The organism is Streptomyces griseosporeus (assembly GCF_014656055.1).
In the GTDB taxonomy this organism is placed as follows: domain Bacteria; phylum Actinomycetota; class Actinomycetes; order Streptomycetales; family Streptomycetaceae; genus Streptomyces; species Streptomyces griseosporeus.
This window is the reverse complement of record NZ_BNBR01000003.1, coordinates 1-57,671: the sequence shown is the minus strand read 5'-3', so window position 1 is coordinate 57,671 and position 57,671 is coordinate 1. Positions and strand designations below refer to the sequence as shown.

Genomic DNA, 57,671 nt, shown 5'->3' with positions numbered 1-57,671 from the left:
CTCGCGGCGCGGATCCCGGCCGCACAGCAGAAGCAGGCGATCGCCGCGGTCGACGAGCAGGACCCGGGAGGTGCACCGTTTCTTCACCGCCATGCCCAGCCACCCTAGGGCACCCCCCGACCCTGGACACGAAGACCCGTTCCGTCCACATCGGCCGAACGGCCGCACGCGGACTGGTGGGGGAGGCCCGGATCGGGTACATACGATCGGGTAGCACCCGTCGGTAGCCATACGGTCCCGAGATCCCGATTCACGGCGAGGTGACCCTCATGTCCGCAAGCCCCGAAGCCCCTTCCGGACGACCCGTCGTCACCGAACGTGAGGCCCGCCGGGTCGCGGAGGACGCACGGGAGCAGACCTGGCGCAAGCCCAGCTTCGCCAAGGAACTGTTCCTCGGGCGGTTCCGGCTCGACCTCATCCACCCCCACCCGCTCCCGGCCGACGAGCACGTCCAGCGCGGCGAGGAGTTCCTCGCCAAGCTCCGCGACTTCGTCGAGACCGAGGTCGACGGCGCCCTCATCGAACGCGAGGCCCGCATCCCCGACGAGGTCATCAACGGCCTCAAGGAACTCGGCGCCTTCGGCATGAAGATCGACACCAAGTACGGCGGACTCGGCCTCACCCAGGTCTACTACAACAAGGCCCTCGCCCTGGTCGGCTCCGCGTCCCCCGCGATCGGCGTACTGCTCTCCGCGCACCAGTCCATCGGCGTCCCCCAGCCGCTGAAGCTCTTCGGCACCCAGGAGCAGAAGGAACGCTTCCTGCCCCGCTGCGCCCGCACCGACATCAGCGCCTTCCTGCTCACCGAGCCCGACGTCGGCTCCGACCCCGCTCGCCTCGCCACCACCGCCGTACCCGACGGGGACGACTACGTCCTCGACGGCGTGAAGCTGTGGACCACCAACGGCGTCGTCGCCGACCTCCTCGTCGTCATGGCCCGCGTCCCCAGGAGCGAGGGCCACCGCGGCGGCATCACCGCCTTCGTCGTCGAGACCAACTCACCCGGCATCACCGTCGAGAACCGCAACGCCTTCCTGGGCCTGCGCGGCATCGAGAACGGCGTCACCCGCTTCCACCAGGTCCGCGTCCCCGCCGCCCACCGCATCGGGGAGGAGGGCCAGGGCCTGAAGATCGCCCTCACCACCCTCAACACCGGCCGCCTCTCCCTGCCCGCCTCCTGCGTCGCCGCCGGCAAGTGGTGCCTGAAGATCGCCCGCGAGTGGTCCGCCGCCCGCGAGCAGTGGGGCAAGCCCATCGCCCACCACGAGGCCGTCGGCGCGAAGATCTCCTTCATCGCCGCCACCACCTTCGCCCTGGAGGCCGTCACCGACCTCGCCTCCCAGATGGCCGACGAGGACCGCAACGACATCCGCATCGAGGGCGCCCTCGCCAAGCTGTACGCCTCCGAGATGGCCTGGCTCATGGCCGACGAACTCGTCCAGATCCGCGGCGGACGCGGCTTCGAGACCGCCGAGTCGCTGCGCGCGCGCGGCGAGCGTGCCGTCCCCGCCGAACAGCTCCTGCGCGACCTGCGCATCAACCGCATCTTCGAGGGCTCCACCGAGATCATGCACCTGCTGATCGCCCGCGAGGCCGTCGACGCCCACCTGACGGTCGCGGGCGACCTCATCGACCCCGACAAGTCCCTGTCCGACAAGGCGAAGGCAGGCGCCAACGCGGGCGTCTTCTACGCCAAGTGGCTGCCGAAGCTGGTCGCGGGCCCCGGCCAGCTCCCCACCTCCTACAACGAGTTCAAGCACGAGGTGGACCTCTCCCCGCACCTGCGCCATGTGGAGCGCACCGCCCGCAAACTCGCCCGCTCCACCTTCTACGCCATGTCCCGCTGGCAGGGCCGCATGGAGTCCAAGCAGGGCTTCCTCGGCCGCGTCGTCGACATCGGCGCCGAACTGTTCGCGATGAGCGCCGCCTGCGTCCGCGCCGAGATGCTCCGCGCCCGCGGCGAGCACGGCCGCGAGGCCTACCAGCTCGCCGACGCCTTCTGCCGCCAGTCCCGCATCCGCGTCGACGAGCTGTTCAACCGCCTGTGGACCAACACCGACGAACACGACCGCCGGGTCGTCAAGGGCGTCCTCACCGGCACGTACGCCTGGCTGGAGGCCGGCATCGTCGACCCGTCCGACGACGGCCCGTGGATCGCGGAGGCCGCCCCCGGCGCCAGCACGAAGGAGAACGTGCACCGCCCGATCCGGTGAGAGCCGGCCCCCGGTGCGCCGCCCTGAGAGGGGCGCTCCTCCCCTGGAGCGCCCCTCCGCCCGGGGCCCGGCGCCTTCACCCGATGGGGTGATCTCCCGCGCCCGCACCGGCACACGCCCGTCGGCCGACGCACGTCACGCGACCCACGAGGGGGACACCCTGCCCGCCGCACCCGCGCATGCGGCCACAATGGAGCAATGACCGACAGTCCCGCACCCCTCGCCGACCCCCACCTCGTCTACGACCCGGTCACGGGCGACGGCCCGAAGGACGTGGTGATCCTCGGCTCCACGGGGTCGATCGGCACCCAGGCCATCGACCTCGTCCTGCGCAACCCGGACCGCTTCCGGGTCACCGCGCTCTCCGCCAACGGCGGCCGGATCGCCCTCCTCGCCGAGCAGGCCCGCAGGCTGCGGGTGCGGACCGTGGCGGTCGCCCGCGAGGACGCCGTACCGGCGCTGCGCGAGGCCCTCGCCGCCGAGTACGGCCCCGGCGAACCCCTTCCCGAGATCCTCGCCGGCCCCGACGCGGCCACCCAGGTCGCCGCCTCCGCCTGCCACACCGTGCTCAACGGCATCACCGGCTCCATCGGCCTCGCGCCGACCCTCGCCGCCCTGGAGGCGGGCCGCACCCTCGCCCTCGCCAACAAGGAGTCGCTCATCGTCGGCGGCCCGCTGGTCAAGGCGCTCGCCAAGCCCGGGCAGATCATCCCCGTCGACTCCGAGCACGCCGCCCTCTTCCAGGCGCTCGCCGCCGGCACCCGCGCCGACGTCCGCAAGCTCGTCGTCACCGCCTCCGGCGGCCCCTTCCGCGGCCGCACCAGGGACGAGCTGGCGAACGTCACCGTCGAGGACGCCCTCGCCCACCCCACCTGGGCCATGGGCCCGGTGATCACGGTCAACTCCGCGACCCTCGTCAACAAGGGCCTGGAGGTCATCGAGGCGCACCTCCTCTACGACATTCCCTTCGACCGCATTGAGGTCGTCGTGCACCCGCAGTCGTATGTCCACTCGATGGTGGAGTTCACGGACGGATCGACGATGGCGCAGGCGACGCCCCCCGACATGCGCGGGCCGATCGCCATCGGCCTGGGCTGGCCCGAACGCGTCCCCGACGCGGCCCCCGCGTTCGACTGGAGCAAGGCCTCCACCTGGGAGTTCTTCCCGCTGGACAACGAGGCCTTCCCGTCGGTGAACCTCGCCCGGCACGTCGGTGAGCTCGCGGGCACCGCCCCGGCGGTGTTCAATGCGGCCAACGAGGAGTGCGTGGAGGCGTTCCTGAACGGCACCCTGCCCTTCAACGGAATCATGGAGACCGTCACCCGCGTGGTCGAGGAACACGGCACGCCGCGTACGGGAACTTCACTGACCGTGCCGGACGTCCTCGAAGCGGAGACCTGGGCGAGGGCCCGGGCCAGGGAACTGACGGCGAAGACGGCGGAGGCCCGTGCATGACGACCCTGATGATGATCCTCGGCATAGTCGTCTTCGCGGTCGGCCTGCTCGTCTCGATCGCCTGGCACGAGCTGGGGCATCTGTCCACCGCCAAGCTCTTCGGCATCCGCGTGCCCCAGTACATGGTGGGCTTCGGCCCGACCATCTGGTCGCGCAAGAAGGGCGAGACGGAGTACGGCGTCAAGGCCATCCCGCTCGGCGGCTACATCCGCATGATCGGCATGTTCCCGCCCGGCGACGACGGCCGTATCCAGGCGCGCTCCACCTCGCCCTGGCGCGGCATGATCGAGGACGCCCGCTCGGCCGCCTTCGAGGAGCTCCAGCCGGGCGACGAGACCCGCCTGTTCTACACGCGCAAGCCGTGGAAGCGGGTCATCGTGATGTTCGCGGGCCCGTTCATGAACCTGATCCTGGCCATCGGCCTGTTCCTCACGGTCCTCATGGGCTTCGGCATCCAGCAGCAGACCACCACCGTCAGCTCCATCTCCCCGTGCGTCATCGCGCAGAGCGAGAACCGCGACACCTGCAAGAAGTCCGACCCGCCCTCCCCGGCCGCGGCCGCCGGCATGAAGGCCGGCGACAAGATCGTCGCCTTCGACGGCCGCCGCACCGACGACTGGAACACCCTGTCCGACCTGATCCGCGACAGCGCCGGCAAGGACGTGACGATCGTCGTCGACCGCAAGGGCCAGGAACTGACCCTGCACGCCAAGATCGCCACCAACATGCTGGTCAAGAAGGACGCCGGCGGCGCCTACGTCCAGGGTGAGTACGTCAAGGCCGGCTTCCTCGGCTTCAGCGCCGCCACCGGCGTCGTCAAGCAGGACTTCGGCGAGTCCGTCACCTGGATGACCGACCGCGTCGGGGACGCCGTCGACTCCCTCGTCGCCCTGCCCGCCAAGATCCCCGCCCTGTGGGACGCCGCCTTCAACGGCGCGCCCCGCGCCCCCGACTCCCCGATGGGCGTGGTCGGCGCCGCCCGCGTCGGCGGCGAGATCTTCACGCTGGACATCCCCGCCAGCCAGCAGCTGGCCATGGCGGTCTTCCTCGTCGCCGGCTTCAACCTCTCCCTGTTCCTGTTCAACATGCTGCCGCTGCTCCCGCTCGACGGCGGCCACATCGCGGGCGCCCTGTGGGAGTCGCTGCGCCGCAACGTGGCCCGCGTCCTGCGCCGCCCGGACCCGGGCCCGTTCGACGTGGCGAAGCTGATGCCGGTGGCCTACGTGGTGGCGGGCATCTTCATCTGCTTCACCGTCCTCGTCCTGATCGCGGACGTCGTCAACCCGGTGAGAATCTCCTAGCCGCACGGCGTTCACGATGCCCGGGCACCCTGAGGGGCGCCCGGGCACCGTCCCATCGGGTGGGTTTGCCGGTGGGATGTGCCCGGCCGATCGCCCGTGCCGTAATCTCGAAACCCGGAGCCCGCCGCTGACGGGACCGGACCTTGATCCACGACTTGGGGTTGCACAGCAGATGACTGCGATTTCTCTCGGCATGCCGTCCGTTCCGACCAAGCTCGCCGAGCGCCGGAAGAGCCGGCAGATCCAGGTCGGATCCGTGGCGGTCGGCGGCGACGCGCCCGTGTCGGTCCAGTCGATGACCACGACCCGTACGTCGGACATCGGCGCCACGCTCCAGCAGATCGCCGAACTCACCGCGTCCGGCTGCCAGATCGTCCGCGTCGCCTGCCCCACGCAGGACGACGCCGACGCCCTCGCGACGATCGCCCGCAAGTCGCAGATCCCGGTCATCGCCGACATCCACTTCCAGCCGAAGTACGTCTTCGCCGCCATCGAGGCCGGCTGCGCCGCCGTCCGCGTCAACCCCGGCAACATCAAGAAGTTCGACGACCAGGTCAAGGAGATCGCCAAGGCCGCCAAGGACCACGGCACCCCGATCCGCATCGGCGTCAACGCCGGCTCCCTGGACCGGCGCCTGCTGGAGAAGTACGGCAAGGCGACCCCGGAGGCGCTGGTCGAGTCGGCGCTGTGGGAGGCGTCCCTCTTCGAGGAGCACGACTTCCGCGACATCAAGATCTCGGTCAAGCACAACGACCCCGTCGTGATGATCGAGGCCTACCGCCAGCTCGCCGCCCAGTGCGACTACCCCCTCCACCTCGGCGTGACCGAGGCGGGCCCGGCCTTCCAGGGCACGATCAAGTCCGCGGTCGCCTTCGGCGCGCTGCTCTCCCAGGGCATCGGCGACACCATCCGCGTCTCCCTCTCCGCCCCGCCCGTCGAGGAGGTCAAGGTCGGCCTCCAGATCCTGCAGTCCCTCGGCCTGCGCCAGCGCGGCCTGGAGATCGTCTCCTGCCCGTCCTGCGGCCGCGCCCAGGTCGACGTCTACAAGCTCGCCGAAGAGGTCACCGCCGGCCTCACCGGCATGGAGGTCCCCCTCCGCGTCGCGGTGATGGGCTGCGTGGTGAACGGCCCGGGCGAGGCCCGCGAGGCCGACCTCGGCGTCGCCTCCGGCAACGGCAAGGGCCAGATCTTCGTCAAGGGCGAGGTCATCAAGACCGTCCCCGAGTCCAAGATCGTCGAGACCCTCATCGAGGAGGCGATGAAGCTCGCCGAGCAGATGGAGGCCGACGGCGTCGCCTCCGGCGAGCCCTCGGTGTCGGTGGCGGGCTGACACCCCCCACGGGCGGCCGACGACGGCCGGCCGCCCACCGCACCCCCACCCCACGGACCGGCACCGGACGCCCGGCCCACCGGCCGGCACTCACCCACGGGGCGACGCGGCACAAATTCGGCAGGTACAGTGCGGAGATCAGCAGACCCCAGTGTGTGAGGCCCCGCGCGTGTTGACCCAGACCACCTCCCGGGTCCTCGAACCGAGCGACCTGGACGCCGCACTCGCCGTCCTCGACCGCGACCCGGTCGCCAACGCCTTCGTGACCGCCCGGGTGCAGGTCGCCGGCCTCGACCCGTGGCGCCTCGGCGGCGAGATGTGGGGCTGGTACGAGGACGGCATGCTGACCTCCCTGTGCTACGCGGGCGCCAACCTCGTCCCCATCTGCGCCGGACCGCGCGCCGTCCGCGCCTTCGCCGACCGCGCCCGCCGGGCCGGCCGCCGCTGCTCCTCCATCGTCGGCCCCGCCGAGTCCACCGCCGCGCTGTGGCGGCTGCTCGAACCCCACTGGGGCCCGGCCCGCGACATCCGCGCCCACCAGCCGCTCATGGTCACCGACCGCATGCCCGACGGCATCGCCCCCGACCCCTACGTCCGCCGCGTCCGCAAGGACGAGCTGGAGACGATCATGCCGGCGTGCGTGGCGATGTTCACCGAGGAGGTCGGCGTCTCCCCGCTGGCCGGCGACGGCGGCCTGCTCTACCAGGCCCGCGTCGCCGAACTCGTCGGCTCCGGCCGCGCCTTCGCCCGCCTCGACGACCAGGGCCGGGTCATGTTCAAGGCCGAGATCGGCGCCGCCACCGCCCGGGCCTGCCAGATCCAGGGCGTCTGGGTCGCCCCCGAGTACCGCGGCCAGGGCCTCGCCGCCCCCGGCATGGCAGCCGTCCTGCGCTACGCCCTCACCGACGTCGCCCCCGTCGCGAGCCTGTACGTGAACGACTACAACACCCCGGCCCGCCGGACGTACCAGCGCGTCGGCTTCCAGGAGATCGGCGCCTTCATGAGCGTCCTCTTCTGACCCGCGGGTACGCTCCCCGCATGGACGTAGAGATCGGCCCCCTGGACCTGTCCGCCCACGTCGACGAGGCCCTGGCCGTCCAGGCGGTCGCCTTCGGACTCGGCGCCGACGAGGTCGCCGTACGCCGACAGATCGTCCAGCGCCACATGACGTACCCCGGGGCCCGGGCGCTCGGCGCCACCGTCGGCGACCGGCTCGTCGGCTTCGTCTACGGCATGCCCAACGACCGCACCCACTGGTGGTCCACCGTCGTCGAGCCGTACCTGCGGGCCCGCGGCCTGGACCACTGGCTCGACGACTCCTTCGTCATCACCGAGCTGCACGTCCACCCCGACCACCAGAACCGCGGCATCGGCCGCACCCTGATCACCACCATCACAGACTCCGCCACCGAGCCCCGCTCGATCCTCTCCGCGATCGACACCGAGAGCCCCGCCCGCGCCCTGTACCGCTCCCTCGGCTACGACGACCTGGCCCGCCAGGTCCTCTTCCCGAGCGCCCCGAAGCCGTACGCCGTCATGGGCGCCCCCCTCCCGCTGCGCCGCCGGTAACCGATTTCCGGCCACGCCCGCCGCCCGGCTAACCTCCTTGCCATCACCCTTACGCAGCAGGAGTACGAGAACCATGGCGAACGCACAGGTCCAGCGCATGTCCCAGTTGATGGCGAAGACGTTGCGCGACGACCCGGCGGACGCCGAGGTCCTCAGCCACAAGCTCCTCGTCCGCGCCGGTTACGTCCGCCGCACCGCCGCCGGCATCTGGTCCTGGCTGCCGCTGGGCAAGCGGGTCCTCGCCAACGTGGAGCGCATCGTCCGCGAGGAGATGGACGCGATCGGCGCCCAGGAAGTCCTGCTGCCCGCCCTGCTGCCCCGCGAGCCGTACGACGCCACGGGCCGCTGGGACGAGTACGGCCAGGAACTCTTCCGCCTGAAGGACCGCAAGGGCGGCGACTACCTCCTCGGCCCCACCCACGAGGAGATCTTCACCCTGCTGGTGAAGGACCAGTGCACGTCCTACAAGGACCTGCCCGTGATCCTCTACCAGATCCAGCACAAGTACCGCGACGAGGCCCGCCCCCGCGCCGGCATCCTGCGCGGCCGCGAGTTCCTGATGAAGGACTCCTACTCCTTCGACCTCGAGGACGACGGCCTGGCCCGGTCCTACGCCCTGCACCGCGAGGCCTACCAGAAGATCTTCGCGCGCCTCGGCCTGGACTACCGCATCTGCGCGGCCACGGCCGGCGCGATGGGCGGCTCCAAGTCGGAGGAGTTCCTCGCCCCCGCCGAGGCCGGCGAGGACACCTTCGCCGACTGCCCGAACTGCGACTTCGCGGCCAACACCGAGGCGATCACGTACGCCCTCACCCCGGTCGACGCCTCCGCCGTACCCGCCGCCGAGGACATCCCCACCCCCGACACCCCCACCATCGAGACCCTCGCCGCCTCCCTCGGCGTCCCGGCCTCCGCCACGCTGAAGAACCTCCTGGTCAAGGTGGACGGCGAGATCGTCGCCGTGGGCGTGCCCGGCGACCGCGAGGTCGACCTGGACAAGGTCGAGGCCCACTTCGCGCCCGCCACGGTCGAGATGGTCACCGAAGCGGACTTCGCGGCCCGCCCCGACCTGGTCCGCGGCTACGTCGGCCCGCAGGGCCTGGCCAAGGTGAAGTACATCGCCGACCCGCGGATCGCCCCCGGCACCGCCTGGATCACCGGCGCGAACAAGCAGGACACCCACGCGAAGAACGTCGTCGCGGGCCGCGACTTCGAGGTGGACGAGTACGTCGACGTCGTGGTCGTCCAGGAGGGCGACCCCTGCCCCAAGTGCGGCACCGGTCTGAAGCTGGACCGCGCCATCGAGATCGGCCACATCTTCCAGCTGGGCCGCAAGTACGCCGACGCCCTCAAGCTCGACGTCCTCGGCCAGAACGGCAAGCCGGTCCGCGTCACCATGGGCTCCTACGGCGTCGGCGTCTCCCGCGCGGTCGCGGCCCTCGCCGAGCAGACCGCCGACGACAAGGGCCTGTGCTGGCCGGCCGAGGTCGCGCCCGCCGACGTCCACGTCGTCGCCGCCGGCAAGGCCCTCCAGACCGAACTCGCCCTCGACGTCTCCGACAAGCTCGCCGCGGCGGGCGTCCGCGTCCTCGTCGACGACCGTCCCGGCGTCTCCCCGGGCGTGAAGTTCACCGACGCGGAACTGATCGGCGTCCCGTGGATCCTGGTCGCGGGCCGCCGCGCGGCGGAGGGCGTGGTCGAACTGAAGAACCGCCGCACGGGCGCCCGCGAGGAACTCCCGGTGGCAGAGGCCCTGTCCCGCCTCACGTCCTGACACCGCCAGCAGCAACGCACCCGCCGCTGGGGTGGGCCGGGGGTGGGTGGCGCAGCCCGGCGCTTGCGGGGTGCCGCTGCGCCCACCCGTGCCGCCCCAGCGGCACGACTGCCCGCAGCTAAGTGGACTGGCGGCCGCTGCTGGGTGGGCGCCGGCCCAGCGGTGCGGGTGCCCGCAGGTAAGTCGCGAGGCGGCGCCGGCTGCCCGCTACCCCGGCGGGGCGGACCTGCCGCAGTCAGGGCGGCCGGTAGACGCGTACGGCGGGAAGGGGACGTGTCGGGGGGTGTCCGCCCGCAGCGGGCGGCGGAAAGTGGCGGTGCGGATTTGACCGACGCAGCGGCGCACCGAGGACGGATACCCCCCGGCGCGGCCCCGACCCACCCACCTGCCGTAGGCGCTACAGCAACCACCCACGGACAGAAACGGGCCGCCGCAGGCATATAGGGGCGCGGGGAACTGCGCGACCAGCCGACCACCGGCCCGCAGACAAACAGCTCACAGCCAGCCCGCGAACTCCAGCAACAGCTCCGCGTCCCGCACCCGCCCCACCCGCCGCGCCCGCACCCCGGACTCCACCGCCCGGAACAGCGTCCACCCCCGCAACCGCTCCTGATCCACGTCCAGCGACTCCGCCAGCCGCTTCACCCGCCGCCGCGTCGTGGCCGCCCCCGACGGCGACGCGATCAGGTCCTCCACCCGGTCCCGCACCAACCGCGCCAGGTCGAACGCGCACTCCCCGACCACCGGATCCGGCCCCACCGCCAGCCACGGCATCCGTTCCCCGGCCAGCACCTTGCTCTGCCGGAACGTCCCGTGCAGCAACCGCGCCTCCGGCGCGTCCGCCACCAGCGCCTCACGCGCCCCCAGCGCCTCCCCCACCAGCGGCGCCACCTCGGGATCCCGTTCGGCGCTCGCCCGCATCGCATCGGCCTGCCGCCCGGTCCGGGCCGCGACCGTCTCGAACGCGAAGTCCGCGGGCGGCTCCACCCACAGCCGCCGCAACGTCCCCGCCGCCTCCAGCAGCGCCTTCGCCTCCGGCAGCGACCGCACCGACACATCCGGATGCAGCCGTTCGAGCAGCAGCGCACCCGCACCCTCGCCCGCACCCGCACCCTCGCCGGCACCCGCACCCGCACCCGCGCCCGCGCCCGCGTCCGCCTCCAGCAACTGCACGGCCCCCCGGCCACCCCAGTGCGCCAGCGCCGCCCGCTCCGCCTCCGGACGCGCCCGAGGCGGCGCGAGCTTCAGCACGGCGGGCGTACCGTCCGCCCGCCGCACGAGCAGCACCAGGCTGCTCCGGCCCCCCGGCACCTGCACCCGCTCCACGGTCAACTCGCGTAGCGCCACCGCCCGGTCCGCCGCCTCCGGCAGGTGCTCCAGCCAGGCGTCACCCTCGGGTGCCGTCTCACCGAGCGCCCTGACCAGACGCTGCGGCGGTTCGAAAGCCATACGCGAGTCGATCCCCTTCTGTGTGTCCGCGCTAAGCCGACGGCGTAGCCGCACCGGCAGCGGCCCGCTCCGCAAGCCCAGGGAAGGCTACGCTCTCCCCCCGCCACCGCACCGCCCGCACCGCCGCCTCCCGCAGGACGCCCGCGGCCTCCCGCCGCCGCTCCCCGGCCGAGGCCCGCACGAGGTCGGAGTAGACCCCGGCGACGCGTTCCTCCAGCTCCGCGGCGAGCCGTACGGCCGCTCCCGCGTCCGGCACCGGGAACGGCAGCGCGTACCCCGGCGCGGCGGCCACCGGCACGCCTCCCAGGTCACGCACCTCCCGAGTGAGGACGTCCCGGCGCGCCCGGTGGGCGTCGTACGCGGCCCGCGCCTCGGCGCGCCGCCCGCCGTCGATCCGGCCGCCGACGACGCCGTACCCGTACACCGCGGCATGCTCCGCGGCCAGCGCGGCCTGCAGCGCCTCCAGCTCCCGGACCTTGCTCCCGCTCATTTCGCCGCCTCCGTCAGCAGATACGCGTGCACCGCGCCGGCCGCCGCCACGGAGGCCAGCAGCCGGGCCAGCTCCCCGTCCACGTCGACCAACGCCGTCGTACGCCGGTCGGCCAGCTCCTTCTCGGCGGCGGCGAGGGAGACGAGCGCGGACTTGTCGTCACCGGGCGCGGAGGCTGAGGCAGACGGCGAGGCAACCGGAGAACCAGCAGGAGAACCAGCAGGAGAACCAGCCGGAGAACCAGCCGGAGAACCAGCAGGAGAACCTGCCGGAGAAGCAGCAGGAGAACCAGCAGGAGAACCAGCCGGAGAAGCAGACGGCCCTGCAGACCCGGCGGCCAACGACGCACCCCCCGACCCGACACTCCCCGTCGGTCTCGGCACCCGCCCCCCGAACGCCTCCACATGCCGCACCACCTCCGCCCGCAACGGCGCCAGCCGCCCCGCCAGCGCGGGCCGGGCGGCGAGGACGGCGTCGTAGCGCTCCACGAGCCCCCGGCTGTCGAGAGCCGCACGCGCGCGCGTGCGCTCGCTGAGCGAGGGGCTGCCGCCCGTACTGCCGCCGGAGTCCTCCGCGGCGTCGGAACAGCCGGCGAGCAGCACGGCGCCCGCGGCCGAGGCGAGCAGGGTTCTTCTGCGCGGCCCGGAGGGGATGCGCGGCGGGGGAGGGAACGGCACGGCAGACGTCCTCGGGGAACTCGTACGGAGGGGGACGGCGGACCGCAGGGTCCGTGATCACGGTACCCGCGCCCCGCCGCAAGGCCACTCACCGGCACTTGTGCCACGACACCCACCACCCGAAGCCACCCCCAGCGACCCCCCACCACCCTCCGTACACAGGTGGACGGCAACACCCCTCTCGACCGGATACCCTTTGACCAGACACGCGACCATCCCACAACAGCACACGCGGCCGAGGAGTCACCCGGATGAGCACCACCCAGAGCGAGAGGCTGCGAGACCTGCTGGAACCGCTCGTCACCTCCCAGGGCCTGGATCTCGAAGAGATCGCCGTGGACTCCGTCGGACGCAAGCGTGTGCTCCGCGTCGTCGTCGACTCCGACACCGGGGCCGACCTGGACCAGATCGCCGATGTGAGCCGCGCGCTCTCGGCGAAGCTCGACGAGACGGACGCGATGGGCGAGGGGGAGTACACCCTTGAGGTCGGCACCCCGGGCGCGGAACGCCTCCTCACCGAGCACCGGCACTACGTCCGCGCCACCGGCCGGCTGGTGAAGTTCCAGCTGAGCGAGGGCGGTGACCTGGTCGCCCGGATCATCGAGGTCGACGACGAGGGACTCGACCTGGAAGTGCCCGGGGTCAAGGGACGCAAGGCCACCGCGCGCAGAGTCGCCTTCGGCGAGATCGAGAAGGCGCGCGTACAGGTCGAATTCAGCCGCAAGGACAAGCACGAAGAGGAAGCGGAGGAGGCGTAGCCGTGGACATCGACATGAGCGCCCTGCGGGGCTTGGTACGGGAGAAGGAAATCTCCTTCGATCTGCTGGTCGAGGCGATCGAATCGGCCCTCCTCATCGCCTACCACCGCACCGAGGGAAGCCGCCGCCACGCGCGCGTGGAGCTCAACCGGGAGACCGGGCATGTGACCGTGTGGGCGAAGGAGGACCCGGAGGACCTCGAGGAGGGCCAGGAGCCCCGCGAGTTCGACGACACCCCGTCCGGATTCGGCCGTATCGCCGCCACCACCGCCAAGCAGGTCATCCTGCAGCGGCTGCGCGACGCCGAGGACGACGCGACGCTCGGCGAGTACGCCGGACGTGAGGGCGACATCGTCACCGGTGTGGTCCAGCAGGGCCGCGACCCGAAGAACGTGCTGGTGGACATCGGCAAGCTGGAGGCCATCCTGCCGGTGCAGGAGCAGGTGCCGGGTGAGACGTACCCGCACGGCATGCGGCTGCGGTCGTACGTCGTCCGGGTGGCGAAGGGTGTGCGCGGACCGTCGGTCACGCTCTCCCGCACCCACCCCAACCTGGTGAAGAAGCTCTTCGCGCTGGAGGTCCCGGAGATCGCCGACGGGTCCGTCGAGATCGCCGCGATCGCACGTGAGGCCGGTCACCGTACGAAGATCGCCGTGCGGTCCACCCGTTCGGGTCTGAACGCCAAGGGCGCCTGCATCGGTCCGATGGGCGGCCGGGTGCGCAATGTCATGGGCGAGCTGAACGGCGAGAAGATCGACATCGTCGACTGGTCGGACGACCCGGCGGAGATGGTGGCGAACGCCCTGTCACCCGCTCGGGTGAGCAAGGTCGAGGTCGTCGACCTGGCGACCCGGTCCGCCCGGGTGACCGTGCCCGACTACCAGCTCTCCCTGGCCATCGGCAAGGAAGGGCAGAACGCCCGGCTGGCGGCCCGGCTCACCGGCTGGCGGATCGACATCCGCCCGGACACCGAGCAGACCCAGCCGCAGAGCGGCCAGCACGGCGGACAGCGCACGGGCGAGCAGGCCGGACAGCGCACCGGTCAGCGCGGCGGGGAATAGATCCCGGCCGCGAGGCGCTGAGATCACGACAGGTTTGTACGCGCCAGGTGTTCGGTACCTGCCCCAAAGGGGTGAGGCGCGTACGGGGAGGTAGACTTAACGGTGTCTGGCCGGACACGGGCCCGAGCATGCCCAGAACGCACCTGTGTGGGGTGCCGGGAACGGGCGGCCAAGACGGATCTGCTGCGGATCGTGGCGATCAAGGACGAGTGCGTCCCTGATCCACGCGGTACGCTGCCCGGCCGGGGTGCATACCTCCACCCCGCCCAGGTCTGTCTCGACCAGGCGGTGCGCCGCCGGGCGTTCACGAGGGCACTGCGCGTCCCGGGAGCGCTCGACACAAAGGCGTTGCGCCAGTACGTCGAGCGGACAACAGTTGCCGAGCAGGCAACACGGTAAGGAAAGACGTACCGCACGGAACCCCGTGCGGTGTAGGTACCTCGCGAGTCGAAAGCAGGTCGAGATTGCGATGAGCACTCGATGAGTACGCGATGAGTACGCCCATGAACTAGCGACGGTCCGGCCGCAACCCGGACCTCAAAGGAGCGAAGTGGCTAAGGTCCGGGTATACGAACTCGCCAAGGAGTTCGGTGTGGAGAGCAAGGTCGTCATGGCCAAGCTCCAGGAACTCGGTGAATTTGTTCGTTCGGCGTCTTCGACGATCGAAGCACCCGTAGTACGCAAGCTGACCGACGCCTTCCAGGGCGGTGGCAACGGCAAGTCCGCCGGCAAGCCCGCCCCGCGCAAGGCGTCCCCCAAGCCCGCCCCCGCGCCCTCCCCGGCGCAGGCGGCTCGTCCGGCCGCTCCCAAGCCGCCGGCCGCACCCAAGCCCGCGGCTGCCCAGCAGCCCGCGGCCCCGTCGGCGCCCGCGCCGGCTCCCGGCCCGCGTCCGGTGCCGGGTCCCAAGCCCGCGCCGCGTCCGGCCCCGGCGGCCCCGGAGTTCACCGCTCCGCCGTCCGCCCCGGCTCCCGCCGCGCAGAACGCGCCGAAGCCCGGTGGTCCGCGTCCCGGCGCGCCCAAGCCGGGTTCCCGTCCCGCCGCGCCCGGTCAGGGCCAGCAGGGCGAGCGTGGCCAGCGTCCCGCCGCCGCCCAGGGCGGTGCGCGTCCCGGTGGCGCCGCGCCGCGTCCGGGCGCCCGTCCGGCCGGTCCGCGTCCGGGCAACAACCCCTTCACCTCCGGCGGCAACGCCGGCATGGCGCGCCCGCAGGCTCCCCGCCCGCAGGGCGCTCCGCGTCCCGGCGGCCCCGGTGCCCCCGGCGGTCCCCGTCCGCAGGCGCCCGGCGCCCAGGGCGGCGGTCCTCGTCCGCAGGCTCCGGGCGGCGCGCGTCCGACCCCGGGCTCGATGCCGCGTCCGCAGGGTGCGGGTCCCGGCGGTCCGCGTCCCGGCGGCCCGCGTCCCAACCCCGGCATGATGCCGCAGCGTCCCGCTGCCGGCCCGCGTCCCGGTGGCGGCCCCGGCGGCCGTGGTCCGGGCGGTGCGGGTCGTCCCGGCGGTGGCGGCGGTCGTCCGGGCGGCGGCGGCTTCGCCGGTCGTCCCGGTGGCGGCGGTGGCGGCGGCTTCGCCGGTCGTCCCGGCGGTCCCGGTGGCGGCGGTGGCGGCGGTTTCGCCGGTCGTCCCGGTGGTCCCGGTGGCGGCGGTGGCCGTCCCGGCTTCGGCGGCCGTCCCGGCGGTCCCGGTGGCCGCGGTGGCACGCAGGGCGCCTTCGGCCGTCCCGGCGGTCCCGCGCGTCGTGGCCGCAAGTCGAAGCGGCAGAGGCGCCAGGAGTACGAGGCCATGCAGGCCCCGAGCGTCGGCGGCGTGATGCTGCCGCGCGGCAACGGCGAGACCATCCGTCTCTCCCGCGGCGCGTCGCTCACCGACTTCGCGGAGAAGATCAACGCCAACCCGGCGTCGCTCGTCGCGGTCATGATGAACCTCGGCGAGATGGTCACCGCGACGCAGTCCGTCTCCGACGAGACCCTGCAGCTCCTCGCCGACGAGATGAACTACACGGTTCAGATCGTCAGCCCGGAGGAGGAGGACCGCGAGCTTCTCGAGTCCTTCGACATCGAGTTCGGCGAGGACGAGGGCGACGAGGAGGACCTGGTGGTCCGCCCGCCGGTCGTCACCGTCATGGGTCACGTCGACCACGGTAAGACCCGCCTGCTCGACGCCATCCGCAAGACCAACGTCATCGCGGGCGAGGCCGGCGGCATCACCCAGCACATCGGTGCCTACCAGGTCTCGACCGAGGTCAACGACGAAGAGCGCAAGATCACCTTCATCGACACCCCGGGTCACGAGGCGTTCACCGCCATGCGTGCCCGTGGTGCGAAGTCGACCGACATCGCGATCCTGGTCGTCGCGGCCAACGACGGCGTCATGCCGCAGACGGTCGAGGCGCTCAACCACGCCAAGGCGGCCGACGTGCCGATCGTGGTCGCGGTCAACAAGATCGACGTCGAGGGTGCCGACCCGACCAAGGTGCGCGGTCAGCTGACCGAGTACGGCCTGGTGGCCGAGGAGTACGGCGGCGACACCATGTTCGTCGACATCTCCGCCAAGCAGGGTCTGCACATCGACTCGCTGCTGGAGGCCGTGATCCTCACGGCCGACGCCTCGCTCGACCTGCGGGCCAACCCGAACCAGGACGCGCAGGGCATCTCGATCGAGTCCCGTCTCGACCGCGGCCGTGGTGCCGTGGCGACGGTCCTCGTCCAGCGAGGCACCCTGCGGGTCGGCGACACGATGGTCGTGGGCGACGCCTACGGTCGCGTGCGCGCCATGCTCGACGACAACGGCAACAACGTCGCCGAGGCCGGCCCGTCGACGCCGGTCCAGGTCCTGGGCCTGACCAACGTCCCGGGTGCGGGCGACAACTTCCTCGTGGTCGAGGAGGACCGTACGGCCCGCCAGATCGCCGAGAAGCGCGCCGCCCGCGAGCGCAACGCGGCCTTCGCCAAGCGCACGCGCCGTGTCTCGCTGGAGGACCTGGACAAGGTGCTCAAGGCCGGCGAGGTCCAGCAGCTGAACCTGATCATCAAGGGTGACGCTTCTGGTTCCGTCGAGGCCCTGGAGTCCTCCCTGCTCCAGCTGGACGTCGGCGAAGAGGTCGACATCCGCGTCCTGCACCGCGGCGTCGGTGCGGTCACGGAGTCCGACATCGACCTGGCGATGGGCTCCGACGCCATCGTGATCGGCTTCAACGTCCGCGCGGCCGGCCGCGCGGCGCAGATGGCCGAGCGCGAGGGCGTGGACGTCCGGTACTACTCGGTCATCTACCAGGCGATCGAGGAGATCGAGGCGGCCCTCAAGGGCATGCTCAAGCCGGAGTACGAGGAGGTCGAGCTCGGCACGGCGGAGATCCGCGAGGTCTTCCGCTCGTCCAAGCTGGGCAACATCGCGGGTGTGCTCATCCGCTCCGGCGAGGTCCGCCGCAACACCAAGGCGCGCCTCATCCGCGACGGCAAGGTCATCGCGGAGAACCTCAACATCGAGGGTCTGCGTCGCTTCAAGGACGACGTCACCGAGATCCGCGAAGGCTACGAGGGTGGTATCAACCTCGGAAACTTCAACGACATCAAGGTCGACGACGTCATCGCGACGTACGAGATGCGCGAGAAGCCGCGGGCGTAACCGCCCGCCCTTCCGGGACGGTCCGGTCCGGGGCCGGTCGACGGAGAGTAATTTCCGTCGATCGGCCCCGGCCGTTCGTTGTACGGTTTCTGATGTTCCCGCCGATTGCCGGCGGGCCCATCAATCCCGTACCGGCGGGTCATCCGGACACCTATGTATGTGGGGACGCTGTCCTTCGACCTTCTGCTCGGTGACGTACGGTCACTGAAGGAGAAGCGCTCCGTCGTCCGCCCGATCGTGGCCGAGCTCCAGCGCAAGTACGCCGTGAGCGCGGCGGAGGTCGACCATCTGGATCTGCACCGCAGGGCCGGCATCGGCCTGGCGATGGTCTCCGGCGACGCGGGGCACCTCACCGACGTACTGGACCGGTGCGAACGGCTGGTCGCCGGCCGCCCCGAGGTGGAGCTGCTGTCCGTACGGCGGCGCTTCCACGGCGACGACGACTGATTTACGAACACGAACAGGAAGAACGGGAGACGACCAGTGGCCGACAACGCGCGGGCCAAGAGGCTGGCGGACCTCATCCGAGAGGTGGTGGCCCAGAAGCTGCAGCGTGGGATCAAGGACCCGCGGCTCGGCTCACACGTCACCATCACGGACACCCGGGTCACCGGTGACCTGCGGGAGGCGACCGTCTTCTACACGGTGTACGGGGACGACGAGGAGCGGGCGGCCGCGGCCGCCGGTCTGGAGAGCGCCAAGGGCGTGCTCCGCTCCGCGGTCGGCGCAGCGGCCGGCGTGAAGTTCACGCCCACGCTGACGTTCGTGGCCGACGCCCTGCCCGACACCGCCCGGACCATCGAGGAACTCCTCGACAAGGCGCGGGCCTCCGACGAGAAGGTGCGCGAGGTCTCCGCCGGCGCCACCTACGCCGGTGAGGCGGACCCGTACCGCAAGCCGGACGAGGACGAGGACGACAGCGCCGAATGAGTTCCAGGCCCACCCCGCCCGACGGCCTCGTCATCGTCGACAAGCCGTCGGGCTTCACTTCGCACGACGTCGTCGCGAAGATGCGCGGCATCGCGCGCACCCGCCGCGTCGGCCACGCCGGCACCCTCGACCCGATGGCGACCGGCGTGCTCGTGCTCGGCGTGGAGAAGGCCACCAAGCTCCTCGGCCATCTCGCGCTGACCGAGAAGGAGTACCTCGGCACCGTCCGCCTCGGGCAGAACACGCTCACGGACGACGCCGAGGGGGAGATCACCTCCTCCACCGACGCCTCCAAGGTGACCCGCGAGGCCATCGACACCGGCATCGCCAAGCTGACCGGCGACATCATGCAGGTGCCGTCCAAGGTCAGCGCCATCAAGATCAACGGCGTACGGTCGTACAAGCGGGCCCGCGAGGGCGAGGAGTTCGACATCCCGGCCCGGCCGGTCAGGGTCTCCTCCTTCGCGGTTCACGACGTCCGGGACGCCGTCGCCGAGGACGGCACCCCCGTCCTCGACCTGGTCGTCTCCGTCGTCTGCTCCTCCGGCACCTACATCCGCGCCCTCGCCCGCGACCTGGGCGCCGACCTCGGGGTCGGCGGCCACCTCACGGCGCTGCGCCGGACCCGGGTGGGGCCGTACAAGCTGGACGCCGCGAAGACGCTGGACCAGCTCCAGCAGGAGCTGACGATCATGCCGATCGCCGAGGCCGCCGGGGCCGCCTTCCGGCCCTGGGAGGTCGACGCCCGCCGCGCCCGGCTGCTGCTGAACGGCGTCCGCCTGGACATGCCCGAGGAGTACGCCGACGCCGGACCCGTGGCCGTCTTCGGCCCGGAGAACCGCCTCCTCGCGCTCGTCGAGGCGCACAAGGGCAAGGCCAAGAGCCTGGCCGTCTTCGGCTGAGGCGCCCGTACGGTCCGCCCGTGGAGCGGCGAACACGGGGCATCCACTGCCCGCCGCTCCACGGTCCCCCCTCGGTTCCCCCACCCCTAGGGTGTATCCAGACCTCCCCGTCCCGTCACCCGTCCGGGCGGGCGCTCGGAGTGAAGCGGGGGAGCACAAGGGGGCGCGTTCGTCACGCGATCTGTCCCGCCGATCACCGCCTGCCTACCGTCGAGAGCACAGGCAGGGGCACAGGCCCAGGGCACATGCGGGGCGGGGAGGGACGGCCATGGCGGGACGGGGCCCGCGGGACGACGGGCAGACGGTCGACGGGCAGACGGTCGACGGGACCCGGCTCCCGGACACCCTTCTCGTCCATGTCACCGACCTCGCCGGACGCCCCCGCGGCGTCGGCTTCCTCGCCGACCACCTCGGCACCCTCGTCACCGCCCACGAGGCCGTCGACGGCCTGCCCCGGCTGGTCCTGCGCACCGCCGACGGCCGCGACCGGGCCGTCACCGCCGACGCCGTCACCCCGCTGCCGCACCGCGGGCTCGCCCTGATCCGCACCGAGGGACTGGGGCTGGAACCGCTGCCGCTCACCGTGCGGGACCGGGTCGACGCCGGCATTTACGTCCGCGTCCCGGCCGGCTGCTGGCGCGAGGCCCGGGTGCTGGGCACGACCGGCGCCACCTACACGGCCACCGACCGCCGCCACCGCCTCGACGACGCGCTGGAACTGGCCATCGGCACCGCGGGCCGCGACGCGCTGCGCCTCGGCGGCGGCGCGGCCGGGGGACCGGTCCTGGACGCCGTAACCGGCGCCGTCGTCGGGGTCGTCGCCACGGCGCTGACGGCCGGACACGCCGCCGCCGGCTTCGCCGTCCCGCTGCGCCCCGCCGACGGCGGCCCGCTCGCCGAGCTGCTCGCCCGCAACGCCGCGACCGTGCCCGCCTACGGAGCCGACCTCAACCTGGCCGGGATCCTGGAGCTCACCGCCACCTCCGTCGGCCAGGACGGCCCGCCCGCGGGAGGCGGCACCGACGTCGAGCCGGTCGAACGGGACGCCATCGCGCGGGAGTTCGCCGCGTTCGACGCCGGGGACGCCGCCGTCCTCGCCCTCGTCGGCCCGCCCGGCTGCGGCCGTACGACGGAACTCGCGGCGCTCGCCGCCCGGCGCGGCCGGGACCCGCAGCCGGCGCCCACCCTGTGGCTGCGCGGCGCCGACCTCCGCGAGGGCGACACCGGTATCGCGGACGCGGCCCGCAGGGCCCTGACCCGGGCGGCCCGCATCGTGGCAGCGTCCCGAGGGGCGGACGTGGCCTGGCCCGGCGACCTGGCCGAGGCCGGCGGTCGCCCTGCGGGGGCAGCCGATCGCGGGGCCGGTGCCGTCGCCCCGGTCGCGCACGGTTCCCACCCCGCCGACCCCTGCCACCCACCGGCCCCCGGCCCGCAGCACCGCCAGACGGCCGCTACGGGTACCCCCGACACCCCCGACGGCTTCGATCCCGGGCGGCCTGCTCGGCTCGCCCGTGCCGCCGGGCGGCCCCTCCTGCTGCTGCTGGACGGGCCCGAGGAGATGCCGCCGGTGCTGGCGCATCGGCTGGGGGAGTGGACCGCGGGGACGGCGGAGTGGCTGCGGCAGACGGGGGCGCGGCTCGTGGTGGCCTGCCGGGACGAGTACTGGGAGGGGGCCGGGGCACGGTTCCCGCGCGAGCTGCTGCACGCCGGGCTCGACGGCGAGGGCGACGACACGCTGCCGCCCCACGTCCGCCTCGGCGACCTCGGCGAGCAAGAGGCCCGCCTGGCCCGGCAGCGGTACGGCATCCCCGAGGGCGCCCTCGCAGCGTCCGACGCCCGCCACCCGCTCGCGCTGCGCCTGTTCGCCGAGGTGCGCGCCGCGCTGCCGGAGGCGCCCCGCGTCCGTGCCGACCGGCACGACGTGTTCGCCGCCCACCTCGACCTGCTGTGCCTGCGCGTCGCCGTGCGGCTCGCCGCGGGCAACGGGCTGCGCGGCACCGCCGTACGCCGGCTCGCCGCCAAGGTCGCCGGGCAGGTCCACGAGGCCGCCCGGCGCAGCCTCGGGCCCGGACAGGGAGAGCTGGACCGCGAGGCCTTCGAAGCGGTGTTCCCCTGGGGGCCCGCCCCGGACCGGCTCGGCGGCGGCACCGGCTGGGCCTCGGCCGTCCTCACCGAGGGCCTGCTCGTCCCCGCCGGCGGCGGCTACCGCTTCGCCCACGAGGAGCTGGCCGACTGGCTCCAGGGCATGCACCTCGACCTCGACGAGGCCCTGCGCGCCCTCGTCCACCGCCGCCCGCACGAGGCGCACCCGCTGCCCGTCCCGCACCACCGCATCGGCCCCGTCGTGCAGGCCCTGCTGCTGATCGCCCGGCAGCACGGCACCCGGCGGCTCACCCTGCGCCTCGACGAGCTGACCGAGACCCTGGACGCCGACCCAGACTCCTGGTGGGCGGCCCGGCTGCTCACCGAGGTCCTCAGCCGGGTGCCGGACGCCACGCCGTACCTCGGCGTGCTGCGCGACCTCGCCGACCGGATCGCCGGCCGGACGCTGCCGCCGGGCCGTTTCGGCCCCGCCTTCTGGACCGGGCTGCGGCTGCGCGCCGCCGACCGCTTCGACCTGCTGCGCCGCCTCGTCCTCGCCGACACCGCCCCGCACGACGGCGGCGCACCCCGCTACCTGGACAGTACGGCCCGGCTGCTCGCCACCGACCCCGCCGCCGTACAGCCGTATCTCCTGGCCTGGTTCGATGACGAGCGGCCGCTGCCCGCGACGCCGCACGCCACGGTCGCCACCGCCGCGCAGGCCCTGCTGCACACCCACCGGCACCGTGCCCTGGACGACCTCACCGAGCTTCTCGTCGACCGCGCCCACCCGCGCGCCGGGGAACTGCTCACCGTGCTCGCCGAGGACGAGCCGGCGGCGCTGTGCCGGGCCGTGGACCGGTGGGCGCGCGACGAGCGGCCCGACCGGCGGGCGGCGGCGGTGACGTACGGACTGCGCGCCGCGCCGCACGTGCGCACCGAGGCCGACCGTGAACTGCTGCGCTACGCCGCCCTCGCCCTGCTCGCCCGCCCCGCCGACACCGACCTGCACGGCGGCGCGCTCGCCCTCCTCGTCCGCGATCCGGCGACCCGCGCCCGCCACCTCCCCCAGGCGCTGCGCCGGTTCGCCGCCGGAGACCCCCAGCTCCCGCCGGACGCCCTGCTCACCGCCCTGGCCACGCACGCCGACGCCGTCCTCGACGCCTTCCGCACCCGGCTTGCCGGACCGGCCGCGGGGGCGGCGCTGCGCGCCCTCGCCGAGGTCACCGAGCCCGGTCCGGCCCGCCGGATCGCCGAGCTGGTCCGCGAGGCCGCCGCCCTGCGCCCGGACGCGGCCGAGGACGTCGCCGCGTACGTCGACACCCGCCTCGACCAGGGCCCCGGCGCCCGCGCCGACCTCCTCCCGCTGGTCACCGGCCTGCTGGTCGGCGGGCCCGAGCGGGTACGGGCCGCCCTCGCCGCCGTCCTCGCCGCGCCCGGCGCCCCCGCCTCCGGCCCCCTGCGCCGCGAGCTGCGCGACCTCCTGCTCGCCCACGAGCGGGACCCCGGCGTCCTCGCCGCCCTGCTGCACGCCGCCGTCTACAGCACCAGCGGGGACGAGCTGCGCGATCTGCTGCACCGCACCGGCCTGCAGCTGGCCCGCACACCGGAGGGCGCCGCCCGGTTCGACCACGGCCTGGTCGACCTCGCCCGTCACGTCCCCGGCTTCGCCGCGCGCGTCGCGGGCTGGCTGGCCGGGACCCCGGCGGAGTGGGCGGCCCTGGTCGGACCGGGCGCTCGCCGCACGATCGAGAACCTGGCGGGCGTCCGCGTACCGGCCTGAACGGCCTGGCCGCACGTGCGCCCCGTCACAGGACCGATGCCGATGCCGGGCACAGGCGCGCGGCATGGCACCCTTAGACCTGCGTAAGTGGTCAACGGTAAGTACCGACACGGGTTCGAGGAGCGGTCACAGTGCAGCGCTGGCGTGGCTTGGAGGACATCCCCCAGGACTGGGGGCGCAGCGTCGTCACCATCGGCTCTTACGACGGAGTCCACCGCGGCCACCAGCTGATCATCCGGCATGCCGTGGACCGCGCCCGGCAGCTGGGCGTGCCGGCGGTCGTCGTCACCTTCGACCCGCACCCCAGCGAGGTCGTCCGCCCCGGCAGCCACCCGCCGCTGCTCGCCCCGCACCACCGCCGCTGCGAGCTGATGGCGGAGCTGGGCGTGGACGCGGTGCTGATCCTGCCGTTCACGGCGGAGTTCTCGAAGCTGTCGCCGGCCGACTTCGTGGTGAAGGTCCTGGTCGACAAGCTGCACGCCAAGGCCGTCGTCGAGGGCCCCAACTTCCGCTTCGGCCACAAGGCCGCGGGCAACGTGGAGTTCCTCACCGAGCAGGGCAAGGTGTACGACTTCGAGGTGGAGGTCGTCGACCTGTACCTCACCGGTGAGGCGGGCGGCGGCGAGCCGTTCTCCTCCACGCTGACCCGGCGCCTGGTCGCCGAGGGCGACGTGGCCGGCGCCGCCGAGATCCTCGGCCGGCCGCACCGCGTCGAGGGCGTGGTCGTGCGCGGCGCCCAGCGCGGGCGCGAACTGGGCTTCCCCACCGCGAACGTCGAGACGCTGCCGCACACCGCGATCCCGGCCGACGGCGTGTACGCGGGCTGGCTGCACGCGGCCGGCGAGGCGATGCCGGCCGCCATCTCCGTCGGCACCAACCCGCAGTTCGACGGCACCGAGCGCACGGTGGAGGCGTACGCCATCGACCGGGTGGGTCTTGACCTGTACGGCCTGCACGTCGCCGTCGACTTCCTCGCCTTCGTGCGGGGGCAGGCCAGGTTCGACACGCTGGACGCGCTGCTGGAGCAGATGGCCGAGGACGTGAAGCGGTGCCGTGAGCTGGTGGCCGAGGCGGAGGCGGAAGGCCGGTAGCGGAGGCTGCGACGACGAAGGGCGGCCGGTGCCTGGTGGGCACCGGCCGCCCTTCTGTGTGTCCGCGTCCCGCGTCCGCGGTTACTGTTGCGGCGGCTGCGGCTGGGCCGGGGGCTGCGGGCCGGGCTGACCGGGCTGCGGATAGCCGTAGCCGGCGGGGTAGCCCGGCTGGGGCTGCTGCTGCGGCGGCTGGCCGGGCTGAGGGGCCTGCTGCGGATAGGGCTGCCCGGGGTGGGCGGGCTGCTGCCCCGGCTGGCCGTACGGCTGCTGCCCCGGGTGCGCGGCCTGCTGCGGATACGGCTGCTGCGGGTAGGCCTGCTGCTGAGGCTGGCCCGGGTACGGCTGTCCCGGCATGGGCTGCCCGGGCACCGGCGCGCCCGGCACCGGCTGGCCCGGCAGTGGCTGGCCCGGCATCGGCGGGGCTGCCACCGGCGGCGGGTTGCCGTCGCTGGTCCACAGGCCGTGCATCTGCTGGTGCCGGACGAAGTCCTCGGCGACCATCGCGGCGAGGTTGAAGTACGCCTCCCGCACCTTCGGCCGCATCATGTCGAGGTCGACCTCCGCACCGGCGGCCAGGTGCTCGTCGAACGGTACGACGATGACGCCCCGGCACCGGGTCTCGAAGTGCGCCACGATGTCCTCGACCTTGATCATCTTGCCGGTCTCGCGGACCCCGGAGATGACCGTGATGGACCGGGAGACCAGGTCCTGGTACCCGTGGGCCGAGAGCCAGTCCAGCGTCGTACTGGCGCTGGAGGCACCGTCCACGGACGGCGTCGAGATGATGATGAGCTGGTCGGCCAGGTCCAGCACACCGCGCATGGCGCTGTAGAGCAGGCCGGTGCCCGAGTCGGTGAGGATGATCGGGTACTGCTGCCCGAGGACGTCGATGGCCCGCCGGTAGTCCTCGTCGTTGAAGGTCGTCGAGACGGCCGGGTCGACGTCGTTGGCGATGATCTCCAGGCCGGAGGGGGCCTGCGAGGTGAACCGCCGGATGTCCATGTACGAGTTGAGGTACGGGATCGCCTGGACCAGGTCGCGGATGGTCGCCCCGGTCTCGCGGCGCACCCGGCGGCCGAGCGTGCCGGCGTCCGGGTTGGCGTCGATGGCGAGGATCTTGTCCTGCCGCTCGGTGGCGAGCGTGGAGCCGAGCGCGGTGGTCGTCGTGGTCTTGCCGACGCCGCCCTTGAGGCTGATCACGGCGATGCGGTAGCAGGACAGCACGGGCGTGCGGATCAGGTCGAGCTTGCGCTGCCGCTCGGCCTCCTCCTTCTTGCCGCCGAGCTTGAACCGGCCGCCGCCCGCGGCGGGGCGGCTGCTCTTCGCCTTCTGCCTCTTGTTGTTGAGCAGACGGTCGGAGGACAGCTCGACGGCCGCGGTGTAACCGAGCGGCGCCGCACCGGGGTTGACGGGCTGCCGCTGGTCGTGCTGCAGGGGCTGCGGCCAGGCCGCGCCGGTCCGCGGGTCGACGGGGGGAACGGGAGCACCGGGCGCACCGGGGCCCCCGGGAGCGCCGGGGGCGCCGGGGGCGCCGACGGGGGGCTGCTGTGCGGCCTGCTGCTGCGCCGGCTGGGGCGGGAAGCCGTACCCGCCGGGCTGCGGCTGGCCGGGCGTGCCGGTGGGCGGGAAGCCGTAACCGCCGGGCTGCGGCTGCGGCTGCGGCTGTGGCTGTGCCGGGGGCTGCGGTGCCGTGGGGGCGGCCGCGGCCTGCTCGCTGCCGGGCTGCGGGAAGCCGTATCCGCCGGGCTGCGGCTGCGGCTGTGGCTGTGCCAGGGGCTGGGGAGCCGTGGGCGCGGGCGGGGCCTGCTCGCTGCCGGGCTGCGGGTAGGCGTACCCCGAGGGCGGGGCGGCCGGGGCGTTGTGCCAGGCGGCGGGGGCCGGCTGCGGTGCCTGCGGCTGGAACGGCTGCTGCGGCATGTGCTGCTGGGGCACCTGCGGTTGCGCGGGCGCGGCGGCGTCGGCCTGGGGGAACGGGACGCCGGGCGGCTGGGCCTGGCCCGGGACCTGGGGGTGGGGCTGCGGCTGTCCGGGGAAGGGCGGCTGCGGCTGGCCCGGGACCTGGGCCTGCGGCAGCGGCTGGCCGGGGACCTGGCCCTGCGGCAGTGGCTGGCCGGGGACCTGGCTCTGCGCCGGGCCGTGCGCCTGGGCCGCCTCGGCGGCCGCCGGATGGCCCTGCTGCGGCTGGGCCGGCCAGTGGGCGGCCGGGGCCGGGGCGGCGGGCTGGTACGACGGCGGCAGCGGCGGCACACCGTCCTGCGGCGCCGGCGGCGGAGTCCACGCGGGGGCGCCGTCGGGGCCCGCGGCGGCGGCCTGCTGGGCGTCGCCCTGCTCCGGCTCGCTGCCCTGCGGGGCGTCCGCCGCGGGGGCCTCGGAGGCGGTGTCCTCGGCGGTCTGCGGGGCGTCCGTGCTGTCGCCGGCGTCGGGAGCGTCCTCGGCGGAGCCGGCCTCCGCGGTGCCGTCGTCGGTGGTGCCCTCGCCCTCATGCTCAGCCTCGGCGGAGCCGGACTCGGACGTCGTTTCGCCGTCCGCTTCCCCCTTGGAGGCGTCCGCGCCCTCAGCACTGTCGCCCTCGGGCGCGGCGGTCTCGCCCTCGGACGCCTCGTCCGCGGTGGCCGTGCCGGCGACGTCACCGGAAGCCGGATCCTCCGGCTCGCCCGACCCGGTGGCCTCCGCGGCCTCCGCGGCCCCCGCGCCCTCCTCGGCCGTCGTCTGCTCCGGCGTACCGGTGGCCTCCTCGGCGTCCGGCGCCGAGGGGTCGAGGGCGGCCGTCGCGGCGGCCGCGCGCTCGGTGATCTCCCGCTTCAGCGCCGACGCCGAGATACGCATCGTCGCACCGCTGACCAGGTCGCCGTTGGCGGACTCGTCCACCTCCGACGCCTCGGGCGCGAGCGGCGCGGCGGCCTCCGGCGAGGCCACGGGAGCTGGCGCAGGTGCGGGCGCGGGCGCGGCGGGGAACGCGCCGTCGGCGGCCTGCGCCGGAGCGCCGGGGTACCCCTCGGGCGAAGGCGCGGCAGCGCCGCCGTACGTGCCGGCCGCCGGATACCCCGCGCCCTCCGACGGCGTCGGCGCCCACGCCGGCTGGAAGCCGCTGCCCGGCGGCAGGTCCGGTACGGCGACCGGCGGGCCCACCGGCGGAGGCGGCGAGGCGGGACCGGGCGCCGCGGGCGGCACGGGAGCGGGGGCCGCCGGCGCCGGGCCGGAGGCGTTCTGCGTGTACCAGGCGGGCGGCGCGTAGTCGATCGTGAACTCGCCCGTCATCTCGATGGCGGACTCCGCGTCGGTCTGGTCGTCGTCGGGTGTGTCCCAGCCCCCGCGGATACCGTCCCGATCGCTGTTCACAGTTCCTCCTGGTGTGGTCGAACACCCTCATGCCGTGCTGGGGGACGACCGTTCCTGTCGTACGATTCGCCGGGCTGTTCCCCCGGTGCCCTGGACCCTGTCGTCGCAGAGCGCGCACACCCCGCTCGCGAGTACTCGCGCAGTGCCCTGCCCCAGCCTAATCACGAAAGCCGGGGACCCGGCAGGCCCGCCCACCCGTTTCCCGTCCGTCCGGCGTGACACACCGGCGCGGAACCGGTCAGGCACCGACACGCGTACACCACACGTACACCAAACCGTGACGATCGGCGCCCTCAACAGGGGTGCCCAGGCGGGCATGAGCGAGCCATAGCGCTCACATCCGGACAGAAACGGGCGAGTTGGGGTCGGGTCGGGGTCGGCTCAGTCCATCCGGCGGGCCACGCCCAGCAGTCCGACCTCGGCGTCCGTCGCCTGCGTCATCACGTACTGCCGGTCCCGGTCCGTGCACCACAGCGTGACGCCGTCCTGGAGCGAGGGCAGCGAGTCGATCTCGGGGCGGGGCAGCGCCAGCACCCGGCCGATCTCCGCCGCCTCGTCGGGCGACACCCGCTGCACGCCCACCAGCCGGGCCTGCCGCATCAACCGCGGCGCGACCGGGCTGAGATACGGCAGCAGCGTCAGCACCGACTGCCAGGGCGCCGACGCCACGCGCCCGCGCGGCGGACGCATACCGCAGTCCCGCACCACCAGCACCGGCGTACCCGCCGAGGCGCCCTGCGGCGGCACGCGGCCGACGTCGTACACCGCGAGGCCGTTCTGCCCGCCGCCCATCGCGTGCACCATCGGCATCCAGGCCTGGGCGCGGCCCGTCTCCACGGCCACGCGCGCGCCGGTCGCCGCCGCGCGCAGCGCGAGGACCTGCGCGGTCCACAGACCGCCGATGAGCACCATGTCGTACGGCGTGGGCCGGTTGACGCCGAGGACGGCCGGCTGCCCCTCGGTGTTCACGCCGACCACCACGCCGTCGTCGCCGATGGGCAGGGTCAGGGTGTCCGCCTGCTCCACGGTGAGCGTGTGCCGCGGATGACGGGGGCCGAGCAGGCCGAAGCCGGTGCGCAGCCGCTCCCCGAAGGACGGTTCCGGGGCGGTGGAGGTGTCGGTCGTCATGGCCATCAGCGGGCACCTCCGAGCGGCAGGGTGGCGAGGACACCGGGGAGTTGTTCACGGTCCAGGCGGGCCAGGCCGGTCTTCGCTGCTCGCGCGGCGCGCTCCAGGTCGCGGCGGGCGTTGGTCAGCTCCTGGTTGCTGCGGCCGGTGATGCGCAGATGCCCGGTGACGGTCACGTCCTGCCGGCCGCCCTTGGCCAGCGTCAGACTGAAGGTCGTCGCCAGCGCGGGCACTGTCGTCAGCTGCGCCACCAGCTGCGCGAGCGAGCTGCCGTCGCCGCCCAACTGCGGCCAGCGGCGCACCCAGTAGGTGGTGTGCCGCCGGTTGTCGCAGCGCCAGCTGCGGCTGGACTCCTCGGTCCGCCGCTGCGGCGCCTCACCACGTCCGGCCTGCGCGGCCTGCGCGGTCACCATCGGGTTGGCGCACGCGGAGGTGGCGATGGCGGCCGTCAGCTCCTCCTCGTTCAGGATGTTCGCCCGGAACCCGGCGCCGGTGAGCCGGCTCGCCAGATGCTCCGCCGCCCGCGCGAGGCACTTCTGCGCGCCGGTCAGGCCGCCGCCGCGCGCGGCGACCGCCTCCGGGCACAGCTCCGGGTCGAGCTTCAGCGCGATCCAGGTGATGCGCACCGCGGGGGAGCCGGTCTGGGCCTGCAGCGGCGCGTAGTTGCTCACCACGACCGACTGCTGGGGCAGGTGCAGCGCGGGCGCGGGCTGGGTGTGCACGACGATCTGCGCCGACTCCAGCCGGATGCCGTCGACCTCCAGCACGTCCCGCACCAGGGCCACGGGCAGCGGTCTGCGCCCGCGCTCGGCCCGCAGCGCGCCGGCGTCCGACTCCACCTGGAGCACGGCGGTCAGGAAGCCGCCGTCGCCCACCATGCCCACCGGACGCTGGTCGCGGTCGTCGCCGCGGCTGTAGCTGTAGGTGCGCAGGCTCGGGTCGCACTCCACGGCGGGCGCGAGCCCGGAGTCGGTGCCCGGCGGCACCGGTGTGCTCGCGGCCCTGCGGACGCGCGCCCGCAGCGCGAGCAGCGTGCCGAGCCACTCCGGCAGGGAGCGGCCCCGGCGCCGTACGACGGCGAGGACGACGAGCAGCGCGGCGACGACCGCGGCCGGGATCAGCACGTACGTACCGGCGATCCAGCCGCAGACGACCAACGCGGCGGCCGTCTCAAGCAGCACCAGCCGCTGCACGGCGAAGGAACCGCCGCGGCCCGAACGGGACTTCAGATGCGGTGTGACGGGCCCCCGGTGCGCGGTGGCCGCCGAGGCCTGCGGCGGGGTGCCCTGCGGGGCGGGAGAGGCCGCGCCGCGGCCCCTCGACCGGCGCTGGCCGGCCGATCGTGAGCCCGATTGCGATCGCGACCGGGTCCGCGTCGCGGAAGCCATCACTCCAAAACCCCCGAACTCTCCCGAAAACCCTTGGCGCTCCTGCCCGTCACGCCCCGAGCACCCTACCCGTGCCACCAGCACGGTCACGCAACAGGCATAGTAGGGGGCGGCTCTGACAGTCGAGGCAGCAGAGGCAACCGAGGACGGGGGACGGATCTTCACAGGTCCCCCACGGCTCCGCAACGGGGAGAGAGCGGACACAGATGGCATCACGGCGCGACGAACTCAACGCCTACACCTTCGCGAAGCGCCGCACGCTCGCGTCATTCCTGCAGCCCTCGCCGTCCGGCTCGGAGGAGGGCGCGCCCAAGCCGCTGTCCGCGCTCGTGCCCGGACTGGTGGTGGGCGTGGTGGTCCTCGCCGTGTTCGGTGCGATCGGCATGTTCAGCCCGACCGCGCCCAAGGGCTGGGACACCCCGGGCGAACACGTCATCGTCGCCAGCAAGTCCACCACCCGCTACGTGGTGCTGAAGACGGGCAAGCAGACGCAGCTGCACCCGGTCCTGAACATGGCCTCCGCCAAGCTCCTGCTGGACCCGAGCAAGAACAGCGTCATCACGGTCGACGAGAAGGTCCTCGACAGCGGCAAGCCTCCGCACGGCGCCACCATCGGCATCCCCTACGCCCCCGACCGCCTGCCCGGCGACTCCGAGGCCGGCTCCGCCAAGCGCTGGGCGGTGTGCGAACGCCCCGGCGACGGCGGCCGGGCCATCCAGAAGGCGGCGTTCGTCTTCGCCAAGAAGGAGTGGTCCAGGACGGAGGGCGCCGACAAGCTCGGCGGCGGCGACCTGATGTACGTCGTCGGACCGGACGGCAAGACGCAGTACGTCGTCGACGCCAAGGGCACCAAGTACCAGCTGGCCGACCCCGAGGACAAGGAACTCCTCAAGGCCCTCGACACCCAGGGCCGCGCCCCGCAGCGCGTCTCCAAGGAGTGGCTGGACACCCTGCACACCGGTGACCCGGTCGCCATCCCCGCCCTCTCCGCCGCCGACGGCACCCCCGGCCAGAAGGCGAACGCCTCCACCGCCCTGGGTGAGTACGACAAGGTCGGCGAGGTCATCAAGGCCTACGACGGCCAGGTCATGCAGTACTACGTCGTCCTGCGCGGCAAGGTGGCCCGCATCTCCGAGTTCACCGCGACCCTGCTGCTCAACAGCGGCGACCTCGTCGCCGTCGGCCAGGCCGGTGAGGCCCAGCAGGTCAGCCCCGGCGCGGTGGCCGACAGCACCAGCTTCGACGGCGACAAGAACTGGCCGTCGTACCGGCCGCGCACCGTCAACAACGGCGCGAGCGCCACGTCGGGCCGCAACACCGTCTGCAACGTGCTGCGTTCGGTGAACGCGGCCGACGGCCGGACCACCCTGTCCACCTGGGTCGGCACCGCGTTCCCCGCCCAGCTGCCCACCGGCTCCTCCAGCGCCTACGTCACCCCGGGCTCCGGCCAGCTCTACCGCCAGTTCAAGGGCACCGAGACCAAGGCCGGCGGGGTCTTCCTGGTCACCGACACGGGCCTGCGCTACGCCCTGCAGTCCAACAGCGACAGCGCCACCGACGACAAGGGCATCGGCACCTCGGCCCAGCAGAAGAAGCAGGAGCTGGCCGAGGCGAGGATCGCCCAGACCCGCCTCGGCTACGAGAAGGTGACCCCGGTCCCCGTCCCCGCGGAGTGGTCCACGTTCCTGCCGACGGGCCCGCGCCTGTCGGAGGCGGCGGCCCGCCAGCCGCAGGGCTCGTAGGCGAGACGTTGGGTCACGAGGGCCGGAGGACGACGAACTCATGCTGAAGGCAAGGATCCTGGCGGTCGCGGGAGCGATGGCGGCCACCACGCTGGCCGCGCTGCCCGCCCCCGCGCGGGCCGACGACGGCGGCCAGTGCACCTTCCCGTCGAAGCCGTACACGGGCCGCCCGTGGGCGCTGCAGCGCGTCAACCTCGACGAGCTGTGGGCCCAGTCGACGGGCAAGAACGTGCAGGTGGCCGTCATCGACACCGGCGTCGACGTGAAGAACCCGCAGCTGAAGAAGGCGGTCGACGCGTCCAAGGGTGAGAACCTCCTGCCCCGTAAGAACGCCAAGGGCGAGGACATCGACCGGGGCAACAACCAGGGCACGACCGACACCGTCGGCCACGGCACGCGTGTGGCGGGCATCATCGCGGCCCGCCCTGCGAAGGGCACCGGTTTCGTCGGTCTCGCGCCCGACGCCACGATCATCCCCGTCAAGCAGAACGACGCCGAGGGCAACGGCACCGCCGGCACCCTCGCCCAGGCGATCAAGCACGCCGTCGACAAGGGCGCCGACGTCATCAACATCTCCCAGGACACCGCCAAGGCGGTCGCGCCCGAGGCCAGCCTGCAGCAGGCCGTCGACTACGCCCTCGACAGGAAGGTGGTCGTCGTGGCCTCCGCGGGCAACGACGGCCTCGGCGGCAACGTCAAGCGCACCTACCCCGCCTCCTACCCCGGGGTCCTCGCGGTGGCGGCCTCCGACCGCAACAACGAACGCGCCTCCTTCTCCCAGGCGGGAGATTTCGTGGGCGTGGCCGCACCGGGCGTCGACATGATCTCCACAGTTCCCGGCGGCGGCCACTGCTCCGACAACGGCACCAGCTTCTCCGCGCCGTACGTCGCCGGGGTCGCGGCGCTGCTGAAGTCCAAGTACCCCGCGTGGACGGCCCAGCAGGTCGTCGCGCAGATCGAGCAGACCGCGGAACGCTCCATCCCCGGCCACGACCGCAACGTCGGCTGGGGCGTCGTCGACCCGGTCAAGGCCCTCACCGACGTCGACCCCAAGCACCCCGTCGAGTCCCCGAAGCCGGAGAACGGCGTGGTCCGCGCCGCGGCCCCCGACGTCGCCCCCGTCCACTTCGGCGAGACCGCCGACGAACGCAACACCCGCCTGGCCACCTACGTGGTCGTCGGCGGCCTCGTCCTGGTCGCGGGCCTGGGCGGCACGGCGGTGGCGGTACGGGACGCGCGCAGGCGGCGGGCGCGGCTGGGCGGTGGCTGACGTGCCGACCCTGTCCCGCATCCCGCCGCGTCTGCGGCTGCCCCTGGCCGGGGCCCTCGCCCTGACCGTGGCGGCGGCCGTCGGCGTGACCCTGCTGACGCGGGACGACGACGGAGGCCACCGCGCCGCCAACGCCGCCCAGCTGAAGCGGGCGTGCGGCGGTCTGCTGCCGTACGCCGACCTGCGCGACCGCGTCCCGGACGACGTACGCGGCGAACTCGACGAGTACGGCACCCTGCTGGACCCCGGCCAGGAGAGCCGGTCCCTGCTGAACTGCACCCTGGACTGGAAGGACCGCGGCGGCCTCCACGTCGAGGCCACGACGCTCGTCAACCGCCTCCCCTTCGAAGTGAAGACGGAGGACCTTCTGACCCCCGGCCACGAGGCCCCCGGCGTCACCGGCCGGCTGGCGGACGACAAGCGGCTGTGGATCGTCGCCGAGTGCCCGAACGGCATCACCGGGCGGGCCCGCAAGGCCACCCAGCTGTATGTGGGCGTCGGCGTGGAGAAGGCGTCCGCCCGCGCCGAGTTCCGGGTGGCGGTCGCCGTCGCGAACGGCATCGCGTCCCGCGCGCACTGCGGCACCGCCCCCGCGGCCCTGCCCACCCGGGTGATCGACACGTACGAGGAGCACGACGCGGCCGGCGGCCCCGTCGACTCCGGCGACTACGACGACATCCGCGTCGACGAGCCCGGCCGGGGTGTGCGGAAGTGCGCCTGGTCGGCCGCGAAGGGCTCCGCCCCGCTGCCCGGCACCTGGACCGTCACCGGCGACCTCCAGGACTCCCGCCTGCTCAGCGTGTGCGGCGGCGAGCGCCGGACCGACCCGGGCGGCGGCCTGGCCGACCCGCAGCCGGCCGACCTGGAGCCGCTCGCCTTCGACACGGCGAGCTGGGCGGGCGAGCTGGGCGCGGAGGCGTACCGCGACTACCGCGAGGAGGGCCGCTCCCCCGGCTTCGACGACCGCTCCGACAACACGCTCACCGAGGAGGACGCGGCGCTCGCGCTGTGGGCGCGCTCCGAATGCGCCGCCGGGACGACGTACCACCGGGTGTCGATCCGCCCGAACCTCGCCCACCTCGCCGACCCGGAGCTGGGCGGGCACACCCTGACCCGCGCCGAGCGGGCGGGGCTCTCCCGCGCGGTGAGCCGGCTGATGACGGGCTATCTCACCGCGCCGGACGGCTGGCCGAAGGCCCAGCACTGCCATGACACGAAGCTGCTCGGGGAGGTGGAGGAGTGGCGCTGACCCGCAAGCGGACCGTGGGCATCGCGGCGGTCGCCGCGGCGGCCCTGCTGGCCGGTGGGGGAGTGTTCTGGCTGTACGGCCAGAACGACCGCGAACTGGCCCGCGCCTGCGGTGGCATGCTCGCCGTGGCCGACGTGCGCGCGGTGCTGGGCGACGGCCGGCTGGACGTCGAGACCGATTCCGGCACCGACCGTGACTCCTGCGAGGTGACCGCCGAGGGCGGGCGGAGCGCCCGGGTCGAGATCGTCGACGCCACGCGGACCGGCGAGCCGGGCCGCCGGGACCCGCTCCCGGACCTCGGCGGACCGTCCGCCCGCGGGCTGGCCGTGCCGGTGGGCAGCGGCTGGTCCGGCCTCTTCGCGGCGGGGGACGACGAGGACGGCAAGGCGACGGTGACCCTCTCCCTGACCTGCGCCAGGAGCAGCGCGAAGACGGCGACGGGCAAGCCGGTCACTGGCCTGGTGGTGTCGGTCCGCACGGAACTCGGCACGACCCTCGACGACCCGGCCGACCGCCCCGCCTACACCCGTATCGCCACGGGCACGGCGGCGAAGGCGGCCGACGCCTACGGCTGCCAGACCCGGCTCGGCGCACCCCGGATCCGCACGGTCGGCCTCCCGGTGACCTGGGAGGAGTACGAACCCCTCACCGGCACGACCGGCACCTGCGCGGGCGTCCCCACGGCTCCCGGCGTCACGACGGCCCGCGAGACGGCCCGGGCCGGCGCCCCCGTCGAGCGGTGCCTCCTCGGCGACGACGACTACGCCGACGAGCGCTACACCCTGCAGGCCCTCTTCGGCCCTTACGCGGCCCGCGAGAGGGCCTACTACGCGGAGAGACGCTACGACTCAGCCCCCACCCCCGCGGACGCCCCGAAGGGCCGGCTGAACGACGACGCCGACTACTGGGCGTCCGCCGCCTGCCCGGGAGACGGCCGCGAACGCGCCCTGTTCCTCATCCAGCGCACACACCCCAGGGACGCCCCCCGCCCGACGGAGGCGGAACAGGCCTACGCCCGGCAGGCCCTGCGAGCCTTCGCCGAGCGCGCGGCGACGGCCCACGGCTGCGCCGCGCCGACGACGCCCTAGCCGTTCTTCTTCAGACAGGGCTGCTGCTTCTTGAGGGAGGCGGTGTAGCCGGAGACGAACTCCCTCATGGCGGCCTCGTCCTTGCGGCCCGGCTTCAACGTCTGGATCAGGGTGCTGATGTCCTCCTCCTCCACGTTCGCGCCCCGGCACTTCACGAGGGACACGGCGGCATGGTCCACGTAGGCGACGGAGCCGCCCTCCGCGGACTTCTGGTCGAGCACGTGGAGACGCTGGCTCAGGATGCTCTGCGCCGACCGGCCGACGGTGATGCGCTCCTTGCTCACGATCAGCACCACCTCACCGTCGACCGAGACCTCGCACAGCCCCGTCCCCTGCGCCGAACCGTCGGTCCGCTCCACGGAAAGCTGCTTGCCGGCCGCCGGAAGCAGCCGCGCCAGCGCATCCGCCGGAACGGACACACCACACAGCGCCTTCGGCACCGTGAACTCCCGCTCCGGCTCGCCGGACGAGCACCCGCCCGCCGCCGCAGCGAAGAGCAGCACAGCACCGACTGCGAGGAAGCGCCTGGAAGTCATCCGCCACTGCTCTCCGATTTCCACTGGGCACCGTCCGTGTGGCTGACACCGGCCTGGTCGCGGGCGGCACGCCGCAGATCGTCGGCCGTGTCGGGATTGATGTGGTGATTGTTCACGAGCGCGTGATCGACCGCGGCTGCGGCGGAGTCGATGGCCGCGTTCCGGCCGCGCGTGTACTCCGTGCCGGCCTCCGCTTGCGCCTCAGGCGTCGTGTCCTTCTCGATGCTCTTCATGATGGACTCCTGGATGTCCTCCGAAGCCCATCCCAGAGCGGTTCCGGCGATCGGGACGCGTTCGCCGACCGTCTCGATGCCCATGCCCAGGATCCGGTCGACCCACTTCTGCTTGTCGGCTGCGGCCTCGTTGTACTCCTTGTCGGAGGCCGTGTGGTACTCGTAGATCGCGTGGGCCCGGGCGTCGCTCATGATGCCCGCGATCGCTGATCCCGGGGCCACCGCCGACTGGACGCGCCCGTCGAGCGACGCCGTGGACTGGCTGTCGCCGTTGATGACGCGACCGACGACGTCTGTGGTGTAGGCCTGCTGCGCAGTCGTGATGGTCGCGTAGGCGTCCGGGTCCTGCCCTACCTCCCCCAGGAAGCGGGCGACATGGTCGGAGTCCAGACCCGCCGCCGCCCCGAACGTCGGGAACAGCTCGCTGCTGGGATCCTCCCGGTACATGGCCCGCTGGAAGTCCCCCATGTACTCCGCCGTGATGTCCCCGAGACTGCCCCGCAGCGCGTACAGCGGCCCCGACTCCTCGTCGATGTCACCGTTCTCGTTGTGCCGGATCAGCTCGGGGTGCTCGCCGAACTTGTCGACGATGTCGCGGACCAGGCCCGCCCGCGCTTCGGTGTGCTTGATGGCGTCCGCGGTGTCGTCACTGTCGTACGGGCGGCCGGTCGTCGCCGACTCCAGCGCGTGCCCCAGCGCCTCCGGGCCGAAAGTGAGCGCCTTCTTCGTCTTGTCCTCGTCGGCGAGGACGTTGTTGTCATTGGTGTCGATCGTCCACTCGAAGTCCTTGTCGGTGAACAGATCCAGGTAGGAGTCGAAGCCGGGCTTGCCGTCCTTCTTGACCGTGCCGTCCTCGTTGTACGCGGTCGGCGGCTGCGTGAAGAACTTCTCCGACGCCTCCGGGCTGTGCCCGAGCGCCTCCAGGACGCTGTTGAGCGGATCGTTGCCGCTGCCGAGCCCGCCCGAGGGGTTGAACCCGTAGCTGTCGGGCCAGCCGCCCGGCTTGTTGGAGAGGAAGAAGTACGGGTCCTTCTTGTGCAGCTGCGTGACGTGCTCGGCGATCGGGGTGAGGAAGCGGGGATCGTAGTTGCCGTAGCGCAGCAGCCCGCCGAGGACCTGGTAGCCGTACGGCTTGTTCATCTGCCCGGCTTCCCAGCCGATCGGCTTGGTGCCCAGCCGCCGGAACTCCGCCGCCCAACTGTCGGGGACGTGGTGGGCGTGGTCGGGATCGGTGGCGTTGGCCAGCGTGTACCCCATGACCTTCTGCAAGTCCTGCACGGCGGCCAGCCGGGTCTTCGTCGCGTCGGGGTCCGTGCCGTCGATGGACATGTCGGCGTAGAACTGCAGCGCCTTCTCCGGGCCGCCGAGCCCCTGGTAGAACTGCGTCGCGAACTCCCCGTCCTTCTCCGCCGAGTTGTACCGCAGCAGTTCGTTCAGCTCACGCAGCTCCGCGTCCGTCATCTTGTGGCCCTTGCGGGCGAGTTCGACGGCCCGCTCGGACTCGGCGTCGTTCAGCGACTCGTACGCGGCGTGCCCCGCGTCGTGCGCGTCGTTGCCGTGGCTCTTCTCCAGCGCGCGGGCGACGGACGAGTCGATCTCGGCGGCGTGCGCGAGGATCTGGTTGATACGGCTCTCCAGCGCCTGCCGGGAGTCCAGCTGCTCCTGCGTCCGCTCGTCCGTGTCGCCCCGCACATGCGGGAAGAAGCAGCGGACCGTGCCGTCGCCGTTGTCCTCCACGCGCACGCCGAGGCCCGCGGCGTCGCCGTCCACGGCCTGCTTGAGCTGCTTCTGCAGCGCCACCAGCTCGGTGTGCCCGTCGTCGAGCACCTGGTAGATGCTGTTCGCCTCGGCGTGCAGGTCGCCGATCTCCTTGGCCGTCTTGCCGATGAACTCCCGCGTCACCGTCGCGTTGACGCCGGCCCACCGGGCCCGGTCGGCCTTGGCCTGCATGCCCTGGACGGCGCTCTCCGCCGCCTTCTTCAGCCCGTCGACGGTCTTCTTCCAGTCGGCCACCGCGGAGCCGAGCTTGCCGAGATCGACCTGTACGAGGTCGGTGTAGGTCAGAGCCACCGCACGTCCCCCTACTTGAAGTATCCGTCGAGCTGCGACACCGACACGGCCGAGCCGTCCGCGGCCCGCAGCACCGTCCCGATCCGCGTGTCGTCCTCGGCGTGCCGCTTCTGGCTGTAGTCGAGGTGGTCCGAGATGTGCGCGCAGGCCTGCAGTACGGACTTCAGCTGCGACGACCACACCTCGACCGTCTTCTCCAGCGCCGCGCCCGTGGCGAAGTTGTGCGACTTCAGATGGGCGCCGGCCTGCCCGGTCGAGCCCGCGCCGCCGCCGGAGGCACCGGCCGTGGCGATGTCGGCCTCCTTGCGCAGGCTGTCGTAGAGCAGGAAGGCGTCGTGGCCGACCGCCCCCAGGTCGTCCTGGTGCACGACCAGGTCACCGCCCCCGCCTCCGCCCCCGTCGGCCGGCAGCTGGTTGAGGCGCATCCGCGTCGACTGCCGCTGGGCGGCCTGCGCCTTCATCTGCTCCCACTCGTCCCATGCCATGTGCAGGACCTTCCCCGTGTGCCTGGTGTGCGTCTGTGACCGTGGAACGGGCAGCACGCTAGCAAGGTGTGACGCCCGTGGCCGGTGGTGCCGCACAGTCGTGATCGGCCGGCTGTGGAAGTTCCATGAAGATCCCGGCCGATCCGCCCCGGCGAACCGGCAAATCAGGCCATCCATGGCGTCCGTACCGGTCTGCCAAAGGAGTTCGGGCACACCTCTGTTGGTGCCGTTGCCCCGGTTGACTACAGTGGTAATCGCGTTGTCGATCGCGGCCCGCTTTGCGATCGTACGGCGAAGGATGAACGGTCACGGCCGGGCTTCGGCCTGGTGACCGCACGGGGAGAACGGGGAGGAGCGTCATGCTCGCAGACGGCATGGCGAGGCAAGCGCCTGCGACCGCACCGGCTGAGGGACCGCCACAGCTCTGAACCGGCCCGCCCGCCTTTCGCATCAGCCTCGTCACAAGCCGGGCAAGGGGCTTCAGCGGGTGGCACGGCAACGCGAAGATCGACCAGGGGCCCGGCTTCCCGGTGACGGGGCACCGGCGGTCATCCGTCGGACCAGGGTCCAACATCAGACACAGGAAAGGCAGGAGGCTGGTCATGGCCGGCTCGCAGAAGCTCCAAGATGCCGCAGTAATCTCGCTTCAGAAGCAGATGTACGAGAAGTACGAGGCCACGCTGAAGCGGGTGCACCGCCTCCAGGGCGTCATCGACAGCCTTGAGGGCCAGTGGCACGGTATCGGTCGCGCCGAGTTCGACCGCAAGCAGATCGAGATCAACGAGTCGATCCAGAACATCGGCAACATCCTGGGACAGGTCATCGACGCGATGACCAAGACGCGCAACATCAAGGACAGCAAGGAAGACGAGGTGCGCGCCGCCGCGGCCCGCATCGACGTCCGTGACGGCGCCGCCACGACCCCGCCGTCCGCGCTCAGCTCCTACTGAGCCGCACAGCAGTCATCCCCAGGTACACACGAGCGAGACAAGGTAGGCAGGCATGAGCCGTAACGCTGACGGGCTGCAAGTAACGTACGACGGCCTGGACTCGGCCGCGACCTCGATCGGCAACGAGGCCAAGGCCCTGGAGCAGGACCTCGCGGAGCTGCGCCGCATGGTCGTCCAGAGCCAGGAGTACTGGGCCGGCGACGCGCAGAGCACCTTCCACGAGAAGCTGCAGCGCTGGGACAAGGAAGCCAACGACATCCACCAGGCCCTGACCGGCATCGGCCACGTCGTGCACCAGGCCGGTGGCGAGTACATGGCCGGCGACAAGAAGGCGGCCTCCTACTTCCAGTAGGCCGGCAGTACCTGAGCACCGACGGGGTGGACGCGCGCGGGAGGCGTCCACCCCGTCGCCGTTCCCGGTCGGCGGGAGCGAGAGCGACAACGAAGGGGCCGTACCCCCGCAACCGCGGGTACGGCCCCTTCGCGTACGTACGCGCCGTCAGACGCGCTGGTCCTCCACCAGACCCACCTGCACCAGCGGACGGCCCCGCTTGCGCGACACGAACACGCCCCGGCCCGCGGGCATCGGGCGCGGACGGATGCCGCCGAGCAGGTCGCCCTCGTTCGGGTCACCGGCCAGGACCACGCCCTGCGCGCCGAGTTCCTTGATGCGCTGCATGAAGGTCTCGTACCCGGCGCGTCCGGCGCCGGCCGTGGAGCGGGCGATGATGAACCGCACGCCGACGTCCCGGGCGAACGGCAGCAGCTCCGTCAGACCGGCCAGCGGGTTGCCGCTGGACGTGGAGACGAGGTCGTAGTCGTCGATGACGACGAACACGTTGGGCCCGCGCCACCAGCTGCGGTCCCGCAGCTGCTCCGGCGTCACGTCCGCGGTGGGCGTACGCCGCTGCATCAGGTCCGCCAGCGCGTCCATGTGGTGCTGCATCTGATTCGACATCGGCACGTACTCCGCCAGGTGCGACGGCGGGGTCACGCCCAGCAGCGAGCGGCGGTTGTCGATGACGAACAGCTTGCAGTCGTTGCCGTCGTACCGCTCGGCCAGCCCCTTGATCAGCAGCCGCAGCAGGTTGGACTTGCCGGACTCGCTCTCGCCGAAGACCAGGAAGAACGGGTCCTGCTCGAAGTCGACGAACACCGGCTCGAGGTTGTCCTCGTCGATGGCGAAGGAGATGCCGCGGTCCGGGAACCGGTTGCCCGGCGGCAGCTGCGCCGCGGGGAACGAGCGCGGCAGCAGACGCACCTCGGGCGCGCCCGGCTGCTGCCAGTGCCGGGTCACCTCGGCCGCCAGCGCCTGCGTGGCCTCCGCCAGGTCGGTGTCGGAGGACAGGCCGTCGATGCGCGGCACCGCCGCCATGAAGTGCTGCTTCTGCGGGGTCTGGCCGCGGCCGGGCACACCGGTCGGCACGTTCGCCGCGACCTTGCGGTCGAACTCGGAGTCCATCGGGTCGCCGAGCCGCAGCTCCAGACGGTTCATCAGGTGGTCCTTGAGGTTGGAGCGCACCTCCATGGACCGCGACGCCGTCAGGATCACGTGGATGCCGTAACCGAGGCCGCGCGCCGCGATGTCCAGGACGATCGGCTCCAACGCCTCGTAGTCCGTGCGGAAGTTGCCCCAGCCGTCGATGACCAGGAACACATCGCCCCATGGCTGGTCGGTCACCGAGATCTCGCCGCGCGCCCGGCGCGTGCGGTACTCGGCGATGGAGGAGATGCCCGCCGAGCGGAAGTACTCCTCGCGGCGGGTCAGCACGCCGTACACCTCGGCCGCCGTACGCCGCACCTTCTCCGGGTCCAGACGCGAGGCCACCCCGCCGACGTGCGGCAGACCGGCCACCGCCGACAGACCGCCACCACCGAAGTCGAGGCCGTAGAACTGCACCTCGTGCGGGGTGTGGGTGAGCGCGAACGACGCGATGATCGACCGCAGCAGCGTCGACTTGCCGGACTGCGGACCGCCGAGGATCTGCATATGACCGGCGGCGCCGCCGAAGTCCACCCACAGCGGGTCACGCCGCTGCTCGTACGGCTTGTCGACGAGGCCGACGGGGATGACCAGCCGGCCCGCGCCTTCGTACCCCGGCTGCGTCATGCCCCGGCCGGGCACCGGCGCGAGGCCCGGCAGCAGCGTGTCCAGCGACGGCGGGCTGTCCAGCGGCGGCAGCCACACCTGGTGGGCCGCCGGACCCTGCGCCTCCAGCCGCCGCACGATCACGTCGAGGACGGTGTCGGCGAGCGCGTCGTCCTTCTCCTCGGCCTGCGCCTCCTGCCGCTGCTGCGGCACCGCCGCGTACTGCACCGGCACCTCGGCCGCCGTGAACAGCACCGGCCGCCGGTCCACCGGCAGCGGACCGCCGAGCGCGGCGGCCTGCTGCGAGCTGGAGCGGTACACACCGGAGACGTACGCCGCCTTGAACCGGACCATCTCGTCCGTGCCGTACTTCAGGAAGCCCGAACCCGGCACGTTCGGCAGCTCGTAGGCGTCCGGCACACCGAGCGCCGCCCGCGACTCGGCCGCGGAGAACGTCCGCAGACCGATCCGGTACGACAGATACGTCTCCAGACCGCGCAGCCGGCCCTCCTCCAGCCGCTGCGACGCCAGCAGCAGGTGCACGCCGAGCGAGCGGCCGATACGGCCGATCTGCACGAACATCTCGATGAAGTCCGGCTTGGCGGTGAGCAGTTCGCTGAACTCGTCGATGACGAGGACGAGGGACGGGATCGGCTGCAGCGGGGCGCCCGCCGCGCGCGCCTTCTCGTAGTCGTGGATGTTGGCGTAGTTGCCCGCGTCGCGCAGCATCTCCTGACGGCGGTTCAGCTCACCGCGGATGGAGTCACCCATGCGGTCGACCAGCGTCAGGTCGTCGGCCAGGTTGGTGATGACCGCCGCCACGTGCGGCATCTGGGACATGCCCGCGAAGGTCGCACCGCCCTTGAAGTCGGCGAGCACGAAGTTCAGCGTCTCCGAGGAGTGCGTCACCGCGAGACCCAGCACCAGCGTGCGCAGCAGCTCCGACTTGCCGGAACCGGTCGCGCCGACGCACAGGCCGTGCGGGCCCATGCCCTCCTGCGCCGCCTCCTTCAGGTCGAGCATCACGGGCCGGCCGTCCTCGCCGACACCGATCGGCACCCGCAGCCGCTCCGACTGCGAGCGCGGCCGCCAGGTCCGCTTGGGGTCGACCGAGGCCGCGTCGCCCAGGTTCAGCAGATCGGTGAACTCCAGGTTGGCCAGCAGCGGTTCGTCGTTGTCGTCACCGCCCGACGCCATCCGCAGCGGCGCCAGCTGCCGCGCCAGCGCCTCGGCGGCCTCGTACGACAGCACGTCCGGCGTGCCCTCGTAGACCATGCCGTGCGCCGACTCAAGGCGCAGTTCCTTCGGCCGTACGACGATGGAGAGGTCGCCGTGGCCCGCGGTGAGGTCGCCCGGCACGACCTCCACGATCGTCACGCCCTGCAGGCCCTCGGGGGTCGCCAGCAGCGACGTCGGCGGCAGCGAGACACCGTCGAGGACGACGACCAGGTGCGGCTGCTCGGGCACCGGCGGCCCGGCCGGGTGGAACCGCGGCCGGCCCTGCAGCCGGGTGGCGAGCCGGTCCTCCAGCTCCATCGGGTCGGTGGAGATCAGCCGCATGCTGCCCGCGCCGTCCGCGAGGCCGCGTGCCTGCACGTGCGGCAGCCACTTGGCCCACTCCCACTCCGGCGCCGACTCACGCCCGGTGGCGACGGCGACGACCAGGTCCTCGGGGGAGTGCAGCGAGACCAGCGAGGCGGTCAGCGCACGGGCCGCGCCGCGCACGGTGTGCGGCTCCCCGCTGACGGTCACGTGGTAGAAGGCGCGCAGCGACACCGCCATCGGCAGGTCGTCGAGCGTGCTGTGCGTGGCCAGGAACCGCTGCATCGCACCCGCGGTCAGCGGCTCCAGCTCGTCCACCGGGCCCAGTTGCGGCGGGATCAGGGGAGTGGCCAGCGCCTGCGGGCCGAGGCCCACGCGGACCTGCCCGAAGTCCTCGTCACCGGTGCGCCGTTCCCACACCCGGCTGCCCTCGGCGACCAGCGCCCACAGTTGCTCGGGTGAAGGGTGCAGGTAGTACTGGGCGTCGCGCTGCGCCTTGGCGGTCTCCACCGCACCGCGCCGGGTCTGGGACAGGTAGCGCAGGTAGTCACGGCGCAGATCCGCCATCTGGCCCTGGCTGCCGCGGCGGTAGCGCACCAGCATCGAGATGCCCATCGCGATCGTGGACGCCACCATCACCATGCCCATGATCTTCATGAAGGGCTGGGCCTGCGGGTTGAAGAAGAACACCACGGAGCCACCCATGCCGAGCATGGGAAGGAGCTGCATCAGCGCGCCCTCCTGCTGCCCGCGCGGAAGCTCCGGCGGCGGCTGGAGCACGACCTCGTCCGTGGGCACTTCCTTCGGCAGTGCCCGCGGCGGGCGCTTGACGACGATGTGGCTCACTACGCACCAATTCCCTTGCCGGACCGAGATTTTTCGTCCGCCGCCCCGTGTCAGGCGAACGCCGATCGCGAAGCGCGATCCTACTGACAACCACCGACACCGGCGGGCGGTAGGGTGCCCGTGAGACGTGTGAGCAGTTGCGAATCAGCCCGGGAAAAACGGGCAATCCGCAACGGTTCGAATCAAGCGCCGTCCACCGGGCCCCGGGTCACACCGCGCGGCAGCCCGGTGGTGCGGACGGAGCCGCACAACCTACACAGGATTTTTACGGGCGGAACGCGCGCGGCGGCACCGCGTGCGGCCCACCACCGACGAGGGGGAACAGCAGGTGAGCATGACGGCCTCCGCGCCGGCCGGCGCGACCCGGCAACCGGGCACCGGAGCCCCTTCCGGAGCCGGCACGGGGTTCGGCTTCTGCCGCGTCACCATCGTGGCGCCGGACAGCCGTATCGACGTGGCACTGCCCGACGACGTACCGGTCGCCGACCTCTACCCGGAGATCCTGCGGCTCTCCCAGCAGAGCCCGGACGAGGGCGCGCCCGTCGGCTACCACCTCGTCCGCCGGGACGGCACCGTCCTCGACGGCGCCCGCTCCTTCACCGCGCAGCGCATCCTCGACGGCGAGCTGCTCACCCTGCGCCCGTTCGCCGAGTCGCTGCCGCCCGCCGTCCTCGACGACGTCTCCGAGGCGGTCGCCTCCGCCGTCACCCGCGACCGCGCCCTGTGGAGCGGCGACCTGACGCGCGCGGCCGGCCTCGTCGCCGGCGGCATCCTCCCGGCGCTGCTCGCCTTCGTGGCCTGGAGCTCCCAGATCCGCCACGACATGCACAGCCTCCAGGGCGTCCTGGCCGGCGTCACCGGCCTCCTCCTGGTCGTCATCGCCTGCGTCCGCGCACGGGTCTACGACGACCGCGGCTCCGCCGTCGCCCTCGGCCTCGGCGCCCTGCCCAACGTCGCCGTCGCCGGCTCCGGGCTGCTGCCGCTCGCCGAGCACCAGGGCATCGGACGGCTGCAGTTCCTGCTCGCCTGCACGGCGGTCCTGGTCGCCTCCGTCGTCCTGACCCTGGTCTCGCCCGGCGGCGACGGACCCTTCGTGGCGTTCGTCTTCGCCTCCGCGATCGGCCTGGTCACCACCTTCATCGCGATCCTCACCCACCTGCGGCCCATCGAGACCGCCGCGGTCTGCGCGCCCCTGTCCGTCGTCGCGCTGGCCTTCCTGCCCGGCCTGTCCATGCGCTTCGCCCGGCTGCCCATCGGCTTCGAACCGCCCAACCCCTCCCGCGGCGGCTACGACACCGGCGAGAGCGGCGGCCAGGAGCCCATCGACGGCGAGCGCATCGCCGCCCAGGCCCGCCGCGGCCACGAGCTGCTCATCGGCCTGGTCGGCGGCTGCGCCCTGGTCTCCGTGGGCGCCTCGATCGTGCTCGGCTTCTCCAGCAACGCCTGGGCCCAGCTGCTCGCCCTCGCCACCGGCGTCGCGATGCTGATGCGCGCCCACCTCTTCCGCTACACCGCGCAGGTCGGCGCCACCCTCGCCGCGGGCCTCGCCGCCATCGTCTTCCTCGGCCTCGGGCTCGCCCTGAACCCGCCGCGGGACTACCTGATCGACGCCTTCCAGGGCGACACCACCGCCCTCGACATCCGCAGCGTCTGGCTCGTCGCGGCCGTCGCCGCGGCCACCGCCCTGGTCACCGCGATCGGCCTGATCACCCCCAAGCGTGGCGTCACCCCCTTCTGGGGCCGCTTCCTGGAGATCGCCGAGAGCTTCGTCCTGCTCACCCTGATCCCGCTGGCCCTCGCCGTCTTCGACGTGTACGCGCAGGCACGGGCGATGACCAGCTAGCGCCGCGACAAAGAAGAGGGGCGGCACGCACACGCGTACCGCCCCTCCTTTCTGTCCGCTGTCAGTTTTGCGGCTCCGGCTCGACGTCGAACTCGCCGTCCCGCGCCCCCAGCACGAAGGCCCGCCACTCCGCCTCCGTGTACCGCAGCACGGTGTCCGGGTCCAGCGACGACCGCATGGCCACGGCCCCGCCCGGCAGGTAGGCGATCTCGACACGCTCCTCGTGGTCCTCGGTGCCGGGCGCGCACTGCCACTCCACGCCGGAGATGTCGAGCGCGTACAGTTCGTCCCGCTCCCGCTCCTTGCGCGCCTTGATCTCCTCAGCCGTCTCCGCCATGCCCAGCGACCCCTTCCCGACGTACCAACGGTGCGGTCCTCACCCTAGTGGCCGCCCCCGGCCCGTCCGGGCGGTTCACCGGACCGGGTCAGGAGCCCCCGCACAGGCCTGGTACCCTGAGTGACGGCCGTTTGTGTACGCACCCCCGGAAGCCGTTCAGGCCCTGGAGGCCGCGCCCAGCGGATCCCCGCCTCCCGAGTAACGGAAGCTCCCCCGAGACGTAGACCGGGGGCACTCGGTGGCCACTCAAGACTATGAGGAGTACGCGTGTCGCTCGACGCCGCTACGAAGAAGCAGATCATCTCCGAGTTCGGTACCAAGGAGGGTGACACCGGCTCCCCCGAGGTCCAGGTCGCTCTGCTGTCCCGCCGGATCTCGGACCTGACCGAGCACCTCAAGACCCACAAGCACGACCACCACTCCCGTCGTGGTCTGCTGATCCTGGTCGGTCAGCGCCGCCGCCTGCTGCAGTACCTCGCCAAGAAGGACATCCAGCGCTTCCGTGCGCTGGTCGACCGCCTCGGCATCCGCCGTGGTGCGGCGGGCGCCAAGTAAGACGCCGTGAAGGGAGCGGTTCCCGCAAGCCGGGGGGCCGCTCCCTTTGCTGTACGTGCGCGGTGTCACCCACGCTTTGTAGTGTGGTAGCACAACGCACGAGCAACATGTACGACACAGCGTGATGAGACCTGCCCGAAGCGGGTAGTCCGACAGCACGCACACAGACGAGGAGAAGCGCACCTCGCCGCCGCCGGTCCTCGGTAGTGGCCCCCGGGGGGAAGCGAGCCCCGGGTGCTTCGATCGAAGACCGGCCCGCACAACGGAGCGCTTCTCCGCCACCGTCCCCCCGCCACACGGGCGAGGAGGGACGAAGACGAGGAGAAAACGCTAGTGGAGAACGAGACCCACTACGCCGAGGCCGTCATCGACAACGGCGCCTTCGGCACCCGCACCATCCGCTTCGAGACGGGCCGCCTGGCCAAGCAGGCCGCCGGCTCCGCCGTGGCGTACCTGGACGACGACACCATGGTGCTGTCGGCCACCACCGCCTCCAAGCAGCCCAAGGACCAGCTCGACTTCTTCCCGCTGACGGTCGACGTCGAGGAGCGGATGTACGCCGCCGGCAAGATCCCCGGCAGCTTCTTCCGCCGTGAGGGCCGGCCGAGCGAGGACGCGATCCTCACCTGCCGCCTCATCGACCGCCCGCTGCGCCCGTCCTTCAAGAAGGGCCTGCGCAACGAGATCCAGGTCGTCTGCACGGTCATGGCCCTCAACCCCGACCACCTGTACGACGTCGTGGCGATCAACGCCGCGTCCGCGTCCACGCAGCTGGCCGGCCTGCCCTTCTCCGGCCCGATCGGCGGCGTCCGCGTCGCGCTGATCCGCGGCCAGTGGGTGGCCTTCCCGACGCACACCGAGCTCGAGGACGCCGTCTTCGACATGGTCGTCGCGGGCCGCGTCCTGGAGGACGGCGACGTCGCGATCATGATGGTCGAGGCCGAGGCCACCGAGAAGACCATCCAGCTGGTCGAGGGCGGCGCCGAGGCGCCCACCGAGGAGGTCGTCGCCGCCGGTCTGGAGGCCGCGAAGCCCTTCATCAAGGTCCTCTGCAAGGCCCAGTCGGACCTCGCCTCCAAGGCCGCCAAGCCGGTCGGCGAGTTCCCGATCTTCCTGGACTACCAGGACGACGTGCTGGAGGCCCTGACCGCCGCGGTCAAGCCGGAGCTGGCCCAGGCGCTCACCATCGCCGGCAAGCAGGAGCGCGAGGCCGAGCTGGACCGCGTCAAGCAGCTCGCCGCCGAGAAGCTCCTGCCGGAGTTCGAGGGCCGCGAGAAGGAGATCTCCGCCGCGTACCGCTCGCTCACCAAGCAGCTGGTCCGCGAGCGCGTGATCAAGGAGAAGGTGCGCATCGACGGCCGCGGTGTCACCGACATCCGCACGCTGGCCGCCGAGGTCGAGGCCATCCCGCGGGTCCACGGTTCCGCAGTGTTCGAGCGTGGCGAGACCCAGATCCTGGGCGTCACCACCCTCAACATGCTCCGCATGGAGCAGCAGCTGGACACCCTCTCCCCGGTGACCCGCAAGCGCTACATGCACAACTACAACTTCCCGCCGTACTCCACCGGCGAGACCGGCCGCGTCGGCTCCCCGAAGCGCCGCGAGATCGGCCACGGCGCCCTCGCCGAGCGCGCCCTGGTGCCGGTCCTGCCGACGCGTGAGGAGTTCCCCTACGCGATCCGCCAGGTGTCCGAGGCGCTCAGCTCGAACGGCTCGACGTCCATGGGCTCGGTCTGCGCCTCCACCATGTCGCTGCTGAACGCCGGTGTGCCGCTGAAGGCCCCCGTCGCCGGTATCGCCATGGGCCTGATCTCCCAGGAGATCGAGGGCGAGACGCACTACGTCACCCTCACCGACATCCTCGGTGCGGAGGACGCCTTCGGCGACATGGACTTCAAGGTCGCCGGCACCAAGGAGTTCGTCACCGCCCTCCAGCTCGACACCAAGCTGGACGGCATCCCCGCCTCCGTCCTCGCCGCGGCCCTCAAGCAGGCCCGCGACGCGCGTCTGCACATCCTCGACGTGATGATGGAGGCCATCGACCGGCCCGACGAGATGAGCCCGCACGCCCCGCGGATCATCACCGTCAAGATCCCGGTCGACAAGATCGGTGAGGTCATCGGCCCCAAGGGCAAGATGATCAACCAGATCCAGGAGGACACGGGCGCCGAGATCACCATCGAGGACGACGGCACGATCTACATCGGTGCCGCCGACGGTCCCTCGGCGGAGGCCGCCCGCGCCACGATCAACGGCATCGCCAACCCGACGATGCCCGAGGTCGGCGAGCGCTACCTGGGCACGGTCGTGAAGACGACCACCTTCGGCGCCTTCGTCTCCCTGCTGCCCGGCAAGGACGGTCTGCTGCACATCTCGCAGATCCGCAAGCTGGCCGGCGGCAAGCGCGTGGAGAACGTCGAGGACGTCCTCGGCGTCGGCCAGAAGGTCCAGGTCGAGATCGCCGAGATCGACTCCCGCGGCAAGCTGTCGCTGGTCCCGGTCATCGAGGGCGAGGACGACGAGCAGAAGGACGACACCGACCAGTGACGTCCCGCGGCTCCCAGGCGACGGCCCGCCCCTCTTCGGAGGCGCGGGCCGTCGCCCGTACCCAAACCCTCATCAAGGGCACCGGCGGCATCGGCACCGTCCGCAAGACCACCCTCCCGGGCGGCCTGCGCATCGTCACCGAGACCCTGCCCTCCGTCCGCTCCGCCACCTTCGGCATCTGGGCGCACGTCGGCTCCCGCGACGAGACGCCCGCGCTGAACGGCGCGACGCACTACCTGGAGCACCTGCTCTTCAAGGGCACCGAGCGCAGGTCCGCCCTGGACATCTCCTCCGCCCTCGACGCCGTCGGCGGCGAGATGAACGCGTTCACGGCGAAGGAGTACACGTGCTACTACGCGCGCGTGCTCGACACCGACCTGCCGCTGGCCATAGACGTCGTCTGCGACATGCTGACCGGCTCGCTCATCCGCGAGGAGGACGTCGACGTGGAGCGCGGCGCGATCCTCGAAGAGATCGCGATGACCGAGGACGACCCGGGCGACTGCGTGCACGACCTGTTCGCGCACACGATGTTCGGCGACAACCCCCTCGGCCGCCCGGTCCTCGGCACGGTCGACACGGTCAACGCCCTCACCGCCGACCGCATCCGCCGCTTCTACAAGAAGCACTACGACCCGACCCACCTCGTGGTCGCCTGCGCCGGCAACATCGACCACGCCAAGGTCGTACGGCAGGTCCGCGCGGCCTTCGAGAAGGCGGGCGCCCTCAAGGACACCGGGGCCGAGCCCATCGCCCCGCGCTCCGGCCGGCGCGCCCTGCGCACCGCGGGCCGCGTCGAGCTGATCGGCCGCAAGACCGAGCAGGCACACGTCGTCCTCGGCATGCCCGGCCTGGCCCGCACCGACGACCGCCGCTGGGCGCTCGGCGTGCTGAACACCGCCCTCGGCGGCGGCATGTCCTCCCGGCTCTTCCAGGAGGTCCGCGAGAAGCGCGGCCTGGCCTACAGCGTGTACTCCTACACCTCCGGCTTCGCCGACTGCGGCCTGTTCGGCGTGTACGCCGGCTGCCGGCCCTCGCAGGTGCACGACGTGCTGAAGATCTGCCGCGACGAGCTCGACCACGTCGCCGAGCACGGTCTGTCCGACGACGAGATCGGCCGCGCCATCGGCCAGCTCCGGGGCTCCACTGTCCTCGGCCTGGAGGACACCGGCGCGCTGATGAACCGCATCGGCAAGAGCGAGCTGTGCTGGGGCGAGCAGATGTCCGTCGACGACATGCTGGCCAAGATCTCCGCGGTCACCCCGGACGAGGTCCGCGAGGTCGCCCGTGACGTGCTCGGACAGCGCCCGTCGCTGTCGGTCATCGGCCCGCTGAAGGACAAGCAGGCCGCCCGGCTGCACGACGCGGTCGCCTGAAAAACCACCGGTTAGGAAGCAGGAACATGAGCAAGCTGCGCGTGGCGGTCCTCGGTGCCAGGGGCCGGATCGGTTCCGAGGCCGTCCGGGCGGTCGAGGCCGCCGAGGACATGGAGCTGGTCGCCGCCCTCGGCCGCGGGGACAAGCTGGAGACGCTGGCGGAGACCGGCGCCCAGGTCGTCGTCGAGCTGACCACCCCGGACTCGGTGCTGGCCAACCTCGAGTACTGCGTCGGCCACGGCATCCACGCCGTCGTCGGTACCACGGGCTGGACCGAGGAGCGTCTCGACCGGCTGAAGGGCTGGCTGGCCGCCTCCCCGGAGACGGGCGTGCTCATCGCGCCGAACTTCTCCATCGGTGCCGTACTGACGATGAAGTTCGCGCAGCTCGCCGCCCCGTACTTCGAGTCCGTCGAGGTCGTCGAGCTGCACCACCCGAACAAGGTGGACGCGCCCAGCGGCACCGCCACGCGCACCGCCCAGCTCATCGCCGCCGCCCGCCGCGAGGCGGGCACGGCCCCCGCCCCGGACGCCACGCAGACCGCCCTGGACGGCGCCCGCGGCGCGGACGTCGACGGCATCCCGGTGCACGCGGTCCGCCTGCGCGGCCTGCTCGCCCACCAGGAGGTGCTGCTCGGCGGCGAGGGCGAGACCCTGACGATCCGTCACGACTCGCTGCACCACAGCAGCTTCATGCCGGGCATCCTGCTGGGCGCCCGCCGCGTGGTGAGCACCCCGGGCCTGACGTTCGGCCTGGAACACTTCCTGGACCTGAGCTGAGCCACCGACCGTCATGCGCGCCAAGATCTCCTACGCCGTCACCGCGGCCGTCCTGGTCTTCTACTTCGTCCTGGTCGGCAGCCGTGGCGTGATGCTCATACAGTCCGGCACGCTCCTCACCGTCACCTTCGGCGTGGCGGTGCTGGTCCTGCCGGTCATCGGCGTGTGGTTCCTGTGGAAGAACACCCAGTTCGTCCGCAGGGCCAACGCCCTCGCGGCCGAACTGGAAGCCGAGGGTGGCCTCCCCGCCGACGAACTGCGCCGGCTGCCCAGCGGCCGGATCGACCGCGACTCGGCCGACGAGGTCTTCGCCAAGCGCAAGGCGGAGACGGAGGCGGCCCCGGACGACTGGCGCTCCTGGTTCCGCCTCGCGGTCGCCTACCACGACGCCCGCGACACCCCCCGCGCCCGCAAGGCGATGCAACGGGCGATCGCCCTGCACGACGCCCCACGGTGACTCTCATGGCTCGGGCCCGGTCCGCACACCACGGACCGGGCCCGAGCCATGAACTCCATCAGCCGTGAGCGTTCTCCGCGGCCCACGCCTCCACCATGTCCGCGGCCCGGTCGAACGCCTCGGCACGCGCCAGGAAGTCCGCGTTGTGCGTGGTCATCAACGGCGGCACCGCGTCCGCGGCCCGGTCCCGCCGCACCAGCAGCAGCGCCTGCCCCTGCACGGCCCGCGGCAGCCCGAGCCAGCGCACCGGCTGCTGCACCGTCCGCACGGCGACGACCTGCTCCCACGGCACGGTCCGGGTCACGAGGAAACCGACCTGCCGCAGCCCGTGCGGGCTCACCCACACACCCATCCGCAGCAGCCGCAGCGCCGCGCCGATGACCAGCAGCGCGATCCCGAAGACGACCCCGGCCCCGCCGACCGAGCCGGTCAGCGCGATGACGACGGCCGCGAACAGCACGTACGAGGCGAGCAGCAGCCACAGCGCCGCCGCGGCCACCCGCCACGGCCCGGGCCGGTAGGGCCGCCGCCAGCGGTCGCGGTCCTCGTACGGCAGGGCGACGTCGTCGGCGGTGTCGAAAGCGCGGTCGGCCGTCAGGAAGGGCAGGGGCACGGCTGGTCCTCACTCGCTCCAGGCATGGGCTGTAGCCGGTGAGGCTATCCGCCTGTGCCCCCGCTCACCACCATCGGGGGCCGGATGGAGTCAGTGTCCCTGGGACGCCTGGGACTGCTGAGGTGGCGTGGAGGTGTGGTCGAGGGACAGGGCCGGCATCCCGAGCACCAGCGACCCCACCAGCGCCGCCACGATGGTCAGCCCGAGCAGCCAGCGCCCGGCTATCTGCCCGGCGGAGGCCCGCTCAGGGGGCGGGGGAGTGACATTGCTGCGGAACCTGTCGGCCTCGGCGAGGAAGGCGAACGGGACGGGTTCACGCCGACCGGACATCGGGGGTACCTCTCCCTTCTGGGGCAGAGCGGATGATCTCACCCCGGAAGACGAACGAATCGTCGGAAAGGTGCCCGCGATCGGCCCCTCATTTCGCTGGGTAAAGTGGCGTCGCCAAGACGAGACGGGAAAGGCCCCCCAAGCGTGATCTCCGACGATGACTTCAAGATCGAGTTCCGTAGCGACGTCACCGTGGAGTTGGTGAAGCACAGCGCGGCCGACTCCGACGTGCTGTTCGCCGCTCGTGTGTCGACGCTGGGGGAGCAGTCCCTGGACGAGCTGAAGAAGGACCCGGAGCGCTCCCGGGGTCTGATCAACTACCTGATGCGCGACCGGCACGGCAGCCCCTTCGAGCACAACTCGATGACCTTCTTCATCAGCGCCCCGATCTTCGTGTTCCGCGAGTTCATGCGGCACCGCGTCGGCTGGTCCTACAACGAGGAGTCCGGCCGCTACCGGGAGCTGCAGCCCGTCTTCTACGTCCCCGACACCTCGCGCAAGCTGGTGCAGGAGGGCCGCCCGGGCAAGTACCGGTTCGTCGAGGGCACCCCCGAGCAGTACCAGCTCACCAGCGAGGCCATGCAGGACTCCTACCGCCAGGCCTACCGGACCTACCGCGAGATGCTGGAAGCCGGCGTCGCCCGCGAGGTCGCCCGCGCGGTCCTGCCCGTCGGCCTGTTCTCCTCGATGTACGCCACCTGCAACGCCCGCTCCCTGATGCACTTCCTCGGCCTGCGCACCCAGCACGAGCTGGCGAAGGTGCCGTCGTTCCCGCAGCGGGAGATCGAGATGGTCGGCGAGAAGATGGAGGCCGAGTGGGCCGCGCTCATGCCGCTCACCTACGCCGCCTTCAACGCGAACGGCCGTGTGGCGCCGTAACGCACCCCCGTTCCTCACCCGGGCACAGATGTACGGTTCAGCCTCACGAAGTGTCCGGATTGCGGCATTTAGAGAAGTTCATCTAGCCTGATCAAACGGACCCGGCACTGCTTGAACCCCCGAGCAGGCAGTGCCGGGCTCCACCTTTGTCCTGACTTTCCCGACACCCCGAGGGCAGACCACGTGGTGAGCAACGAGTAGCGTGTAACCCATGGCTCCGACCTCCACTCCGCAGACCCCCTTCGGGCGGGTCCTCACCGCCATGGTCACGCCTTTCACGGCGGACGGCGCACTCGACCTCGACGGCGCTCAGCGGCTCGCCGCCCACCTGGTGGACGCAGGCAACGACGGCCTGATCATCAACGGCACCACGGGCGAGTCCCCCACCACCAGCGACGCGGAGAAAGCGGATCTCGTACGAGCGGTCCTGGAGGCGGTCGGCGACCGGGCCCACGTCGTCGCCGGTGTCGGCACCAACGACACCCACCACAGCATCGAGCTGGCCCGCACCGCGGAGAAGACCGGCGCCCACGGCCTGCTCGTCGTCACGCCGTACTACAACAAGCCCCCGCAGGAGGGCCTGTACCGGCACTTCAAGGCCGTCGCCGACGCCACCGGGCTGCCGGTCATGCTCTACGACATCCCCGGCCGCAGCGGCGTCCCGATCAACACCGAGACGCTCGTCCGCCTCGCCGAGCACCCGCGGATCGTCGCCAACAAGGACGCCAAGGGCGACCTCGGCCGCGCGAGCTGGGCCATCGCCCGCTCCGGCCTCGCCTGGTACTCCGGCGACGACATGCTGAACCTGCCCCTGCTCTCCGTGGGCGCGGTCGGCTTCGTCTCCGTCGTCGGCCACGTCGTCACCCCCGACCTGCGCGCCCTCGTCGACGCGTACGTCTCCGGCGACGTCGTCAAGGCCACCGAGATCCACCAGAAGCTGCTCCCCGTCTACACGGGCATGTTCCGCACCCAGGGCGTCATGACCACCAAGGCCGCGCTGAGCCTGCAGGGCCTGCCCGCAGGCCCCCTGCGCGCACCCATGGTGGAGTGCTCCCCGGAAGAGGTCGAGCAGCTCAAGATCGATCTTGCCGCCGGCGGGGTACAGCTCTGACAACAGACTTCGCGCGCGCTGCCGCGCACCTGCACTTCACAACTGAATACGCGGGCCGACCGGTGCCCGCATCCCACAACGACAACTGCTTCTGCACGAACGTCATGCGCGCCACGTGCCCGACCGGTACGTGGCGCGCGTGGTGAGGAGAGTCTTTTGAGTCATCCGCATCCCGAACTCGGCTCGCCCCCGCCGCTCGCCAAGGGGGGCCTGCGTGTCACCCCGCTCGGCGGCCTCGGCGAAATCGGCCGGAACATGACGGTCTTCGAATACGGCGGCCGCCTCCTGATCGTCGACTGCGGAGTGCTCTTCCCCGAGGAGGAGCAACCCGGAATCGACCTGATCCTGCCGGACTTCTCGTCCATCAGGGACCGCCTCGACGACATCGAGGGCATCGTGCTCACCCACGGGCACGAGGACCACATCGGCGGTGTCCCCTTCCTCCTCCGGGAGAAGCCGGACATCCCGCTGATCGGCTCCAAGCTGACCCTCGCCCTGATCGAGGCCAAGCTACAGGAGCACCGGATCCGCCCGTACACCCTGGAGGTGGCGGAGGGACACCGCGAGCGCGTCGGCCCCTTCGACTGCGAGTTCATCGCGGTCAACCACTCCATCCCGGACGCGCTGGCCGTGGCCATCCGCACCCCCGCGGGCATGGTGGTCCACACCGGCGACTTCAAGATGGACCAGCTGCCGCTGGACAACCGCCTCACCGACCTCCACGCCTTCGCCCGGCTGAGCGAGGAGGGCATCGACCTCCTCCTCACCGACTCCACGAACGCCGAGGTCCCTGGGTTCACCCCGCACGAGCGGGACATCTCCAGCGTCCTGCGGCAGGTCTTCGCCGGCGCCCGCAAGCGCATCATCGTGGCCAGCTTCGCCAGCCATGTCCACCGCATCCAGCAGATTCTGGACGCGGCACACGAGTACGGCCGCCGGGTCGCCTTCGTCGGCCGCTCGATGGTCCGCAACATGGGCATCGCCCGCGACCTCGGCTATCTGAAGGTCCCGCCGGGTCTGGTCGTGGACGTCAAGACCCTCGACGACCTCCCGGACCACGAGGTGGTCCTGGTCTGCACGGGCTCCCAGGGCGAACCGATGGCCGCCCTGTCCCGCATGGCCAACCGCGACCACCAGATCCGCATCGTCGACGGCGACACGGTGATCCTGGCGTCGTCCCTCATCCCGGGCAACGAGAACGCGGTCTACCGCGTGATCAACGGCCTGACCCGCTGGGGCGCCAACGTCGTCCACAAGGGCAACGCCAAGGTCCACGTCTCCGGCCACGCCTCCGCGGGCGAGCTGCTGTACTTCTACAACATCTGCCGCCCGAAGAACCTGATGCCGGTCCACGGCGAATGGCGCCACCTGCGCGCCAACGCCGAGCTGGGCGCCCTCACCGGCGTCCCGCACGACCGCATCGTCATCGCCGAGGACGGCGTCACCGTCGACCTCGTCGAGGGCAAGGCCAAGATCTCCGGCAAGGTCCAGGCCGGGTACGTCTACGTCGACGGCCTCTCCGTCGGCGATGTCGGCGAGCCGGCCCTGAAGGACCGGAAGATCCTCGGCGAGGAAGGCATCATCTCCGTCTTCGTCGTCATCGACTCCTCCACCGGCAAGATCACGGGTGGTCCGCACGTCCAGGCCCGAGGCTCCGGCATCGAGGACTCGGCCTTCGACGAGGTCCTCCCGAAGATCACCGAGAGCCTGGAGCGCTCGGCCCAGGACGGCGTCGTCGAGCCGCACCAGCTGCAGCAACTCGTCCGCCGCACCCTCGGCAAGTGGGTCTCGGACAACTACCGCCGCCGGCCCATGATCCTCCCGGTGGTCGTGGAGGTTTGACGCACCGACAGGTGTGAACCCGGAGCGGGGTCCCTCGATTTGCATCGGGGCGCCCCGCTCCAGTACGTTTACGGCTCCGCCCCAGCTGGGAACCCGGCCGCCTCGTGCGCCGGGCACGTCTCCCGGAGGGGCGGGAAATCCGACTCAGAAGTTCTGATAAAGTCGGAGCCGCCGGAAAGGGAAACGCGAGAGCGGGAACCTGGAAAGCACCGAGGAAATCGGGTCGAGAAAAGATCTGATAGAGTCGGAAACGCAAGACCGAAGGGAAGCCCGGAGGAAAGCCCGAGAGGGTGAGTACAAAGGAAGCGACCGTTCCTTGAGAACTCAACAGCGTGCCAAAAGTCAACGCCAGATATGTTGATACCCCGTCCATCGGGTTTCCGATGGTCGAGGTTCCTTTGAAAAAACACAGCGAGGACGCTGTGAACGGTCGGGCCTATTCCGCCTGACTGTTCCGCTCTCGTGATGTGTGCACCGGCTGAATTAATTTTCTGGCCGAGTAAACATTCACGGAGAGTTTGATCCTGGCTCAGGACGAACGCTGGCGGCGTGCTTAACACATGCAA

44 protein-coding genes, 1 rRNA gene and 1 pseudogene (1 of these 46 running past the window's edge) are annotated in these 57,671 nt (G+C 72.1%); 32 read left to right on the top strand and 14 right to left on the bottom strand.

Going from position 1 to position 57,671, the window contains the following annotated elements:
- A pseudogene (locus IE308_RS36925) lies at positions 1 to 93 on the bottom strand (NUDIX domain-containing protein); its annotated part reaches 105 nt to the left of the window's first position; the annotation flags it as partial.
- Positions 94 to 269: 176 nt separating this feature from the next.
- Between IE308_RS36925 and IE308_RS14990 the strand changes: the two are divergent.
- The 7 genes from IE308_RS14990 to IE308_RS14960 all read left to right on the top strand — a co-directional run bounded on the left by IE308_RS14990 (position 270) and on the right by IE308_RS14960 (position 9,642).
- A complete protein-coding gene (locus IE308_RS14990) occupies positions 270 to 2,213 on the top strand; it encodes an acyl-CoA dehydrogenase family protein (RefSeq protein ID WP_110631317.1) in 1,944 nt (647 codons plus the stop codon).
- 198 nt (positions 2,214 to 2,411) lie between these two features.
- Positions 2,412 to 3,668 carry a 1-deoxy-D-xylulose-5-phosphate reductoisomerase gene (gene dxr / locus IE308_RS14985; protein WP_110631320.1) on the top strand — a complete coding sequence of 419 codons (1,257 nt, stop codon included), beginning with the start codon at positions 2,412 to 2,414 and terminating at the stop codon, positions 3,666 to 3,668.
- Entirely contained in the window at positions 3,665 to 4,969 is a 1,305-nt protein-coding gene (locus IE308_RS14980; protein WP_190218353.1) for a M50 family metallopeptidase, read from the top strand. The genes dxr and IE308_RS14980 overlap by 4 nt, the downstream gene beginning before the upstream one ends.
- 172 nt (positions 4,970 to 5,141) lie before the next feature.
- Positions 5,142 to 6,299: a flavodoxin-dependent (E)-4-hydroxy-3-methylbut-2-enyl-diphosphate synthase gene (ispG, locus tag IE308_RS14975; protein WP_110631325.1), complete on the top strand. Its 1,158-nt coding sequence runs from the start codon at positions 5,142 to 5,144 to the stop codon at positions 6,297 to 6,299.
- Positions 6,300 to 6,468: 169 nt separating this feature from the next.
- On the top strand, positions 6,469 to 7,317 hold the full coding sequence (locus IE308_RS14970) for a GNAT family N-acetyltransferase (RefSeq protein ID WP_110631328.1): 849 nt from the start codon (positions 6,469 to 6,471) through the stop codon (positions 7,315 to 7,317).
- A gap of 20 nt (positions 7,318 to 7,337) precedes the next feature.
- A complete protein-coding gene (locus IE308_RS14965; RefSeq protein ID WP_110631331.1) occupies positions 7,338 to 7,868 on the top strand; it encodes a GNAT family N-acetyltransferase in 531 nt (176 codons plus the stop codon).
- 73 nt (positions 7,869 to 7,941) lie between these two features.
- Positions 7,942 to 9,642: a proline--tRNA ligase gene (locus IE308_RS14960; protein ID WP_190218352.1), complete on the top strand. Its 1,701-nt coding sequence runs from the start codon at positions 7,942 to 7,944 to the stop codon at positions 9,640 to 9,642.
- Positions 9,643 to 10,137: 495 nt separating this feature from the next.
- Here IE308_RS14960 and IE308_RS14955 read toward each other — a convergent pair whose 3' ends face one another.
- The 3 genes from IE308_RS14955 to IE308_RS14945 are packed head-to-tail and all read right to left on the bottom strand — an operon-like array spanning position 10,138 to position 12,258.
- Positions 10,138 to 11,091 carry an aminoglycoside phosphotransferase family protein gene (locus tag IE308_RS14955; protein WP_190218351.1) on the bottom strand — a complete coding sequence of 318 codons (954 nt, stop codon included), beginning with the start codon at positions 11,089 to 11,091 and terminating at the stop codon, positions 10,138 to 10,140.
- A gap of 31 nt (positions 11,092 to 11,122) precedes the next feature.
- A complete protein-coding gene (locus IE308_RS14950) occupies positions 11,123 to 11,581 on the bottom strand; it encodes a ferritin-like domain-containing protein (RefSeq protein WP_190218350.1) in 459 nt (152 codons plus the stop codon).
- Positions 11,578 to 12,258: a hypothetical protein gene (locus tag IE308_RS14945; RefSeq protein WP_190218349.1), complete on the bottom strand. Its 681-nt coding sequence runs from the start codon at positions 12,256 to 12,258 to the stop codon at positions 11,578 to 11,580. Before IE308_RS14945 ends, IE308_RS14950 begins: the two co-directional genes overlap by 4 nt.
- Before the next feature lie 251 nt (positions 12,259 to 12,509).
- Here IE308_RS14945 and rimP point away from each other — a divergent pair, with 251 nt between their 5' ends.
- From rimP to IE308_RS14900, 9 genes are all read left to right on the top strand, one after another.
- A complete protein-coding gene (gene rimP / locus IE308_RS14940; protein WP_190218348.1) occupies positions 12,510 to 13,016 on the top strand; it encodes a ribosome maturation factor RimP in 507 nt (168 codons plus the stop codon).
- Between the two features lie 2 nt (positions 13,017 to 13,018).
- Positions 13,019 to 14,077 carry a transcription termination factor NusA gene (gene nusA / locus IE308_RS14935; protein WP_190218347.1) on the top strand — a complete coding sequence of 353 codons (1,059 nt, stop codon included), beginning with the start codon at positions 13,019 to 13,021 and terminating at the stop codon, positions 14,075 to 14,077.
- Between the two features lie 102 nt (positions 14,078 to 14,179).
- Positions 14,180 to 14,476 carry a YlxR family protein gene (locus tag IE308_RS14930; protein ID WP_190218346.1) on the top strand — a complete coding sequence of 99 codons (297 nt, stop codon included), beginning with the start codon at positions 14,180 to 14,182 and terminating at the stop codon, positions 14,474 to 14,476.
- 151 nt (positions 14,477 to 14,627) lie between these two features.
- Positions 14,628 to 17,693: a translation initiation factor IF-2 gene (infB, locus tag IE308_RS14925; protein ID WP_110631360.1), complete on the top strand. Its 3,066-nt coding sequence runs from the start codon at positions 14,628 to 14,630 to the stop codon at positions 17,691 to 17,693.
- Positions 17,694 to 17,846: 153 nt separating this feature from the next.
- Positions 17,847 to 18,140, top strand: a complete 294-nt coding sequence (locus IE308_RS14920; protein WP_110631363.1) for a DUF503 domain-containing protein — start codon at positions 17,847 to 17,849, stop codon at positions 18,138 to 18,140.
- 36 nt (positions 18,141 to 18,176) lie between these two features.
- On the top strand, positions 18,177 to 18,623 hold the full coding sequence (gene rbfA, locus IE308_RS14915) for a 30S ribosome-binding factor RbfA (RefSeq protein WP_190218345.1): 447 nt from the start codon (positions 18,177 to 18,179) through the stop codon (positions 18,621 to 18,623).
- Positions 18,620 to 19,525, top strand: coding sequence for a tRNA pseudouridine(55) synthase TruB (gene truB / locus IE308_RS14910; RefSeq protein ID WP_190218344.1), 906 nt, complete (start codon positions 18,620 to 18,622; stop codon positions 19,523 to 19,525). The genes rbfA and truB overlap by 4 nt, the downstream gene beginning before the upstream one ends.
- A 268-nt stretch (positions 19,526 to 19,793) precedes the next feature.
- Positions 19,794 to 23,390, top strand: coding sequence for a trypsin-like peptidase domain-containing protein (locus IE308_RS14905; RefSeq protein WP_190218343.1), 3,597 nt, complete (start codon positions 19,794 to 19,796; stop codon positions 23,388 to 23,390).
- A 131-nt stretch (positions 23,391 to 23,521) separates the two neighbouring features.
- Complete coding sequence (locus tag IE308_RS14900) at positions 23,522 to 24,481, top strand: bifunctional riboflavin kinase/FAD synthetase (protein ID WP_110631373.1); 960 nt, start codon at positions 23,522 to 23,524, stop codon at positions 24,479 to 24,481.
- An 81-nt stretch (positions 24,482 to 24,562) separates the two neighbouring features.
- Here the strand turns inward: IE308_RS14900 and IE308_RS14895 are convergent, their stop codons facing one another.
- The 3 genes from IE308_RS14895 to eccE form a co-directional block, all read right to left on the bottom strand.
- Positions 24,563 to 27,820, bottom strand: a complete 3,258-nt coding sequence (locus IE308_RS14895) for an SCO5717 family growth-regulating ATPase (protein WP_190218342.1) — start codon at positions 27,818 to 27,820, stop codon at positions 24,563 to 24,565.
- Between the two features lie 381 nt (positions 27,821 to 28,201).
- Positions 28,202 to 28,954 carry a hypothetical protein gene (locus IE308_RS14890; protein WP_373314505.1) on the bottom strand — a complete coding sequence of 251 codons (753 nt, stop codon included), beginning with the start codon at positions 28,952 to 28,954 and terminating at the stop codon, positions 28,202 to 28,204.
- Positions 28,954 to 30,336 carry a type VII secretion protein EccE gene (gene eccE / locus IE308_RS14885; RefSeq protein ID WP_190218341.1) on the bottom strand — a complete coding sequence of 461 codons (1,383 nt, stop codon included), beginning with the start codon at positions 30,334 to 30,336 and terminating at the stop codon, positions 28,954 to 28,956. The genes IE308_RS14890 and eccE overlap by 1 nt, the downstream gene beginning before the upstream one ends.
- 206 nt (positions 30,337 to 30,542) lie before the next feature.
- On the opposite strand from eccE, the gene eccB reads away from it, so the two are divergent.
- Genes eccB through IE308_RS14865 form a run of 4 tightly spaced genes read left to right on the top strand, consistent with a single transcriptional unit; the run spans position 30,543 to position 35,685 of the window.
- Positions 30,543 to 32,078 carry a type VII secretion protein EccB gene (gene eccB, locus IE308_RS14880; RefSeq protein WP_110631379.1) on the top strand — a complete coding sequence of 512 codons (1,536 nt, stop codon included), beginning with the start codon at positions 30,543 to 30,545 and terminating at the stop codon, positions 32,076 to 32,078.
- A gap of 40 nt (positions 32,079 to 32,118) precedes the next feature.
- Positions 32,119 to 33,348 (top strand): type VII secretion-associated serine protease mycosin, encoded by a 1,230-nt coding sequence (gene mycP / locus IE308_RS14875; RefSeq protein ID WP_190218340.1) that lies wholly within the window; start codon positions 32,119 to 32,121, stop codon positions 33,346 to 33,348.
- A gap of 1 nt (position 33,349) precedes the next feature.
- Entirely contained in the window at positions 33,350 to 34,597 is a 1,248-nt protein-coding gene (locus tag IE308_RS14870) for a hypothetical protein (RefSeq protein ID WP_190218339.1), read from the top strand.
- Positions 34,588 to 35,685 (top strand): hypothetical protein, encoded by a 1,098-nt coding sequence (locus IE308_RS14865; protein ID WP_229908890.1) that lies wholly within the window; start codon positions 34,588 to 34,590, stop codon positions 35,683 to 35,685. Before IE308_RS14870 ends, IE308_RS14865 begins: the two co-directional genes overlap by 10 nt.
- Here IE308_RS14865 and IE308_RS14860 read toward each other — a convergent pair.
- From IE308_RS14860 to IE308_RS14850, 3 genes are read right to left on the bottom strand one after another with little or no spacing between them, the layout of a single operon-like run.
- Complete coding sequence (locus IE308_RS14860; protein ID WP_190218338.1) at positions 35,682 to 36,221, bottom strand: hypothetical protein; 540 nt, start codon at positions 36,219 to 36,221, stop codon at positions 35,682 to 35,684. The two genes, IE308_RS14865 and IE308_RS14860, sit on opposite strands and share 4 nt — an antisense overlap.
- Positions 36,218 to 38,524 (bottom strand): hypothetical protein, encoded by a 2,307-nt coding sequence (locus tag IE308_RS14855; protein ID WP_190218337.1) that lies wholly within the window; start codon positions 38,522 to 38,524, stop codon positions 36,218 to 36,220. The genes IE308_RS14860 and IE308_RS14855 overlap by 4 nt, the downstream gene beginning before the upstream one ends.
- Positions 38,525 to 38,535: 11 nt before the next feature.
- Positions 38,536 to 39,009 (bottom strand): hypothetical protein, encoded by a 474-nt coding sequence (locus IE308_RS14850; protein WP_190218336.1) that lies wholly within the window; start codon positions 39,007 to 39,009, stop codon positions 38,536 to 38,538.
- 602 nt (positions 39,010 to 39,611) lie between these two features.
- Between IE308_RS14850 and IE308_RS14845 the strand changes: the two genes are divergently transcribed.
- Together IE308_RS14845 and IE308_RS14840 are read left to right on the top strand one after the other, a co-directional pair.
- Positions 39,612 to 39,959: a hypothetical protein gene (locus IE308_RS14845; RefSeq protein ID WP_110631398.1), complete on the top strand. Its 348-nt coding sequence runs from the start codon at positions 39,612 to 39,614 to the stop codon at positions 39,957 to 39,959.
- Between the two features lie 52 nt (positions 39,960 to 40,011).
- The gene (locus IE308_RS14840; protein ID WP_110631401.1) at positions 40,012 to 40,311 is read left to right on the top strand and encodes a WXG100 family type VII secretion target; all 300 of its coding nucleotides are present in this window, start codon (positions 40,012 to 40,014) and stop codon (positions 40,309 to 40,311) included.
- 147 nt (positions 40,312 to 40,458) lie between these two features.
- Here IE308_RS14840 and eccCa read toward each other — a convergent pair whose 3' ends face one another.
- Entirely contained in the window at positions 40,459 to 44,436 is a 3,978-nt protein-coding gene (gene eccCa, locus IE308_RS14835; RefSeq protein WP_190218335.1) for a type VII secretion protein EccCa, read from the bottom strand.
- Between the two features lie 334 nt (positions 44,437 to 44,770).
- On the opposite strand from eccCa, the gene eccD reads away from it, so the two are divergent.
- Positions 44,771 to 46,279: a type VII secretion integral membrane protein EccD gene (eccD, locus tag IE308_RS14830; RefSeq protein WP_190218817.1), complete on the top strand. Its 1,509-nt coding sequence runs from the start codon at positions 44,771 to 44,773 to the stop codon at positions 46,277 to 46,279.
- Positions 46,280 to 46,340: 61 nt separating this feature from the next.
- On the opposite strand, the gene IE308_RS14825 is transcribed toward eccD, so the two are convergent.
- Entirely contained in the window at positions 46,341 to 46,616 is a 276-nt protein-coding gene (locus IE308_RS14825) for a DUF397 domain-containing protein (RefSeq protein ID WP_110631407.1), read from the bottom strand.
- A 267-nt stretch (positions 46,617 to 46,883) separates the two neighbouring features.
- Between IE308_RS14825 and rpsO the strand changes: the two genes are divergently transcribed.
- The 5 genes from rpsO (at position 46,884) to IE308_RS14800 (ending at position 52,330) form a co-directional block, all read left to right on the top strand.
- The gene (gene rpsO, locus IE308_RS14820) at positions 46,884 to 47,171 is read left to right on the top strand and encodes a 30S ribosomal protein S15 (RefSeq protein WP_004982702.1); all 288 of its coding nucleotides are present in this window, start codon (positions 46,884 to 46,886) and stop codon (positions 47,169 to 47,171) included.
- 333 nt (positions 47,172 to 47,504) lie between these two features.
- A complete protein-coding gene (locus tag IE308_RS14815; RefSeq protein WP_110631410.1) occupies positions 47,505 to 49,718 on the top strand; it encodes a polyribonucleotide nucleotidyltransferase in 2,214 nt (737 codons plus the stop codon).
- On the top strand, positions 49,715 to 51,094 hold the full coding sequence (locus IE308_RS14810; protein WP_110631414.1) for a M16 family metallopeptidase: 1,380 nt from the start codon (positions 49,715 to 49,717) through the stop codon (positions 51,092 to 51,094). The genes IE308_RS14815 and IE308_RS14810 overlap by 4 nt, the downstream gene beginning before the upstream one ends.
- 26 nt (positions 51,095 to 51,120) lie before the next feature.
- The gene (gene dapB / locus IE308_RS14805) at positions 51,121 to 51,873 is read left to right on the top strand and encodes a 4-hydroxy-tetrahydrodipicolinate reductase (protein WP_190218334.1); all 753 of its coding nucleotides are present in this window, start codon (positions 51,121 to 51,123) and stop codon (positions 51,871 to 51,873) included.
- Positions 51,874 to 51,886: 13 nt separating this feature from the next.
- The gene (locus tag IE308_RS14800; protein ID WP_110631420.1) at positions 51,887 to 52,330 is read left to right on the top strand and encodes a tetratricopeptide repeat protein; all 444 of its coding nucleotides are present in this window, start codon (positions 51,887 to 51,889) and stop codon (positions 52,328 to 52,330) included.
- Between the two features lie 58 nt (positions 52,331 to 52,388).
- On the opposite strand, the gene IE308_RS14795 is transcribed toward IE308_RS14800, so the two are convergent.
- Positions 52,389 to 52,943 (bottom strand): SCO5741 family PH domain-containing membrane protein, encoded by a 555-nt coding sequence (locus IE308_RS14795; protein WP_190218333.1) that lies wholly within the window; start codon positions 52,941 to 52,943, stop codon positions 52,389 to 52,391.
- A gap of 90 nt (positions 52,944 to 53,033) precedes the next feature.
- The gene (locus tag IE308_RS14790; protein ID WP_190218332.1) at positions 53,034 to 53,273 is read right to left on the bottom strand and encodes a hypothetical protein; all 240 of its coding nucleotides are present in this window, start codon (positions 53,271 to 53,273) and stop codon (positions 53,034 to 53,036) included.
- A gap of 144 nt (positions 53,274 to 53,417) precedes the next feature.
- On the opposite strand from IE308_RS14790, the gene thyX reads away from it, so the two are divergent.
- From thyX to IE308_RS14770, 4 genes are all read left to right on the top strand, one after another.
- Entirely contained in the window at positions 53,418 to 54,152 is a 735-nt protein-coding gene (thyX, locus tag IE308_RS14785; RefSeq protein ID WP_373314504.1) for an FAD-dependent thymidylate synthase, read from the top strand.
- Positions 54,153 to 54,363: 211 nt separating this feature from the next.
- Complete coding sequence (gene dapA, locus IE308_RS14780; protein ID WP_110631428.1) at positions 54,364 to 55,263, top strand: 4-hydroxy-tetrahydrodipicolinate synthase; 900 nt, start codon at positions 54,364 to 54,366, stop codon at positions 55,261 to 55,263.
- Between the two features lie 156 nt (positions 55,264 to 55,419).
- Positions 55,420 to 57,105, top strand: a complete 1,686-nt coding sequence (locus IE308_RS14775) for a ribonuclease J (RefSeq protein ID WP_110631431.1) — start codon at positions 55,420 to 55,422, stop codon at positions 57,103 to 57,105.
- A gap of 506 nt (positions 57,106 to 57,611) precedes the next feature.
- Positions 57,612 to 57,671, top strand: a 16S ribosomal RNA gene (locus tag IE308_RS14770); the annotation flags it as partial.

What these genes read in the sequence shown, in the direction of transcription:
- dapB (WP_190218334.1), top strand. Translation starts at nt 51,121, where the DNA reads ATGAGCAAGCTGCGCGTGGCGGTCCTCGGTGCCAGGGGCCGGATCGGT.
- IE308_RS14845 (WP_110631398.1), top strand. Translation starts at nt 39,612, where the DNA reads ATGGCCGGCTCGCAGAAGCTCCAAGATGCCGCAGTAATCTCGCTTCAG.
- rimP (WP_190218348.1), top strand. Translation starts at nt 12,510, where the DNA reads ATGAGCACCACCCAGAGCGAGAGGCTGCGAGACCTGCTGGAACCGCTC.
- IE308_RS14950 (WP_190218350.1), bottom strand. Translation starts at nt 11,581, where the DNA reads ATGAGCGGGAGCAAGGTCCGGGAGCTGGAGGCGCTGCAGGCCGCGCTG.
- IE308_RS14980 (WP_190218353.1), top strand. Translation starts at nt 3,665, where the DNA reads ATGACGACCCTGATGATGATCCTCGGCATAGTCGTCTTCGCGGTCGGC.
- IE308_RS14990 (WP_110631317.1), top strand. Translation starts at nt 270, where the DNA reads ATGTCCGCAAGCCCCGAAGCCCCTTCCGGACGACCCGTCGTCACCGAA.
- mycP (WP_190218340.1), top strand. Translation starts at nt 32,119, where the DNA reads ATGCTGAAGGCAAGGATCCTGGCGGTCGCGGGAGCGATGGCGGCCACC.
- IE308_RS14960 (WP_190218352.1), top strand. Translation starts at nt 7,942, where the DNA reads ATGGCGAACGCACAGGTCCAGCGCATGTCCCAGTTGATGGCGAAGACG.
- IE308_RS14840 (WP_110631401.1), top strand. Translation starts at nt 40,012, where the DNA reads ATGAGCCGTAACGCTGACGGGCTGCAAGTAACGTACGACGGCCTGGAC.
- IE308_RS14955 (WP_190218351.1), bottom strand. Translation starts at nt 11,091, where the DNA reads ATGGCTTTCGAACCGCCGCAGCGTCTGGTCAGGGCGCTCGGTGAGACG.
- dapA (WP_110631428.1), top strand. Translation starts at nt 54,364, where the DNA reads ATGGCTCCGACCTCCACTCCGCAGACCCCCTTCGGGCGGGTCCTCACC.
- eccB (WP_110631379.1), top strand. Translation starts at nt 30,543, where the DNA reads ATGGCATCACGGCGCGACGAACTCAACGCCTACACCTTCGCGAAGCGC.
- eccD (WP_190218817.1), top strand. Translation starts at nt 44,771, where the DNA reads ATGACGGCCTCCGCGCCGGCCGGCGCGACCCGGCAACCGGGCACCGGA.
- IE308_RS14860 (WP_190218338.1), bottom strand. Translation starts at nt 36,221, where the DNA reads ATGACTTCCAGGCGCTTCCTCGCAGTCGGTGCTGTGCTGCTCTTCGCT.
- ispG (WP_110631325.1), top strand. Translation starts at nt 5,142, where the DNA reads ATGACTGCGATTTCTCTCGGCATGCCGTCCGTTCCGACCAAGCTCGCC.
- IE308_RS14965 (WP_110631331.1), top strand. Translation starts at nt 7,338, where the DNA reads ATGGACGTAGAGATCGGCCCCCTGGACCTGTCCGCCCACGTCGACGAG.
- IE308_RS14905 (WP_190218343.1), top strand. Translation starts at nt 19,794, where the DNA reads ATGGCGGGACGGGGCCCGCGGGACGACGGGCAGACGGTCGACGGGCAG.
- IE308_RS14825 (WP_110631407.1), bottom strand. Translation starts at nt 46,616, where the DNA reads ATGGCGGAGACGGCTGAGGAGATCAAGGCGCGCAAGGAGCGGGAGCGG.
- IE308_RS14850 (WP_190218336.1), bottom strand. Translation starts at nt 39,009, where the DNA reads ATGGCATGGGACGAGTGGGAGCAGATGAAGGCGCAGGCCGCCCAGCGG.
- IE308_RS14890 (WP_373314505.1), bottom strand. Translation starts at nt 28,954, where the DNA reads ATGGCCATGACGACCGACACCTCCACCGCCCCGGAACCGTCCTTCGGG.
- truB (WP_190218344.1), top strand. Translation starts at nt 18,620, where the DNA reads ATGAGTTCCAGGCCCACCCCGCCCGACGGCCTCGTCATCGTCGACAAG.
- dxr (WP_110631320.1), top strand. Translation starts at nt 2,412, where the DNA reads ATGACCGACAGTCCCGCACCCCTCGCCGACCCCCACCTCGTCTACGAC.
- IE308_RS14800 (WP_110631420.1), top strand. Translation starts at nt 51,887, where the DNA reads ATGCGCGCCAAGATCTCCTACGCCGTCACCGCGGCCGTCCTGGTCTTC.
- eccE (WP_190218341.1), bottom strand. Translation starts at nt 30,336, where the DNA reads ATGGCTTCCGCGACGCGGACCCGGTCGCGATCGCAATCGGGCTCACGA.
- IE308_RS14790 (WP_190218332.1), bottom strand. Translation starts at nt 53,273, where the DNA reads ATGTCCGGTCGGCGTGAACCCGTCCCGTTCGCCTTCCTCGCCGAGGCC.
- IE308_RS14920 (WP_110631363.1), top strand. Translation starts at nt 17,847, where the DNA reads ATGTATGTGGGGACGCTGTCCTTCGACCTTCTGCTCGGTGACGTACGG.